Annotated in this window: 45 protein-coding genes (1 of these 45 running past the window's edge); 26 read left to right on the forward strand and 19 right to left on the reverse strand. The window is 71.3% G+C overall.

Annotation, left to right across the window (positions count from 1 at the left end; translation table 11 throughout):
* Nucleotides 1–104 precede the first annotated feature (104 nt).
* Genes arfA through Apa02nite_RS08380 form a run of 4 tightly spaced genes read right to left on the reverse strand, consistent with a single transcriptional unit; the run spans nt 105 to nt 4,708 of the window.
* The gene (gene arfA, locus Apa02nite_RS08365; protein ID WP_203824547.1) at nt 105–1,628 is read right to left on the reverse strand and encodes an arabinosylfuranosidase ArfA; all 1,524 of its coding nucleotides are present in this window, start codon (nt 1,626–1,628) and stop codon (nt 105–107) included.
* Between the two features lie 25 nt (nt 1,629–1,653).
* Entirely contained in the window at nt 1,654–2,505 is an 852-nt protein-coding gene (locus Apa02nite_RS08370; RefSeq protein ID WP_067685577.1) for a carbohydrate ABC transporter permease, read from the reverse strand.
* On the reverse strand, nt 2,502–3,428 hold the full coding sequence (locus Apa02nite_RS08375; RefSeq protein ID WP_203824548.1) for a carbohydrate ABC transporter permease: 927 nt from the start codon (nt 3,426–3,428) through the stop codon (nt 2,502–2,504). The genes Apa02nite_RS08370 and Apa02nite_RS08375 overlap by 4 nt, the downstream gene beginning before the upstream one ends.
* Nucleotides 3,428–4,708: an ABC transporter substrate-binding protein gene (locus Apa02nite_RS08380; protein WP_203824549.1), complete on the reverse strand. Its 1,281-nt coding sequence runs from the start codon at nt 4,706–4,708 to the stop codon at nt 3,428–3,430. The genes Apa02nite_RS08375 and Apa02nite_RS08380 overlap by 1 nt, the downstream gene beginning before the upstream one ends.
* A 285-nt stretch (nt 4,709–4,993) precedes the next feature.
* On the opposite strand from Apa02nite_RS08380, the gene Apa02nite_RS08385 reads away from it, so the two are divergent.
* Nucleotides 4,994–5,986, forward strand: a complete 993-nt coding sequence (locus tag Apa02nite_RS08385) for a LacI family DNA-binding transcriptional regulator (protein ID WP_239164194.1) — start codon at nt 4,994–4,996, stop codon at nt 5,984–5,986.
* Here Apa02nite_RS08385 and ligD read toward each other — a convergent pair.
* The 3 genes from ligD to Apa02nite_RS08400 are packed head-to-tail and all read right to left on the reverse strand — an operon-like array spanning nt 5,983 to nt 10,488.
* The gene (ligD, locus tag Apa02nite_RS08390) at nt 5,983–6,939 is read right to left on the reverse strand and encodes a non-homologous end-joining DNA ligase (protein ID WP_203824551.1); all 957 of its coding nucleotides are present in this window, start codon (nt 6,937–6,939) and stop codon (nt 5,983–5,985) included. The genes Apa02nite_RS08385 and ligD overlap by 4 nt on opposite strands.
* Nucleotides 6,940–6,949: 10 nt before the next feature.
* Nucleotides 6,950–8,659, reverse strand: coding sequence for an acyl-CoA dehydrogenase (locus Apa02nite_RS08395; protein WP_203824552.1), 1,710 nt, complete (start codon nt 8,657–8,659; stop codon nt 6,950–6,952).
* Nucleotides 8,660–8,679: 20 nt separating this feature from the next.
* Complete coding sequence (locus tag Apa02nite_RS08400) at nt 8,680–10,488, reverse strand: sensor domain-containing diguanylate cyclase (protein ID WP_203824553.1); 1,809 nt, start codon at nt 10,486–10,488, stop codon at nt 8,680–8,682.
* Between the two features lie 217 nt (nt 10,489–10,705).
* Between Apa02nite_RS08400 and Apa02nite_RS08405 the strand changes: the two genes are divergently transcribed.
* A complete protein-coding gene (locus tag Apa02nite_RS08405; protein WP_203824554.1) occupies nt 10,706–12,427 on the forward strand; it encodes an alpha/beta hydrolase in 1,722 nt (573 codons plus the stop codon).
* A 45-nt stretch (nt 12,428–12,472) separates the two neighbouring features.
* Here the strand turns inward: Apa02nite_RS08405 and Apa02nite_RS08410 are convergent, their stop codons facing one another.
* Nucleotides 12,473–13,042 (reverse strand): antibiotic biosynthesis monooxygenase, encoded by a 570-nt coding sequence (locus tag Apa02nite_RS08410; RefSeq protein WP_203824555.1) that lies wholly within the window; start codon nt 13,040–13,042, stop codon nt 12,473–12,475.
* A gap of 95 nt (nt 13,043–13,137) precedes the next feature.
* Here Apa02nite_RS08410 and Apa02nite_RS08415 point away from each other — a divergent pair, with 95 nt between their 5' ends.
* Nucleotides 13,138–14,388 carry a beta propeller repeat protein gene (locus tag Apa02nite_RS08415; RefSeq protein WP_239164195.1) on the forward strand — a complete coding sequence of 417 codons (1,251 nt, stop codon included), beginning with the start codon at nt 13,138–13,140 and terminating at the stop codon, nt 14,386–14,388.
* Between the two features lie 1,858 nt (nt 14,389–16,246).
* Here the strand turns inward: Apa02nite_RS08415 and Apa02nite_RS08420 are convergent.
* A complete protein-coding gene (locus tag Apa02nite_RS08420) occupies nt 16,247–16,885 on the reverse strand; it encodes a response regulator (protein ID WP_203824556.1) in 639 nt (212 codons plus the stop codon).
* Nucleotides 16,837–18,120 (reverse strand): sensor histidine kinase, encoded by a 1,284-nt coding sequence (locus tag Apa02nite_RS08425; RefSeq protein WP_203824557.1) that lies wholly within the window; start codon nt 18,118–18,120, stop codon nt 16,837–16,839. The genes Apa02nite_RS08420 and Apa02nite_RS08425 overlap by 49 nt, the downstream gene beginning before the upstream one ends.
* 108 nt (nt 18,121–18,228) lie before the next feature.
* On the opposite strand from Apa02nite_RS08425, the gene Apa02nite_RS08430 reads away from it, so the two are divergent.
* Nucleotides 18,229–19,230, forward strand: a complete 1,002-nt coding sequence (locus tag Apa02nite_RS08430; protein WP_203824558.1) for a fatty acid desaturase family protein — start codon at nt 18,229–18,231, stop codon at nt 19,228–19,230.
* Nucleotides 19,231–19,333: 103 nt separating this feature from the next.
* Here Apa02nite_RS08430 and Apa02nite_RS08435 read toward each other — a convergent pair whose 3' ends face one another.
* Entirely contained in the window at nt 19,334–19,750 is a 417-nt protein-coding gene (locus tag Apa02nite_RS08435; protein ID WP_067689725.1) for a hypothetical protein, read from the reverse strand.
* Nucleotides 19,751–20,117: 367 nt separating this feature from the next.
* Here Apa02nite_RS08435 and Apa02nite_RS08440 point away from each other — a divergent pair, with 367 nt between their 5' ends.
* From Apa02nite_RS08440 to Apa02nite_RS08470, 7 genes are all read left to right on the forward strand, one after another.
* A complete protein-coding gene (locus Apa02nite_RS08440) occupies nt 20,118–24,746 on the forward strand; it encodes a type I polyketide synthase (RefSeq protein WP_275412443.1) in 4,629 nt (1,542 codons plus the stop codon).
* Between the two features lie 16 nt (nt 24,747–24,762).
* Complete coding sequence (locus Apa02nite_RS08445) at nt 24,763–27,006, forward strand: MMPL family transporter (RefSeq protein WP_203824559.1); 2,244 nt, start codon at nt 24,763–24,765, stop codon at nt 27,004–27,006.
* A gap of 194 nt (nt 27,007–27,200) precedes the next feature.
* Nucleotides 27,201–28,100, forward strand: a complete 900-nt coding sequence (locus tag Apa02nite_RS08450; protein ID WP_203824560.1) for a CDP-alcohol phosphatidyltransferase family protein — start codon at nt 27,201–27,203, stop codon at nt 28,098–28,100.
* Between the two features lie 86 nt (nt 28,101–28,186).
* Nucleotides 28,187–29,866 carry an AMP-binding protein gene (locus Apa02nite_RS08455; RefSeq protein WP_239164197.1) on the forward strand — a complete coding sequence of 560 codons (1,680 nt, stop codon included), beginning with the start codon at nt 28,187–28,189 and terminating at the stop codon, nt 29,864–29,866.
* A gap of 21 nt (nt 29,867–29,887) precedes the next feature.
* Nucleotides 29,888–31,570: a glycosyltransferase family 39 protein gene (locus Apa02nite_RS08460; protein ID WP_203824562.1), complete on the forward strand. Its 1,683-nt coding sequence runs from the start codon at nt 29,888–29,890 to the stop codon at nt 31,568–31,570.
* Nucleotides 31,571–31,616: 46 nt separating this feature from the next.
* Nucleotides 31,617–33,251, forward strand: a complete 1,635-nt coding sequence (locus Apa02nite_RS08465; RefSeq protein ID WP_203824563.1) for a GMC oxidoreductase — start codon at nt 31,617–31,619, stop codon at nt 33,249–33,251.
* A 28-nt stretch (nt 33,252–33,279) separates the two neighbouring features.
* Complete coding sequence (locus tag Apa02nite_RS08470; RefSeq protein ID WP_067689699.1) at nt 33,280–33,999, forward strand: SDR family oxidoreductase; 720 nt, start codon at nt 33,280–33,282, stop codon at nt 33,997–33,999.
* A 169-nt stretch (nt 34,000–34,168) separates the two neighbouring features.
* On the opposite strand, the gene Apa02nite_RS08475 is transcribed toward Apa02nite_RS08470, so the two are convergent.
* Nucleotides 34,169–34,315, reverse strand: coding sequence for a hypothetical protein (locus tag Apa02nite_RS08475; protein WP_203824564.1), 147 nt, complete (start codon nt 34,313–34,315; stop codon nt 34,169–34,171).
* A gap of 272 nt (nt 34,316–34,587) precedes the next feature.
* Between Apa02nite_RS08475 and Apa02nite_RS08480 the strand changes: the two genes are divergently transcribed.
* The 4 genes from Apa02nite_RS08480 (at nt 34,588) to Apa02nite_RS08495 (ending at nt 36,628) form a co-directional block, all read left to right on the forward strand.
* The gene (locus Apa02nite_RS08480; RefSeq protein WP_067689694.1) at nt 34,588–34,935 is read left to right on the forward strand and encodes a histone-like nucleoid-structuring protein Lsr2; all 348 of its coding nucleotides are present in this window, start codon (nt 34,588–34,590) and stop codon (nt 34,933–34,935) included.
* 78 nt (nt 34,936–35,013) lie between these two features.
* Entirely contained in the window at nt 35,014–35,301 is a 288-nt protein-coding gene (locus Apa02nite_RS08485) for a hypothetical protein (protein ID WP_203824565.1), read from the forward strand.
* Nucleotides 35,298–35,498, forward strand: coding sequence for a hypothetical protein (locus Apa02nite_RS08490; protein ID WP_203824566.1), 201 nt, complete (start codon nt 35,298–35,300; stop codon nt 35,496–35,498). The genes Apa02nite_RS08485 and Apa02nite_RS08490 overlap by 4 nt, the downstream gene beginning before the upstream one ends.
* 113 nt (nt 35,499–35,611) lie before the next feature.
* Nucleotides 35,612–36,628, forward strand: coding sequence for an NAD-dependent epimerase/dehydratase family protein (locus Apa02nite_RS08495; RefSeq protein WP_203824567.1), 1,017 nt, complete (start codon nt 35,612–35,614; stop codon nt 36,626–36,628).
* 29 nt (nt 36,629–36,657) lie between these two features.
* Here Apa02nite_RS08495 and Apa02nite_RS08500 read toward each other — a convergent pair whose 3' ends face one another.
* On the reverse strand, nt 36,658–39,687 hold the full coding sequence (locus Apa02nite_RS08500; RefSeq protein ID WP_203824568.1) for a putative bifunctional diguanylate cyclase/phosphodiesterase: 3,030 nt from the start codon (nt 39,685–39,687) through the stop codon (nt 36,658–36,660).
* A gap of 85 nt (nt 39,688–39,772) precedes the next feature.
* On the opposite strand from Apa02nite_RS08500, the gene Apa02nite_RS08505 reads away from it, so the two are divergent.
* The 5 genes from Apa02nite_RS08505 (at nt 39,773) to Apa02nite_RS08525 (ending at nt 44,364) form a co-directional block, all read left to right on the forward strand.
* Nucleotides 39,773–40,399: a class I SAM-dependent methyltransferase gene (locus tag Apa02nite_RS08505; protein ID WP_203824569.1), complete on the forward strand. Its 627-nt coding sequence runs from the start codon at nt 39,773–39,775 to the stop codon at nt 40,397–40,399.
* 81 nt (nt 40,400–40,480) lie between these two features.
* Nucleotides 40,481–41,371 carry a LysR family transcriptional regulator gene (locus Apa02nite_RS08510; RefSeq protein WP_203824570.1) on the forward strand — a complete coding sequence of 297 codons (891 nt, stop codon included), beginning with the start codon at nt 40,481–40,483 and terminating at the stop codon, nt 41,369–41,371.
* A gap of 246 nt (nt 41,372–41,617) precedes the next feature.
* Nucleotides 41,618–42,607: a zinc metalloprotease gene (locus tag Apa02nite_RS08515; RefSeq protein ID WP_203824571.1), complete on the forward strand. Its 990-nt coding sequence runs from the start codon at nt 41,618–41,620 to the stop codon at nt 42,605–42,607.
* Nucleotides 42,608–42,621: 14 nt separating this feature from the next.
* The gene (locus Apa02nite_RS08520; RefSeq protein WP_203824572.1) at nt 42,622–43,635 is read left to right on the forward strand and encodes a hypothetical protein; all 1,014 of its coding nucleotides are present in this window, start codon (nt 42,622–42,624) and stop codon (nt 43,633–43,635) included.
* 12 nt (nt 43,636–43,647) lie between these two features.
* Complete coding sequence (locus tag Apa02nite_RS08525) at nt 43,648–44,364, forward strand: hypothetical protein (protein ID WP_203824573.1); 717 nt, start codon at nt 43,648–43,650, stop codon at nt 44,362–44,364.
* Here the strand turns inward: Apa02nite_RS08525 and Apa02nite_RS08530 are convergent.
* The 4 genes from Apa02nite_RS08530 to Apa02nite_RS08545 form a co-directional block, all read right to left on the reverse strand.
* Nucleotides 44,357–45,103 carry an HAD family hydrolase gene (locus Apa02nite_RS08530; protein ID WP_203824574.1) on the reverse strand — a complete coding sequence of 249 codons (747 nt, stop codon included), beginning with the start codon at nt 45,101–45,103 and terminating at the stop codon, nt 44,357–44,359. The two genes, Apa02nite_RS08525 and Apa02nite_RS08530, sit on opposite strands and share 8 nt — an antisense overlap.
* Nucleotides 45,100–45,852 (reverse strand): ROK family protein, encoded by a 753-nt coding sequence (locus tag Apa02nite_RS08535; protein WP_203824575.1) that lies wholly within the window; start codon nt 45,850–45,852, stop codon nt 45,100–45,102. The genes Apa02nite_RS08530 and Apa02nite_RS08535 overlap by 4 nt, the downstream gene beginning before the upstream one ends.
* A 380-nt stretch (nt 45,853–46,232) precedes the next feature.
* The gene (gene bioD, locus Apa02nite_RS08540) at nt 46,233–46,991 is read right to left on the reverse strand and encodes a dethiobiotin synthase (RefSeq protein ID WP_067689664.1); all 759 of its coding nucleotides are present in this window, start codon (nt 46,989–46,991) and stop codon (nt 46,233–46,235) included.
* 452 nt (nt 46,992–47,443) lie between these two features.
* Nucleotides 47,444–48,580 (reverse strand): 8-amino-7-oxononanoate synthase, encoded by a 1,137-nt coding sequence (locus Apa02nite_RS08545; protein ID WP_203824576.1) that lies wholly within the window; start codon nt 48,578–48,580, stop codon nt 47,444–47,446.
* Nucleotides 48,581–48,664: 84 nt separating this feature from the next.
* Between Apa02nite_RS08545 and bioB the strand changes: the two genes are divergently transcribed.
* Together bioB and bsaP are read left to right on the forward strand one after the other, a co-directional pair.
* Nucleotides 48,665–49,660: a biotin synthase BioB gene (gene bioB / locus Apa02nite_RS08550; protein WP_067689658.1), complete on the forward strand. Its 996-nt coding sequence runs from the start codon at nt 48,665–48,667 to the stop codon at nt 49,658–49,660.
* Nucleotides 49,660–49,836: a biotin synthase auxiliary protein BsaP gene (gene bsaP / locus Apa02nite_RS52545; RefSeq protein WP_444978705.1), complete on the forward strand. Its 177-nt coding sequence runs from the start codon at nt 49,660–49,662 to the stop codon at nt 49,834–49,836. The genes bioB and bsaP overlap by 1 nt, the downstream gene beginning before the upstream one ends.
* Before the next feature lie 78 nt (nt 49,837–49,914).
* Here bsaP and Apa02nite_RS08555 read toward each other — a convergent pair whose 3' ends face one another.
* A complete protein-coding gene (locus tag Apa02nite_RS08555; RefSeq protein WP_203824577.1) occupies nt 49,915–50,961 on the reverse strand; it encodes a GNAT family N-acetyltransferase in 1,047 nt (348 codons plus the stop codon).
* A gap of 87 nt (nt 50,962–51,048) precedes the next feature.
* Nucleotides 51,049–51,759, reverse strand: a complete 711-nt coding sequence (locus tag Apa02nite_RS08560) for an ACT domain-containing protein (RefSeq protein WP_203824578.1) — start codon at nt 51,757–51,759, stop codon at nt 51,049–51,051.
* A 348-nt stretch (nt 51,760–52,107) separates the two neighbouring features.
* Here Apa02nite_RS08560 and Apa02nite_RS08565 point away from each other — a divergent pair, with 348 nt between their 5' ends.
* From Apa02nite_RS08565 to Apa02nite_RS08580, 4 genes are all read left to right on the forward strand, one after another.
* Nucleotides 52,108–52,830, forward strand: coding sequence for a pyrimidine reductase family protein (locus tag Apa02nite_RS08565; RefSeq protein ID WP_373872870.1), 723 nt, complete (start codon nt 52,108–52,110; stop codon nt 52,828–52,830).
* A gap of 155 nt (nt 52,831–52,985) precedes the next feature.
* Entirely contained in the window at nt 52,986–54,734 is a 1,749-nt protein-coding gene (locus tag Apa02nite_RS08570; RefSeq protein WP_067689646.1) for an ATP-binding protein, read from the forward strand.
* A 22-nt stretch (nt 54,735–54,756) separates the two neighbouring features.
* On the forward strand, nt 54,757–55,908 hold the full coding sequence (locus Apa02nite_RS08575) for an exonuclease SbcCD subunit D (protein ID WP_203824580.1): 1,152 nt from the start codon (nt 54,757–54,759) through the stop codon (nt 55,906–55,908).
* Nucleotides 55,905–57,671, forward strand: the 5' portion of a protein-coding gene (locus Apa02nite_RS08580; protein ID WP_203824581.1) for an AAA family ATPase. The gene runs 741 nt beyond the window's last position; only the first 1,767 of its 2,508 coding nucleotides appear in the window; it begins with the start codon at nt 55,905–55,907; the stop codon falls past the right edge of the window. Before Apa02nite_RS08575 ends, Apa02nite_RS08580 begins: the two co-directional genes overlap by 4 nt.

Here is a 57,671-nt window from a genome sequence, read left to right on the forward strand (position 1 = left end):
GACGATCTGAACCCCGGCGGACGCACGACATCAAGCTCTTGAATTTGATCTTGATGACGACAAGGGGCGCCGGAAGGCGACCGGCGCCCCTTATCGAAATCGGACTAGCGGGACAACCGGAGGGCGGTCCAGGAGACCCTGGGGAGGGTCAGGCGGACCTCCGTGCCGGCTTCGGTGAGCGCGCCGGTCGGGATGTCCGTGGTCGGGCGGAGAGTCACCCGCTCCGGCTCGTCCCTCGTGTTGGCGGCGCGCAGGTCGTCGTCGGTCAGGGTCCAGGAGTCGGCCACCGACAGGTCCGCGCCGAACGCGGAGAGGTCGATGGTGAGTTCGACCGGGTTCTGCTGGTCGCGGTTGACGATGAAGACCGTGACGTCGCCGGTGGCCGCGTCGTGCGTGGCGACCGCGTCGATCACCGGGGCCGATCCATAACGGGCGGTCTCGTAGGTCGGGCTGTCGATCCGGGTCTCCAGCACGTCACCCTTGGCCAGGGCCGCGGTGCGGGCGAACGGGTGGAAGATGGTCTGCCGCCAGGCCGGGCCGCCGGGCTCGGTCATGATCGGGGCGATCACGTTGACCAGCTGGGCCTGGCAGGCGGCGGTGACCCGGTCGCTGTGCCGGAGCAGGGAGATCAGCAGGTTGCCGACCACCACCGCGTCGGCCACGTTGTACTGGTCCTCGATGACCCGCGGGGCCACCTCCCACTCCTTCGGGAGCGGGGCGCTCTGGAAGCGGGACAGGTACCAGACGTTCCACTCGTCGAACGACAGGTTGATCTTCTTTTTGCTCTTCAGGCGGGCGCCGACCGCGTCCGCGGTGGCCACGATGCTGTTCACGAAGTGGTCCATGTCGACCGCGCTGGCCAAGAACGAGCCGAGGTCCCCGTCGTGCTCCTCGTAGTACGCGTGGCAGGAGACGTATTCCACCACGTCGTACGCGTGCTCGAGCACCGTCGACTCCCAGGCGCCGAACGTCGGCATGGTCGAGCTGGAGCTGCCGCACGCGACCAGCTCGAGATCCGGCTCGGCGGACTTGAGCGCCCGCGCCGTGGACGCGGCGAGCAGGCCGTACTCCTCGGCGGTCTTGTGGCCGGTCTGCCAGGGGCCGTCCAGCTCGTTGCCCAGGCACCAGAGCTTGATCCCGTACGGCTTCTCCGCGCCGTTGGTGCGCCGCCGCTCGGAGAGTTCGGTGCCTTCCGGGTGGTTGATGTATTCATGAACGTCGAGCGCTTCCTGGACACCGCGGGTGCCGAGGTTGACCGCGTACATGATCTCCACGTCGGCCTTCTCGGCCCACTTGGCGAACTCGTCGATACCGACCTGGTTCGTCTCGATGCTGCGCCAGGCCAGGTCACGGCGCCGCGGGCGCTGCTCGGCCGGCCCGACGCCGTCCTCCCAGCGATAGCCGGAGACGAAGTTGCCGCCCGGGTAGCGCACCATGCTGACCCCGAGTTCGCGGGCCAGCGCCAGCACGTCGGTGCGGAAGCCGTCCTCGTCGGCGCTCGGGTGGCCCGGCTCGTAGATGCCGGTGTAGACGCAGCGGCCCATGTGCTCGACGAACGAGCCGAAGGTCCGGCGGTTGACCGGCGCCACGACGGCAGCCGGATTCAAAACGACACGCGCACGGAGCATTGTGCTGTTCCTTAAGACCGGGGGGTCACTTGACGGCGCCGATGGTCAGGCCACCGCGCCAGTAACGCTGGAGAAGGAGGAAGGCCACGATCAGCGGCAGGATGGCCACCAGGGCGCCGGTCACGATCACGTTGAACAGGGCGGAGCCGCCGTTGCCGAGGATCGCCGACATGTACCAGGTCCGCAGGCCGACCGTGAGCGGGAAGAGATGGTCGTCGCTGAGCATCACCAGCGGCAGGAAGAAGTTGTTCCACGACGCGACCATCGAGAACAGCAGCACGGTGACCAGGGCCGGGCGCATGGCCGGCAGCGCGACGCTGCGGAACACCCGGAACTCACCGGCGCCGTCGATCCGGGCCGCCTCGAGCATCTCGTCCGGCACCGACTCGTGGGTGTAGACCCGGAGCAGGTAGACGCCGAACGGGTTGAGCAGCGACGGCAGGATCACCGCCCAGATCGAGTCGACCAGGCCGGCCTGCGACATCAACAGGTAGGTGGGCAGCACCAGCGCCGTCGCCGGGACCATGATCAAACCCAAGAGCAGAGCAAACAATGTGGTACGACCGGGAAAGCGCAGTTTGGCGAACGCGTATCCGGCGAGCGCGGAGACCACCGTGGCGCCGACCCCGCTGACCACCGCGTAGAGCAGTGAGTTGCGCAGCCAGATCAGGTAGATCCCGTTCTCCTGGGTGAACACCGTCTCCAGGTTGCCGGCCAGGTGGAAGTCGGCGAACCAGAGCGGCGCCGACTGGAACAGCCCGTCGTTGTCCTTCGTCGCGGCGACCAGCAGCCACCAGAACGGCAGCAGGAAGTACACCGCCATCAGGCCCATCACGACGTTCGGGAAGATCCCGGCGCGCTCCTTGGTGCTCGTCACAGCGCGCTCCGTTTCCTGGTCGCGAAGAGGAAGAGGTACGACCCGACGAAGACCACCGCGCCGAGCAGGAACGAGATCGCGGCCGAGTAGTTGTACTGCTGGAACGAGAACGCCTGGTGGTACGCGTAGACGTTCGGCGTGTAGTGCTGGGTGATCGAGCCGGGGTTGAGCGGCTGCAGGATCAGCGGTTCGGTGAAGAACTGCAACGTCCCCAGGATGGTGAACAGGGTCGCCAGGATGAGCGCCGATCCGATCATCGGCGTCTTGATCCGCAGGGCGAGCTGCACCGGGCCGGCGCCGTCGATCCGGGCCGACTCGTAGACCTCCCGGGGCAGGCCCTGCAGCGCCGCGTACAGCACGATCATGTTGTAACCGGCCCACTGCCAGGTCACCACGTTGCCGAGCGACGCCAGCACCCACGAGCTGGACAGGAAGTCGATGTGCAGCAAGCTGAACGGGCCGGTCTCCTGGCCGTAGAGGAAGCCCCACATCAGGGTGCCGATCACCACGGGTACGGCGTACGGCACGAACGCGGCGAGCCGGAAGACCCGGGAGAAGCGCGACGTGGCGTGGTCGATCAGCAGCGCCGCGAGCAACGCCAGCCCGATCATCACGGGCGTCTGCACCAGCCCGAACACCAGCACCCGGCCGACACCCTGGCGGACCAGCGGGTCCTGGAACGCCTGCTTGTAGTTGTCGAACCAGGCGAAGTGCTCACCCTCGATCAGGGTGGAGCGGTAGAGGCTGAGCTTGAGCGCGTACGCCATCGGCAGCAGCAGGAACGCGACGAGCAGCACCGCGAACGGGAGCACGAAGAGCCAGCCGGTGACGGCCTCCCGCGATCTGCCGAACAGCGGCGGTCGCGGGGAGGGCACCGCGGCCGCCGGAGCGACGGCCGCGGAATCGATCTGCACCTCGGTCATTACTTGACCTTGAAGCCCTGCTGCGTGGCGTACTGGGTGATGTTGGCCTGCGCGGTGTCCAGCGCCGCGGTCCACGAGGTCTTCTTCTCGATGGCCTGGTTCAGCCCGGTGGTGATCTGGTTGAAGTTGTAGCTGTTGAACGGGCTCCAGGAGAACGGGGCGATCGCCTTGTAGGCCGGCACGAACACGTCGTTGACGGTCTGGCCGCCGAAGAAGTCGTACTTCTTCTTGAGGAACGCGTCCGACTCGAGCACCGGCGTCGCGGTCGGGAACAGGTACGCCTGGTCGATGCCGATCTTCCAGGCCTCGGCGTTGTTCGCGCCGAAGATCTCCTTGGCGACCGTGGTGGCGGCCTCCGGGTTCTTCGACTGGTCGGTCACCGCGAACGACGAGCCGCCCCAGTCACCCTGCGCGTTCGCGCCGGCGGTCCACTGCGGCAGCGGCGCGGCCCGCCATTTGCCGGCCGTCGTCTTGGCCACGCTCTGCAGGTACCCCGGGCCCCAGCCGGCGGCCAGGTAGGTCACGTACTTGCCGGAGCCGAGCCCGTTGTAGAAGTCGGTGGTGCCGTACGCCTTGGTGTCGGCCAGGCCGGAGCCGACCATGCCCTCCCAGTACGACATGACCTGCTTGGTCGGCGCGTCGTTGACGCTGACCCCGATCTCCGCCGGGTTCGCCGTGTCATAGGTGTACGGCTTGGCGCCGGCCTGCCAGCTCAGCCCGGTCAGGAAGCCGCCGTCGTTCGCGCCGAAGTCGGTCATGAACGACTTGCCGGCGGTGGCCGCCTTCAGCTTCTCGGCCTGGACCTTGTACTCGTCCCAGGTCTTCGGGATGGTCAGGTCGTACTTGGAGAACAGGTCCTCGCGGTAGAGCATCGCCATCGGGCCGGAGTCGACCGGGATGGCGTAGACCTTGTCGCCGTTGCTGACCTGCTTCCAGGCCCAGTCGACGTAGCTGCCCTTGAGGTCGTTGGCGCCGTACTTGCCCATGTCGACCAGGTGCTTGGTGAGCTGGTAGGTGGGCAGTTCCTGGAATTCGAGCATCACCACGTCCGGCGCGCCCTTGCCGGCCTTGAGCGCGGTCTGCAGCTTGGTGTACTCGTCCTGGCCGGCGCCGGCGTTCGTCCACTCGATCTTGATGTCGGTGTGTGTGGAGTTGAACAGGTCGACGACCGGCTGGAAGGACGGGTACCACGCCCAGACCTTCACGGTCACCGGTCCGGACGCCTTGTCGGTGCCGGCGTCGGATCCACCGCTGCAGGCGGCGACGGTCAGCGCGGTCACAGCCGCGACGGCCGCTATCACCGAGCGTCGTACACTAAAGTTTCTGACGTTCACTGGGTCCTCACAGGGTTTTCAGTTGATCAGGTCAGAAGAGCCGGCCTCCGGTGCTGGCACACCGGGGGTCGGCCGAACCAGCTCTTCACTGCGTCTCAGGCATTGTTGCTACGCTTTTGCAGCGCTGCAAAACAGCATGCACGGACGTCCAATCGACGGCAAGGGGTAACCTGCCGGAAACTTGGCGCGGTCGGAGGGGGCACATTGCGTCGAGAAGTCACGCTACGTGACGTGGCGGAGCTGGCTGGGGTTTCCAGCCGCACCGTCTCCAACGTGGTCAACGGGTATGCCAACGTCACCGAGCGGACCCGCACCCGGGTGCAGCGTGCGGTGGATGAGCTCGGCTATCGGCCGAACGTGCTGGCGCGCAACCTGGCACAGGGACGATCAGGACAGATCGCACTGGTCGTGCCGTATCTGGACACGCCGTACTTCGCCGAGTTGCTGCAGAGCGTGATCCGCGCGGCCCGGCAGCGCGGCTATAACGTTTTGATCGACCAGACCGACGGCGACGCCGAGCACGAGCGCGCGTTCATCGCGCACGGCTCCCAGCGGCTGCTCTTCGACGGGATCATCTTCAGCCCGCTCGGCCTCGATCAGAAGGCGCTCGCCGACCACGACCGGAACCTGCCGCTGGTGGTCCTCGGCGAACGCAGCAGCGACGGCACGTTCGACCACGTCGGCATCGACGACGTGGCCGCGTCCCGGGAGGCCACCGAGCACCTGCTCGGCCTCGGCCGGCGCCGGCTCGCGGCGATCGGCGACCAGCCGTACGCCACCGGCGAGGCGGCCCAGCTGCGCACCCAGGGGTTCCGCGAAGCCCACGAGGCACGCGGGCTGACCGCCCAGGAAGATCTGATCATCAGTACGCCCCGGTTCAACCGCAGGGACGGCGCCCAGGCGATGGCCACCCTGCTGGACCGGGCGGAGCCGCCGGACGCCGTCTTCTGCTACTCCGACCTGGTCGCCCTCGGCGCGATACACACCCTGGTCGGCCGGGGCCTGCGGGTGCCGGAGGACGTGGCCGTGATCGGGTACGACGACATCGAGGACGGCGCGTACTCGAACCCGTCGGTGAGCACCGTGTCACCGGACAAGGAGATGATCGCGACCAGCGCTGTCGAACGCCTGCTGCTGCGGATCGCCAGCCCCACGCCGCCGCCGGCCGTCGAGATCCGCGCACCGCACCAGCTGATCATCCGGCAGAGCACCGGGGGCGCTTAGGCCTTCGGTTCCGCGGGGGTCTCCAGGCCGGCCTGCTCGTCGCGGGTGGCCCAGTCCAGCAGCGTGTCCAGCGAGTGGTGCACGTCGTCGATGGTGGCGTGCAGGTCACCGAGCTCGGCGAACCGGGCCGGCACGGTCCGGACGGTGAACTCCTGCGGCCGCACCCCGGCGATCTCGTCCCAGGTGATCGGGGTGGAGACGGTCGCCGTGGGCACCCCGCGCACCGAGTACGCGCTGGCGATCGTGTGGTCGCGGGCGTTCTGGTTGTAGTCGATGAACAGCGCCTTCGGGTCCCGGTCCTTGCGCCACCAGGTGGTGGTGACGTCGTCCGGCAGCCGGCGCTCGACCTCGCGGGCGAAGGCCAGCGCGGCCCGGCGCACGTCGGCGAACTCCCAGCGCGGCTCGATCCGGACGTAGACGTGCAGGCCACGGCCGCCGGAGGTCTTCGGGAAACCGGTCATACCCAGCTCGTCGAGCACCTCGCGGACCACCGGGGCGACCCGGCGCACGGTGTCGAACGGGCAGTCCGGCATCGGGTCCAGGTCGATCCGCCACTCGTCCGGGCGCTCGGTGTCCGCCCGCCGGGAGTTCCACGGGTGGAACTCCACGGTGGACATCTGGACCGCCCAGATCACGTCGGCCGGCTTCGTCACGCAGAGCTCGTCGGCGTGCCGGTGGTAGCGCGGGAACGTCACCCGGACCGTCTCCAGCCACGGTGGCGCGCCGTTCGGCACCCGCTTCTGGTGCACCTTGTCCCCGGCCAGGCCGTCCGGGAAGCGGTGCAGCATGCACGGGCGCTCACGCAGCGCGCGGACGATCCCGTCACTCACCGCGAGGTAGTACTCCGCGAGGTCGAGCTTGGTCAGCCCGAGCTCCGGGAAGTAGATCCGGTCCGGGTTGGAGACGCGGACCTCGTGGTCGCCGGCCTGGACGGTGGTGGCTTTCGCTGCCATGGAAGAAAATCTAGCCCAACCAGGCGTCCTCGAGGTCGAGAAGCAGGGTGTCACCCGAGTCGAGCAGGTCCAGCAGCGGGCCGATCCGGGGCAGCTCGTGGGTGACGAAGTACGTCGCGGCCAGGCGTTTGCCGGCGTAGAAGTCGCCCGCCTTGTCCCCCGCCGCGTCCGCCTGCTCCAGCCACATCCAGGCGATCACCAGGTGACCGGCGGCGTCCAAGTAGGCCGTCGCGTTGACCAGCGCCTTCGCCGGGTCGCCGGCCGCCCAGAGCTTCGCCGTGGTCGCCGCGAGCCGGTCGCAGGCGGCCAGCACCGGCGCGCCCAGCTCACTCTTCTGCGCGGTCGCCCGGATCCGGTCCAGCAGCAGCGCGAGACCCGCGCCACCACCCTGGGTGACCTTGCGGCCGAGCAGGTCGAGCGCCTGGATGCCGTCGGTGCCCTCGTGGATCGAGTTGAGCCGGTTGTCCCGGTAGAACTGCTCGACCGGGTACTCCCGGGTGTAGCCGTAGCCGCCGTGGATCTGGATCGCGTGATCGTCGGCGAGCCGGCACCACTGCGAGGGCCAGGCCTTCACGATCGGCGTCAGGGTGTCGAGCAGCAGGTCGTTCTCCGGTGACGGCTGGTCCAGAAGGTTCGCCGCATACAGCACAAGAGCGAGACCCCCTTCGACGTACGACTTGCTGGCGAGCAGCATCCGTCGTACGTCAGGGTGGTCGACGATCGGGACCGGCGGCGCAGCCGGATCTTTCGCAGCCACCGGGCGCCCCTGCTGCCGCTCCCGAGCGTAAGCGAGGGCGTGCAGATAGCCGGTGTAACCGAGAGCGACCGCGCCCGACCCCACCCCGATCCGCGCCTCGTTCATCATGTGGAACATGTACTGCAGGCCGCGGCCCTCCTCGCCGACCAGCTCGGCGGCGGCGTCCTCGAACGCCAGCACCGCGTTGGTGGTGCCCCGGTAGCCCATCTTGTGGTTCAGCCCGGCCAGCGTGACGCCGTTGCGCTCGCCGGTCGCCAGGTCCCGCTTCGGGACGATGAACAGCGACAGGCCCTTCACCCCGGCCGGCGCTCCGGCGACCCGGGCCAGCACCAGGTGGATGATGTTCTCGCTCAGCTCGTGGTCCCCGCCGGAGATCCACATCTTGCCGCCGGTGACCCGGTACGAGCCGTCCGACTGCCGGGTGGCCCGGGTGGTCACGTCGCTGAGCGACGACCCGGCCTGCGGCTCGGAGAGGCACATCGTGCCGGTGAACCGGCCCTCCAGCATCGGGTGCACGAACCGGCGGATCTGCTCGTCGGTGCCGTGCGCCAGCAGCAGGTGCGCGTTCCCGCCGGTCAGCATCGCGTACGCCGAGGTGGCCGTGTTCGCCGCCTGGAACCAGAGGAAACAGGCCCGCTGCACGGCGTGCGGCAGCTGCAGCCCGCCGTGCTCGGCGTCCATCGTCGCGCCGAGCAGGCCGGACTCGGCGAACACCCGCAGCGCGTGCGCCACCTCCGGGATGATCTCCACCCGGGTGCCGTCGAAGGTCGGCTCGTTCAGGTCGTTCTTACGGTTGTGCGGGGCGAAATCGCGCTCGGCGATCTGCTGCGACACGTCCAGGAACGCGTCGAACGTCTCCCGCGAATGCTCGGCGAACCGCTCCCGGGCGGTCAGTTTCTCCACGTCGAGCCACTCGTAGAGCAGGAAGTCGAGGTCTCGCCGGGACAGCACGGTGGAATTCATGCACCCAGTGTGCACTAACTTCAGTCCCGGGCGCGGTGCCTGCCGGTGGTCTCCACCACCCGCTGTGCCGGCGCCCGCGACGCCCGGCTGCCGCCGGCCCGCTTGATCTCGTACATCGCGTGGTCCGCGGCGCGCAGCGCGGCATCCGGGTCCTCGGCCGGCGTGGCCAGGTGCACACCGACGCTGGCGCCGATGACGATGTGCTGTCCGGCGATCCGGAACGGCATCTCCACCACGTGCCGGACCCGGTTGGACATCGCCGCCACGTCGTCCGGGCCCAGCACGCCCGGCATCAGCACCACGAACTCGTCGCCACCGACCCGGGCCAGCACGTCGCCGGCCCGGATGCAGCCGCTCAGCCGGTCGGCCACCTGACGCAGCAACTCGTCGCCGGCCTCGTGCCCGTGCGTGTCGTTCACCGGCTTGAACCCGTCCAGGTCGACGAAGAGCACGGCCACCGGGTCGCGGCGCAGCGACGAGCTGAGCGCGTCCTGCATCCGGCGCCGGTTCGGCAGCCCGGTCAGCGGGTCGTGCTGGGCCTCGTGCGCCAGCCGCTCCTGGAACGCCCGGTTCTCCGAGATGTCCCGGGCGTTGATCACCACGCCGGTCAGGGCCGGGTTGGTCATCTGGTTGGACGCGGTGAAGTCGAACCAGCGGTAGTGCCCGGTCGACGCCTTCACCCGGCACTGCAGGCGCAGCACCCCGGTCGGGTCGGTGACCAGCACCTCCAGGCGCTCCCGCATGGTCGGCTGGTCGTCCGGGTGCACCAGGTCGAAGACGCTGTGCCCGGCGAGCTCGCCGGCCTCGAAGCCCAGGATCGCCGCCGAACTCGGACTCGTGAAGATCATCCGCCCGTCCCGGTCGATCACCGTGACGATGTCCGGCGCGTGCTGGAACAGCGCCGAGAACCGCTCGTCGGCGCGCCGCCGCTGGATCTGGGTGCGGTAGCCGAGCACCGAGATGCCGACCACGCCGATCAGCAGCATGGCGAGCAGCGTGATGTTCACCGTCTGGCTGCGGCTGTGCACCGCGCCGTCGAACGACGACTTGGTCTGGCTCCGCACGTACGAGTACCCGCTCGGCAGCCCGGCCACCACGATCGCGATCATGTCGGTGGTGCCCGCCTTGTACTGCAGGAACCGGGTCCCGGTGCCACCCAGCTGCGGCACGATCGCCGCGTCCACCATGCCACCGACCAGGTCGGGCACGCTGCTCGCGGCCACCATCCCGGTGCTGTCCACCACGTCGGTGCGGTGGTTCTCGCTGGACAGCTGCACGGTGTACTTCTGCAGCGAGGTGGTGGCGACCTGGTTCAGGCCGATCAGGAAGCCGGCCGGTGCGCCGCCGACCACGATCGGCACGGCCACCGCGGCGAGCGCGATGCTGTCCACCACCATCACGCCGGAGAACCCGATCTGGGCGCCCGCGGCCAGCTGCTTGCGCATCGGGATCCAGGCCGCGTTGTCCTCGGACGGCAGACCCGTCGACCGGCTGCTGTTGAGCACGCCGCCGTCCAGGTCGGTCATGATCATGCCGTACTGGAAGGTCGAGCTCTTGGCGGCGGCCGTGATCAGCAGGGTCCGGTCGGCCTCGGCGCCGGCCGCCAGCGTCAGCGGGTGTTCCGCCAGCACCTGGACCAGCTCCTGCGCCGAGAGCAGCTGCAACTGCCCGGTCAGGGTGGCGTTGTTGGTGCCCAGTTCGGTGCTGTCGGCACGATGCACGGCGTCGGCCGCGTTCAACGCCGAGCGGTTGACCACGATGGCGATGCCACCGGCGGCCAGCAGCAGGAGCGTGCTGATCACCACGGCGATCCAGTTCCGGACCCGCATCAAGCCTCCTTCCCTCACCGGACGTCATGGGCAGGGGACAGCCCGCCTTCACCGGATGTGATCGGCAGCCGGGAGCCCGGATGAATGAACCAGCGAATAAAACCCCCCGAAAACGGGGCGGCGCACCGGCCCATCGACCCCCGATGATGGAGGGGTAGCCGCACCCGTACGCCGAGCGATGTGACCCGACGACCCCCGTCGACGATCGGAGCACCGCATGCGCAAAGAGGTCATCGCACCTCCGCCGGACAGGTTCGCGCCGCTGCGTGCCCGTGTCCCCCGCCCCCGGCGCCCCTCCGGTCTGCCGCCCCCGGACGAGCGGCACCGGCCCCGGATCATGCGGGCCGCCCTCAGCCTCACCGGCGCCGGCCTCGCGGCCTTCTTCTACTGCCTCGCGTTCACCCCGTCGCTGCTCCCCCGGGTCGGTTACCTCCAGGGCCTGGTCGCCGGGATCACGGCCGCCATGGGGTACGCCCTGGGCACCGCGATCGGCGCGCTGATCCGCCTCCGGTTCCGGTTCTCGCCCCGGGCCGTACGGATCTGGTGGCGGGTCCTCGGCCTGCTGCTCACCCCGATGATCGCCACCTGCCTCTGGCTCGGTGTCCGCTGGCAACGGGAGTTACGGCTGCGACTCGGGATGCCACCGGCACAGGAGTACGACATCGTCCGCACGGTCGGGGCCAGCCTGCTCACCTTCGGGGTGCTCCTGCTGATCGCGCGCACCCTGCGACTCGCCACGCACGGTTGCGCCCAGGTGTTCCGGCTGATCGTCCCGGACCGGGCGGCGTACTGCGCGGGCACCGTGGTGGTGGCCGTGCTCAGCTACACGGCGTTCGACGGGCTGCTGGTCGCGCACCTGTTCGCGGTCGCCGACCGGTCCGCCGCCGTGATCAACAACGGCACCGGGAACGGCATCACGGTCCCGGTCTCGTCGCTGCGCTCCGGCGGGCCGCACTCGCTGGTGCCGTGGGACACCCTGGGCCGGCAGGGCCGGGCGTTCGTGGCCAGCGTCCCCAGCGCCGAGCAGCTCGCCGCGTTCGCCGGGCACCCGGCCACCGAGCCGATCCGGATCTACGCCGGGCTGGCCTCGGCGGACACCATGACCGCACGGGCCGAGCTGGTGGTCCGCGAGATGGACCGGACCGGCGCGTTCCGGCGCAGCGTGGTCGCGGTGTTCACCCCGACCGGCACCGGCTGGGTGGACAACCGGGTGACCCAGTCCCTGGAGTACATGTACGCCGGGGACACCGCGCTGGTCTCCATGCAGTATTCGTACCTGCCGAGCTGGATCGCCTTCTGGGGTGACCGGTCCGAGGTGGTGGACGCGGCATCAGCCCTGATCACCGCGGTGCGCGAGCGATGGGCGGAGCTGCCCGCCGACCATCGGCCCAAGCTGTTGCTGTTCGGCGAGAGCCTCGGGACGTACGGCATGGAAGCCACCTTCGGCAGTGCCGCCGCGCTGGTCGCCGGCGCGGACGGGGTGCTGATGGAGGGGCCGACCTTCGCCAACCCGGTCCACCAGCAGCTCACCCTGGAGCGGGCGGCCGGCTCACCGGTCTGGGACCCGGTCTACCCCGGCCTGCCGGTGGACTTCGCCGACACCGCGAGTGAGCTGCGCGACCGCCCCGGGATCCGGCCCCGGGTGGTCTACCTGCAGAACTCGTCCGACCCGATCGTCTGGTGGAGCTGGGACCTGCTGTGGAAACGACCGGCCTGGCTGCGTGGGGAGCGTGGGCCGGACGTGACACCGGCCATGCACTGGTTCCCCGGGGTGACGTTCTGGCAGACCACGTGTGACCTGCTCTTCGCGAACAAGGCGCCGACCGGGCACGGGCACGTCTACAAGTCGGCGACGGTGGACGGGTGGGCGGCGGTCGCCCCGCCACCGGGGTGGACCACCGCCGACACGGTCCGGCTGCGTGCCCAGCTGGGCGGTTAGCGCTGTTATCGCTGGTTGTCAGAGCTGGTTATTCGGCGCTGGCTGTCAGCGCTTCAGCCATGGTTGCAGCGCTCGGGTGACCCTGGGCAGCACCAGGTAGGTCATGATCGGGGTCAGTACCAGCGTGCTGATCAGCGTGCGCAGCACCAGGTTCAGGTCGACCAGGTGCGGGGCGAGCAGCCAGCCGGAGAGCAGGCTGACCGGGAAGAAGCCGAGCCAGATGGTGACCGCCTGCTTCCAGCGGGACGGCGGCTTCGGCGCCTCCGGGAGGCCCTCGTCGGCCGGGAGCTCGCGGGGCGGGTCGAACCAGCCCTCGATGCCGGTCCGCTTCTCCACCCGGGTGTGCTCGACGAACCCCTCGGCCGAGGAGAGCCACCACTGCCGTTCCGGTGACTCCTCCCAGCCGTGCAACGCTCCGGCGTCGGCGAAGCGGTACAGCATGTGCCACTCGGTGGAGCCGAGCTCGGGGCGGACCCAGCCGGTGCCGAGGAAACCGGGGAAGGCCTCGGCGAGCGACGCACCGGCCCGGACCCACGCGGCCATCTCCGCGGCCCGCGACGGGTCGGCCCGCCGGGTGATGGCGACGGTCACGGCGAGCTGCGGCGGAGACTTCATGTCCCACATTGTGGTAAGTCCTTGTTTCGGGCGCGTGGCATCCCACAGATCAGTGCTGTGCCACACAGTTCGCCGGCGCGGTAAGTTCTGCGAGCATGACGATCAAACGAAGGTTGTCGATAGCCGTGCTCGCCGTCGCGACGCTCGCCGCCACGAGTGGCTTCACGCGGCCCGCTTTGTCGCACGCCGCCACGCCGCCAGGCGCCGCCGCGTTGCCGGCCGATCCCGCCACCCTCGCCGCCGATCCTGCCGCCCTGTCGGCCAGCCCGGCCGCCCCAGCGGCCCATCCTGCCGCGCTATCCGATTTTTCGGATTTGTCGGATAAATCGGCTGCGCCGCACGCTCCGGCCTGGCGGCTCACCGACACCGGGAGCACCGTACGGTTCCGCGGTCTGGCCCCGGTCAGTGCCTCGGTGGCCTGGGTCGCGGGCAGTGCCGGCACCATCCTGCGCACCGTCGACGGCGGCCGCAGATGGTCCTCGGTCGGCCCGGCCGATGCCGCTGAGCTGCAGTTCCGCGACATCGAGGCGTTCGACGCCCGGCACGCGGTCGCGCTGACCATCGGCACCGGCACCGACTCCCGGATCTACACCACCGCGGACGGCGGCCGCACCTGGAACCGCACGTTCCAGAACGACGACGCCGCCGCCTTCTACGACTGCATCACGTTCCTGGACCGGCGGCACGGCCTCGCCCTCTCCGACCCGGTAGACGGAAAGTTCCGGATCCTCGCCACCAGCGACGGCGGCCGCTCCTGGACGGTACGCCCGCCCACCGGCATGCCGGCCGCCCTGGACGGCGAGTTCGCGTTCGCCGCCAGCGGCACCTGCCTGGTCTCCAGCGGCGGACGCGCCTTCTTCGCCACCGGCGGCGGCGCCACCGCCCGCGTCTTCAGCTCCGCCGACCGCGGCCGCACCTGGACCGCGACCGGCACCCCGATCCCGAGCGGCCCCAGCGCCGGCATCTACGGCCTGGCCTTCCGCGACCCGCACCACGGCCTCGCGGTCGGCGGCGACTACACCACCCCGGCCTCGGCCCCGTCCGGAGCCGCCGTCACCCGCAACGGCCGCACCTGGTCGGCCGCCACGTCCCCGCCCGGCGAATACCGCTCCGGCGTGGCCTGGTCCACCCTCGCTCTCGCTCCCAGCACCGCCCTCGGCTCGGGCACCAGCCATTCCGTCTCCGCCATCGCCGTCGGCCCGACCGGCAGTGACCTCTCCACGGACGGCGGCCTCACCTGGCACCGCTTCGACACCGGCAGCTTCGACGCGGTCGCCTGTGTCACCCACGCGTGCTGGGCCTCCGGCGAGCAGGGCCGAGTAGCCCGCCTCACCTACACCCGCTGACCCACTCCCCCGGCCGTCAAGAAGCGCCGCCGCTCCTTCGCCACCCTCTTACTGCCCGTGCCGCCGCTCAAGGTCGGCTGGTGGCAGCGGTCGGCTCGCCAGGCGAGGGGGCGGCGGGTCAGGGCCGCTGCCGCCACCCACGGCACCCGTTTCGTCCAGCACCAACCCAGACGGTACGCCGGCGCAGGCCCCGGCCGCCCCCACCATTCCCACCCACCCGGCTCCCCACGCCGCCGGCCCGAAGGTCACCACGGCCCAGGATCCGCCGAGCGCTTCCAGCTGGTCCTGGTGGCCCTTACGACGCACTCATAACGGCCACCAGCACCAGCCGGCACCCCCATGCCGCCCAGCTTAAGTTGATCTTGATGGGCCGTTGGCGGCCGAAACCACCCAGCCCGCGAGGACATCCCGGCCCGCCCCCGCGGAAGGAGGACACCCGGTCCGCCCCCGCAGAAGTAGGACATCCCGGTCCGCCCCGCGGAAGTCAGCGGACGGCAGGCTCTGTCGTCGGCCTTGGCGACCCGGGCTCCGTCCGTGATCAAACCTGACGCTGGCGCATGGGCTCACGCTCGCCGACCGGCGCCGTTTGCGGCCGTCACCACCCGTCGCAGACGTGAACGACCCCGGTCGCAGCGTGCACACCGGTCCACCGTGCGTTCCGGTTCCCGGCTGGTGCTCAGGGGTGCCTCCCCGCCCCCGAGACACCCCTGAGCACCAGCCACCAACACCAGCTTGCGAGCGGTCCGAGCGGTCCGAGCGGTCGCGCGGTCCGAGCGGTCGCGCGGTCCGAGCGGTCGCGCGGTCCGAGCGGTCGCGCGGGTGACCGGACACCGGCGAGTACCCGGCCGGGCGCTCGCCGCCGGGATGTAACCGACCCCGGCCGGGGTGAACACGGTGTCTGCCCGGGGAGCGTCGTGCACGATGATCGTCGGCTGGTCGCCCCTCGATCACCCTGTGGCCGGCGAGGGGGTGTGTGCATGCCCGCTCGGATGTGTCTGTCGCTGCTGGGCAGGGCGGTGAGAGTCCGCATTGCCAGATCGCGTGCCGCTACCGCCCACCTGGGGGCGGTAGCCGCACGCACCACCCGACCGCGGACCGCCACCGCCCCCGAACCCGACCCACCGCGGACCCCTGCCGCCCCACCGATGCCGAACGCGGACCCCTGCCGCCCCCTCAGTGCCGAACGCGGACGGCTACCGCTCCTTCAGTGCCGAGCGCGGACCCCTGCCGCCCCTCAGTGCCGAGCGCGGACCCCTGCCGCCCCTTCGCCGCGGAGCTCGGACTGTCACCGCCCCACCGATGCCGAACGAGGACTCCGGCCGCCCCGCCGATGCCGAACGAGGACTCCGGCCGCCCCGCCGGCGCCGAGCGCGGACTTCCACCGCCCCACCGGCATCGATCACCCACGCTGACCGTTACAGCAACACCGAGCGACGGCCCGTAACGACACGCCTACCACCTGCACCCGAACACATCGGGAACCACTCCAAGACCGCAAGGCCCCGCCGAGATCAAAATAGGGCTGAGCGACATTGCGGCACCCCCCAGCTGGCCCTCACGGCCCCCACAGCCCACCCATAAGGGCCGTCACAACCAGCCCGGCACCCCCAAGCTGGCCCCCACGGCCGCCACGGCCGCCACGGCCAGCCCGGCACTCCTCGGCTGGACCTCACGGCCCTTGTGGGTGCGAAACGGCGGGGCCCAAGACCCGCGGATACGCCCCGGCGGGCGTGGGGCGGTTGGGAGTGGACTGGGCCTTGCGGGTCAGCCACGGAGGGGTGGTTGCGTCCGGGGCTGGATCGGTCGTACCGGAAAAGGGTGAAGCGGGACCGGACCGCCTGCCGGAAGTGGCGCGGGGTCAGGCGTTCAGGTAGGTGAGGACGGCCAGGACGCGGCGGTTGTCGTCGTCGGACGGGGGGAGGTCGAGTTTGGTGAAGATGCTGTTGATGTGTTTGCTGACGGCTTTCTCCCCGACGAAGAGTTTGGCGGCGATCGCGCCGTTGGAGCGGCCCTCGGCCATCAGGGTGAGCACCTCGCGTTCGCGGCCGGTGAGCGCGGAGAGCGGGGACTGGCGGCGGGCCAGCAGCTGGTAGACCACCTCGGGGTCCATGGCGGTGCCGCCGCCTGCCACGCGGCGGACCGCGTCGACGAACTGGGCGACGTGCGAGACCCGGTCCTTCAGCAGATAGCCGACGCCGCCGGTGCGGTCGGAGAGCAACTCGCGGGCGTAGAGCGGTTCGACGTGCTGGCTGAGCACCAGCACCGGCATGCCGGGGATCTCGACGCGGGCGGCGATCGCGGCCTGCAAGCCCTCGTCGGTGAAGGTCGGTGGCAGCCGGACGTCGACGACGGCCACATCTGGGCGGTGCTCGACGAGGGCGGGCAGCAGCGCGGGTCCGTTGTCGACGGCCGCCACCACCTGGCAGCCGTGCGCGGTCAACAGTCGGGTCAGGCCGTCCCGGAGGAGGGCGTGGTCTTCGGCGAGGACGACGCGCAAGGCACCTCCATGGTCACGACGGTCGGTCCGCCCCGCGGGCTGGACAGGCTCATCGTGCCATCGAACGCGGCAAGACGGCGCTCGATACCTCGCAGGCCGGTGCCGGTGGCCGGGTCGGCACCACCCCGGCCGTCGTCGCTGATCCGCATGACCAGCGTCGATCCGGTGTGCCACAGCTCGACCTGGGCGTTCTGCGCGGCACTGTGCCGGGTGGTGTTGGCCAGCGCCTCGGCGACCGCGAAATACGCCGCGGACTCGACCGGGGTCTCCAGGCGGCCGGGCAGCGCGGTCTCCACGGTGGCCGAGATCGGCAGGGCCATCACCAGGGCGCGGACCGCGCCGTCCAGACCGCGCTCGGCGAGCACCGGCGGGTGGATCCCGCGGACCACGTGCCGCAGGTCGGCCAGCGCGGCGGTGCTGGTCTCCCGGGCCTCGGTGAGCAGTTTGCGGGCGCCGGCCGGATCGGTCTCGACCATCTCCTCGGCCAGGCCGATCGTCATGCCGAGCGAGACCAGCCGCACCTGGGCGCCGTCGTGCAGGTCGCGCTCGATCCGGCGCAGCTCGGCGGCCTGCGCGTCGACGGTGTCGGCCCGGGTGACGGTGAGCTGACTGACCCGCAGGCGCAGCTCGGCGTTGCGGGTCGGTCCGAGGAACAGGTGGGCGAAGCGCGCGTCGAACCAGCGCAGCCACGGCGCGCCGGCCACGCCGACGGAGAGGATCAGCGCGCCCTGCGGCAGGGAGAGGAACGCGTCGCCGACGGTGTCGAACGGCCAGATCGCACCGTAGCCGTACCACCCGGTGCCGAGCCAGATCCACAGTGGGATGAGCAGCACGCCCTCCAGGCCGTAGAGCGGGATGGCCAGGGTGAGCACGCCGAGCACCACGCCGGTCAGCGCACCGGGCACCAGCCAGGCGAGGTCGCGCCAGGTGGCCGGGTCGGTGAGCAGCCATCGGAAGTGCCGCCAGCCGCCGAGCACGGCCGCCGGGCGCGGGCGATAGGGCCGCGTGATCACCACGCCGGACCCGGCCGCGATCCGGCGGGCCAGGTCGGCGCGCAGCCGGACCAGCTTGGTGACCAGCGGGAACAGCACCATGCCGAGCCCGGGCACCACGCTCAGCAACAGGGTGACCAGGGAGAGCACGAAGAGCGGCAGGTTCAGCACGGCCAGCGGGATGGCGATCAGCCCGCCGAGCACGGCCCGGAGCCCGTCGCGGATCCAGTCACGCGAGTCCATGACTCCATCCTGCCCACTCCGCGCACGCTTGTCGGTAGTGCTGGCACTACCCCCGAATAGGAGGCCAGCACTGCTGACCGGAGCCGCCCGGACCGGTTGGCTGGTGTGATGACGACGACTGCCGAACGGCCGCGCACGGCCGGAAGTGATTTCGCGGAGCTCAACCGCCGGATCAACGCGGCCGGACTCCTGCGCAGACGGCCGGGCTACTACGCGGTGCGCCTGAGCCTTGTCACCCTCGCCCTGATCGCCGGGTGGGCGGCGTTCTTCCTGGTCGGCGCGTCCTGGTGGACCCTGGCCGTGGCGGTCTTCCTGGCCGTGGCACACACCCAGATGGCGCTGGTCGCCCACGATCTCGCGCACCGGCAGGTGTTCCGCACCAACCAGCCCAGCGCCCGGGCCGGCCGGCTCGCCGGCAACCTGGCGATCGGGATGTCCTACGGGTACTGGATGGACAAGCACACCAAGCACCACGCCAACCCGAACCACGACGACCTGGATCCGGATGTCGGGCCGGGGGTGCTGGTCTGGTCCCGCGAGGCGGCCCGCGGCAAGGGTTTCCTGGTCAAGCACCAGGCCTGGTTCTTCTTCCCCCTGCTCACCCTGCTCGGGATCTCGCTGAAACGCGACAGTGTCCGGGCGCTGCTCGACGGCACCGTCAAACGGCGCGGCACGGAGTGGGCGCTGCTCGGCACGCACCTGATCGGGTACGCCGCGGCGCTGCTGCTGGTGCTCAGCCCGCTGCAGGCGCTCGCGTTCCTGGTGGTGCACCAGGCGCTGTTCGGGGTCTACCTGGGCATGACGTTCGCGCCCAACCACAAGGGCATGCCGCATCCGGCCGGTGACGAGGACTTCCTGCGCAAGCAGGTGCTGACGTCGCGGAACGTGCGCGGTGGGCGCTTCGTGGACGCGGCGCTGGGCGGCCTGAACTATCAGATCGAGCATCACCTGTTCCCGGCGATGCCGACGCCCAACCTGCGGAAGGCACAGCCGATCGTGCGCGACTACTGCGCCGAGATCGGGGTGTCCTACCAGGAGACCGGTTTGATCGAGTCGTATCGGCAGGCACTGCGCCACCTGCACGAGGTCGGCGCGGACCTGCGGTCCTAGAAAATCAGGGCGGCCGGGGGCGCGCTTGTCGCGCACCCCACGGCCGCAGCCCCAACCCTTCCGGTACGCGGTGGGAGCGCCCGGCCGGTCTAGAACGTCAGTGTCAGCCGATACCGATGTTGTTGTGCGCGCTCACCGGAGCGAACCGGCGGTTGCCCAGCCAGACGGCGTCGTAGCCGTTGACCAGCAGGTTCGCCAGCGAGACGGGCGGCGGGACCGGCCCGTTCTTGCACTCGGCCCAGCCACCGAAGTCGGTGGTCGCCTCGCACAGCGGGAAGCGCTCACCGGTGGTGGTGAACTGGATCGGCAGGTTGGCCACCGGCCGTCCGTCCCAGGTGGTGAAGTGGGCCTTCAGGCCGAGGGTCTCACGCGCGATCACATCGAGCGTGCCGTAGTACGCGGTTGCGTTCATCCGGATCGGAGAGGTCTTCGGGGCGGGTGCCGCCTGAGCGGGGCTGGCGGCGGCAATGCCGGCCAGTGTTACGGCCGCAGCCAGCCGTCGCACGGTCATGAGCTTCATGGGGCACAAAGCTAGGCGAAAGGTAGGTTTTTCCCAAAAGCGACACACCTCCGGGTGACAAGATCTACCCGGACCACGCTCCGACCTGCGGTTTACTCAACGAAATAAATCGGAGATCGCGACACGCGGTCGCCCCGAAAGGGTGATCCGGAGGGGAAGATCACACGGTTTCGCGCCGTCATGATCTATTCTAGGAAAGTCTCGACAGGTCTCGTGAAAACGCCGTCGCGGCTTCCATGCAAAACGCCCATCGTGCGTTAGCCTCTGCTCACAAAGCGCACCAGCCGACGATCTTCCATCGGTATGTTCCGCGCTTTCCCCGCCACCACCCGGCGGACCATCTGGCACGCAAGCATGGGGAACTTCATTGGACATTGCCATCGTCGGCCTATCCTGCCGTTTTCCGGGGGCGCGCGACGTGGTCGAGTTCTGGTCGAACTCGCTGGCCGCCGCTCATCAATTTCGGCCCGTACCGTCGACTCGTTGGAATCACGAGACATTCTATTCCACGAATTTCCGTGACACCCATTCCACGTACACCGACCGGGTAGCTTTCCTCGACGAGGTCGAGAAGTTCGCGGCCCTGCACCACCGCATCCCACCGCGGCGTGCCAAGGCCATGGACCCGCAACACCGGCTCCTCGTCGACCTCGCCCGCGAGGCGGTTCAGGACGCGGGCTGGGAGCGCCGGCCGTTCGACCGGGCCACCACCGGTGTCTTCGTCGGGCTGAGCACCGCCGACTACAAGGACATGACCGGGGCCCGGCTCACCGCGAGCATGCTGGCCGACGGCTCGCTGTCCGAGCACGCCAAGGACCCCGGGCTGCTCGCCGCGATCGCCGAGGCGGCTGCCGCGGCGATCGATCCGCCGCAGTCGTTCTCGATGGCCGGTTCGCTGCTCAACATGGCGCCGGCCACCGTCAGCGAGCTGCTCGACCTGGGCGGCCCGTCGTTCTCGGTGGACGCCGCGTGCTCGTCGGCACTCGTCGCGCTGCACGAGGCGATCAACCACCTGCGGACCGGGTCGTGCAGCGCCGCGCTGGTCGGCGGGGTGTTCCTCAACCTCACCCCGAACGGACTCGTCGGCTTCTCCCGGGTGGGCGCGCTGTCGCCGTCCGGGGTGTGCCGGCCGTTCGACGCACGGGCCGACGGCTTCGTGCTCGGCGAGGGCGGCTCGCTCGCCGTGCTGCGGCCGCTGGACGACGCCCTGGAGGCGGGCGACCGGATCTACGCGGTCATCAACGGCATCGGCACCGCCAACGACGGCAAGGGCGCCGGGCCGATGACGCCGCGGGCGGAGGGTCAGGAGGCCGCGATGCGGGCGGCCTACCGGGACGCGCGGGTGGAACCGGGTGCGATCGACTTCCTGGAGGCGCACGGCACCGGCACCACGGTCGGTGACAAGGTCGAGCTGGAGGCGATCCGCCGGCTGCGGGTCAAGTCCGCGGACCGGCCCTGCTACCTCTCCTCCGGCAAGGCGACCATCGGGCACACGCTGCCCGCCGCCGGCGCCGCCGGTGTGCTGCGGACCGCGCTCGCGCTGCACCACCGCACCGTCCCGCCGCAGCCGGCCATCGAGACGAACACCGATCTGCCGCTGGCCGAGGCGGGCCTGACGATCGCCGGCGAGCCGACCGCGTGGCCGCAGCCGGCCGACGACCGGCGACGGGCCGGGGTCAGTTCGTTCGGGTTCGGCGGCACCAACGTGCACGCGGTGCTGAGCGAGGCACCGGGGCCGGAGGACGACGGCGACGACGCCGACGGCAACCGCCCGTGGGTGGTGCTGCTCTCCGCGGACAACGGCGAGCTGCTCGCCTCGCACGCGCAACGGCTGGCCGGCCTGGTCGCCGCGGACCCGGGGATGACCCCGGCCGCGGTCGCCCGGACCATGGCCAGCCGTACGATGCTGCCCGCCCGGATCGCGGTGATGTGCCGCACCCGGGCCGAGCTGTCCGAACGGCTCGCCACCGCGGCCCGGGAACTGATCGCCGGCGCGATCGGCCGGCTCGCCGCGGGCCTGTACGCGAGCCTCACCCCGCTCGCCCCCGAGCAGCGCTCGCTGGCGTTCCTCTACCCCGGTCAGGGCTCGCTGCGCCCCGGGGTGCTGCGCGACCTGGTCGCCCGGTTCCCGGCGCTGGCCGAGCACGTCCGGCCGCTCGCCGACCGGGTCGACGAGCGCACCGGCACGCCGGTCACCGACCTGCTCTGCGACACGCCCGGCCCGGGCGCCGAGGAGCAGGTCACCGCGACCCGGATCTCCCAGCCCGGGCTCGGTGTGGCCGGGATCGGGATGACCCAGCTGCTCGCCGACCTCGGGGTGACCCCGCAGGTGACCCTCGGGCACAGCGTGGGCGAGATGGCCGCGGCGGTCGCGGCCGGGGCGCTGACCCCGGACGACGGCATCGAGTTCCTGATCGAGCGGGGCGCCGCGGTGACCACCGGCAAGGAGCCCGCGAAGGGCACGATGGCCGCGGTCCGGATCGACGCGGCCGGCTTCGAGCAGCTGCGCACCGGGATCGAGGGGGTCTGGGCGGGCTGTTACAACCACCCGACCCAGATCGTCGCCAGCGGGCACCAGGCCTCGGTCGACAAGCTGGTCGAGCGGTGCCGGTCCCGGGACGTCCCGGTGGCGCCGCTGCGGGTGTCGCACGCGTTCCACTCGCCGCTGATGTCCGAGGTCGACACCCGGGTGGCCGAGCACGTGGCGCAGCTGCCGGTGCGCAAGCCGATCCGGACGCTGATCTCCAGCGTGGACCCGGCGGCCCAGGCCGACCCGGAGACGTTGCGGGCGCTGTGGAGCCGGCAGGGTTCGGCGCCGGTGCTGTTCCGGGACGCCGTCGACGTGGCGATCCAGTCCGGCGCGAAGATCCTGGTGCAGGTCTCGGCCGGGGACGCGCTGCTCGGGATGGCCGCGCAGACCCCGTCGGCACGCGGGCTGGACTCGATCGCGCTGATGCCGGCCGAGCCGGACGACGGCTACGCCCTGCTCGAGGGCCTGGGCCGGCTCGCCGTGGCCGGTGTGCCGGTGGACCTCACGCCGCTGTTCGAGGGCCTGGGCGTACCGCTGGTCACGCTGCCGCCCTCGCCGCTGGCCACTCAGCACTACTCGATCCGGCGTACGGCCGCGCCGAAGAACCCACCGGCCCGATTTGTCGGTACCCAAGAAGAACGCGCTGAAATTCCGGCACGCGAAGCGTCGCCGGCCGCCGTTACCCGGAACGGAGAGCAGATTCCCGTGAACGACGTCATCTCCCTGCTGCGGGAGCAGCTCGCTGTCCTGCGCGACATCGGCGCCGAGCCGTCCGTCCTGCTGGCCGCCCCGGCGGCGCCGAGCCGTCCGGCCCTTCCCGCCGCGCCGGCGGTGCGGGACACGCCGGTGGCACCACCCGCACCCGTGCCGGTCGCCCGGCCCGCGGTCCCGGCGCAGAAGCCGGCCCCGAAGATCGCCGACAAGCAGGTGTTCGCCGAGGTCGCCGCGATGGTCGGCAAGATCAGCGCGTATCCGGCGGACATGGTCCGGCCGGAGCAGACGTTCGCCACCGACCTGGGCTTCGACTCGATCATGACGGCCGAGCTGATCGCCGCGGCCAAGCGGCGCTGGACCGACCTGGACCTGGCCCCCGAGCAGGTGTTCGGGATCGCCACGGTGGGCGAGCTCACCCAGCTGCTCACCCAGGCCCTGGGTGGCGGCGTCCCCGCCGTCCCGGCGGCGGCGCCCGCCGCGGAACCGGTGCCGGAACCGCAGGCCCTGGTCCACCGGGCGGACTCCCGCCGGGCCGAGGTGGCCGACGTGACCAAGCTGCCCGAGGTGGTGCAGTTCGAGTCGCGCGGCGCGATCCTGGAGCGGGTCGGTGTCGCCAACCCGTACTACATCCAGCACGACAGCGTGATCAACAACCGGACCTCGGTCCAGGGCCGCCAGCTGATCTCCTTCTCCAGCTACAACTACCTGGGCCTGTCCGGGCACCCGATGGTCAACTACGCGGTGACCGAGGCGGTCGAGCGGTACGGCTCCTCGGTCTCCGCCGCCCGTATCCTGTCCGGCAACCGGGCGCTGCACGACGAACTCGACCGCGGGCTGGCCGCCCTGGTCGGCGCCGAGGACGCGATCTCGCTGCTCGGCGGGCACTCCACGAACGTCGGCATCATCGGGCACATGGTCGGCCCGGAGGACCTGATCGTGCACGACGCGCTCGCGCACGACAGCATCCTGCAGGGCTGCCGGCTCTCCGGCGCCAACCGCCAGCCGTTCCCGCACCAGGACCTCGCCGCCCTGGACGCGCTGCTGACCCGGATCCGCGACCGGTACCGCCGGGTGCTGATCATCGTCGAGGGCGTCTACAGCATGGACGGCGACATCTGCGACCTGCCCGCCCTGATCGCGCTGAAGAAGAAGCACGGCGCGCTGCTGATGGTGGACGAGGCGCACAGCATCGGCGTGCTCGGCGCCCGCGGCGGCGGTGTCGGCGAGCACTTTGGCGTGGACCGCGGCGACGTGGACATCTGGATGGGCACCCTGTCCAAGTCCCTGGCCAGCTGCGGCGGGTACATCGCCGGCCGGCACGAGCTGATCGAGTACCTGCGGTACACCCTGCCGGGGTTCATCTTCAGCGCCGGGATGAGCCCGGCGAACGCGGCCGCCGCGCTCGCCGCCCTGCACATCCTGCGCGAGGAGCCGCAGCGGCTGACCGTCCTGAAGGACCGGTCGGCCACCTTCCTGCGGCTGGCCAAGCGGGCCGGGATCGACACCGGTCCGAGTGACGGCACGCCGGTCATCCCGGCCATCACCGGCGACTCGATGCTGGCGCTGCGGCTGGCCGACACGCTGTTCAAGAACGGCGTCAGTGTGAACCCGATCATGTATCCGGCGGTGAAGGAGCGACTGGCCCGGCTGCGGTTCTTCATCACCGCCGAGCACACCGACGAGGAGATCGAGACGACGGTGGATCTGCTGGCCCGGCACCTCGACCCCACCCGCGTGCCGCAACCGGCCTGAGAGCGTTCAACCTGACATGACCTCTGTGACACGACAGCCGCCCCGGGCCGGGGACGACCATCCGGTCGTCCCCGGCCCGGGGCCCGGCCCCTCGGCCGGTCCGGTCGTCCGGCTCGTCGCCCGCCGTCCCACATTCGTCCTGATCATCGCGCTGTTGCTGGCCTGCGTGGCGGTGGCGTTCAGCACCGACGTGGTCGGCGCGCTGAAGACCGGCGGCTTCGACGATCCGGCCTCGGACTCGGTACGCGGCCGGCAGGTACTGGCCGAGCACTTCCGCGCCGCGGACCCGAACCTGGTGGTGCTCATCGCCAAACCCGGCGGGAGCGTCGACGACCCGGACGTCCGGACCGTCGCGAACCGGGTCACCCGGCGGCTGGCCGGCGCCGACGGGGTGACAGTTGCCGGGTCGTACTGGGTCGACCGGTTGCCGCAGCTCGCCAGCCGGGCCCGCGACCAGGGCATGCTGCTGGTCCACGTGGACGGCGACGAGGACCGCAGTGCGGACCGGGTCGCCGTGCTGCACGACGAGCTGGCCCGCGACGACGGCCCGGTCCGGGTCTCGTTCGGCGGCTTCACCCAGATCAACAACGACATCAACGAGCAGGTCACCGCAGACCTGGCCACCGCCGAGACGATCGCCATCCCGATCACCCTGGTGCTCCTGCTGCTGGTCTTCGGCACGGTCGGCGCGGCCGGGGCGCCGCTGCTGATCGGCATCTTCTCGATCGTCAGCACGCTCGGCACGCTGCGGCTGCTGGCGGCGATCACCGACGTGTCGGTGTTCTCGGTCAACATGGCCACCGCGCTGGGGCTGGGCCTGGCGGTCGACTACAGCCTGCTGTTCGTCTCCCGGTACCGCGAGCAGCGGGGCACCGGCACCGAGACGGCACTGGCCGGCACCATGCGGACGGCCGGGCGGACGATCGTCTTCAGCGCCGCCACGGTCGCGGTCGCGCTGTGCAGCCTGCTGGTCTTCCCGCAGTACTTTTTGCGGTCGTTCGCGTACGCCGGCATCGCCGTGGTGGTGACAACGGTCGGCGCCGCGCTGCTGGTGCTGCCGGCCCTGCTCGCCCTGCTCGGGCACCGGATCGACAAGTGGGCGCTGTGGCGGCCCCGCCCGGAGAAGCCGGCGTTCTGGGGCCGGTTCGCCGCGTTCGTGCTGCGCCGGCCGGTGCTCACCGCGGCGCCGGTGATCCTGATCCTGGCGTTCCTGGCGCTGCCGTTCGGGCATGTGCGCTTCGGCGTGGCCGACGACCGGGTGCTGCCCCGGACGGCGGAGAGCCGGATCGTGGCCGACGCGGTCCGCACGCAGTTCGCCGACACCGGCAGCGGGGCCACCGTGGTGGTCGCCGAGCACTGGGGCGGCGCCACCGACGCACGGACCCGGGTCGCCGACTACGCCGCCCGGCTCTCCGGCGTGCCCGGCGTGACCCGGGTGGACAGCATGGTCGGCACGTACCAGCGCGGCTCGATCGTGGTCGCCGCCGGCCGTCCGGACTCGCGCTTCGTGGCCGGCGACGCGACCTGGTTCTCGGTGCTCAGCGAGGTGGAGCCGTATTCGGACGCCGGCGCCGGCCTGGCCCGGGCGATCCGCGCGGTACCGGTGCCGAACCGGGTCCCGGTGCTGGTCACCGGCCCGGCCGCGCAGCTGGTGGACATCACCGGGTCGATCGGGTCCCGCCTGCCGATCGCCGCGGTGCTGATCGCGGTCAGCACGTTCCTGCTGCTCTTCCTGCTGACCGGCAGCGTGCTGCTGCCGATCAAGGCGCTGCTGCTGAACACCCTGACGATGAGCGCGGTGTTCGGGGTGGCGGTCTGGATCTTCCAGGACGGCCACTTCTCCGACGTGCTCGGGCAGACCGGGGCGCCGCTCGCGGTGGCCATCCCGGTGCTGCTGTTCTGCGTGGCGTTCGGGCTGTCGATGGACTACGAGGTGTTCGTGCTGTCCCGGGTGATCGAGCGGCACGAGCAGGGCGCCGACCTGCACACCGCGGTGGTCGAGGGGATGTCCAGCAGCGTCCGGGTGATCAGCGCGGCGGCCGGCATCCTGTCGGTGTCGTTCCTGGCGATGGTCTCGTCCGGGGTTTCCCTGATCCAGTTCTTCGGCCTCTGCGCCGCGCTGGCGATCATCCTGGACGCGCTGCTGGTCCGCCCGGTGCTGGTGCCGGCGTTCATGCGGCTGGCCGGGCAGTGGAACTGGTGGGCGCCGCGACCGCTCAAGGCCCTGCACGCCCGGCTGGGTCTGCGCGAGCACGGCTGAGGCGAAAAATCCTTATCCGCGGCGTGCGAAGTCCGTACGCCGCGCCGACCGGGCAGGTTCGCAACCATGTCGGTATCCTGTTGAAACAATCGATTACTGATCTACGCCCGACGTGTTACCCCAGGTAGTAGGCGTTTCGGAACACCTGGGGGTCACATGGCGTTCTCTTAGGATTAAGGTTTAGAGTGCCGCGCGTGAAGGTGACCTTGCAGGAAATCCGGGAGCGCACCTACAAGCCGATCGACGCGTGGTGGACCGTGCTTCTGGTCGACCCGCTGGCGTCCCGGCTGGTGCTGCTCGTGGCGCCATATCGGTGGATCACACCGAACGTTCTGACTCTGATCGCGACCATCATCGGCGTCGGCTCCATGGTCAGCTTTGCACAGGGTGACCAGCAGTGGCTGATCGTCGGTGCGGTGCTGTTCCACCTGAGCTTCGTGGTCGACTGCATGGACGGCAAGATCGCCCGGTTGAACGGCACCGGCACCGTCTTCGGGCAGTGGCTGGACTTCGTGCTCGACCGGGTGCGGGTCTTCTTCTGCGCGATCACGCTGTTCGGTGGCCAGTACGCCCAGCACCACGACGTGAAGTACCTCTGGCTGATGTCCGTGGCCATCTTCCTGGACCTGATCCGGTACCTGAACGGCAGCCAGGTCTCCAAGGTCCGCCGGGGCATGACCGACAAGCTCAACTCGCTGAAGTACCCGGTCGAGCTGAGCCCGGAGCCGGCACAGGACATGTCCGAGCCCGGTGACGAGGCGGCCGAGGAGACCACCGACACCAACGTGGCCGCCACCATCGCGGCGGCGCGGCCGAAGTCGCTGAAGAGCCGGGTCGGCGCTTACCTCAAGCGCAACCGGATCCGGACCCACCTGTTCAGCGGCATCGAGTACGAGATGTTCGTCTACATCCTGGCCCCGCTGACCGGCCTGATCTTCTCGATCACGGTCTTCGCCGGCGCGGCCATGCTCGCCTTCGAGTTCTTCCTGATCTACAAGCTGTACCGGACCACCACGGCGTACCCGGCGAAGCTCGCGGCCGCCCAGGAGAAGTACGACGCGTACCAGCAGGGCCAGGTCCCCACCGCGCTCTGACGCGTCACCCACCCGTTCCTCGAGCGCCCCGGCGGTTTTCCGCCGGGGCGTTCCCTCGTTCCCCGGTGCGGCGCAGAATGGCAGACATGGTCGAGACCGAGGCGCACACCGTTTTCCGCCAGGCACGGGACTTCCTGCTCGACCATCGCGACGACTACGACACCGCCTACCGGGACTTCGCCTGGCCCCGGCTCGAGCGGTTCAACTGGGCCCTCGACTGGTTCGACGTGATCGCCCGGGACAACGACGCCCCCGCGCTCTGGATCGTCGAGGAGGACGGGACCGAACAGCGCGTCTCGTTCGCCGAGATGTCCGAGCGGTCCAGCCGGGTGGCCGGCTGGCTGCGTGACCAGGGCGTGCGCCGCGGCGACCGGATCGTGGTGATGCTCGGCAACCAGGTCGAGCTCTGGGAGACCGTGCTCGCCGGGATCAAGCTGGGCGCGGTGCTGATCCCGGCCACTCCGCTGCTCGGGCCGGCCGACGCCGCCGCCCGGGTGGCCCGGGGCGGCGCCCGGCACGTGATCGCGATGGCCGGCGCGACCGACAAGTTCGACCAGGTGGATGCGGACATCACCAGGATCGCGGTGGGCGCGGCCGATGGCTGGCGCGATTTTCGTACGGCCTACACGTCGAGCCCGCACTTCACCCCGGACGACGTCACCGGGGCCGGGGACACGCTGCTGCTCTACTTCACCTCCGGCACCACGGCACAGCCCAAGCTGGTCGAGCACACCCACGTGTCGTACCCGGTGGGGCACCTCTCGACGATGTACTGGATCGGGCTGCGCCCCGGCGACGTGCACCTGAACATCTCGTCGCCGGGCTGGGCCAAGCACGCCTGGAGCAACGTCTTCGCCCCGTGGAACGCGCAGGCCTGCGTGTTCATCTACAACTACACCCGGTTCGAGCCGAGCCGGCTGATGGCCGAGATGCAGCGCTGCGGGGTGACCAGCTTCTGCGCGCCGCCGACCGTCTGGCGGATGCTGATCCAGGCCGACCTGACCGAGCTGAAGACGCCGCCCCGGGTCGCGGTCGGCGCCGGCGAACCGCTCAACCCCGAGGTGATCGAACAGGTCGCGGCGCAGTGGGGTGTGACGATCCGGGACGGTTTCGGGCAGACCGAGACGTCCGTGCAGATCGCCAACAGTCCCGGCCAGCCGGTGAAGCCCGGTTCGATGGGACGGCCGGTGCCGGGCTTCCGGATCGCGCTGCTCGACCCGGTCACCGGCGCCGAGGCGGCCGAGGGCGAGATCTGCGTGGCCATGGAGCCGCGGCCGGTCGGGCTGATGGTCGGCTACCACGGTGACCCGGAGCTGACCGCCGAGCGGATGGCCGGCGGTTTCTACCACACCGGTGACGTCGCCTCCCGGGACGACGACGGCTACATCACGTACGTGGGTCGCACCGACGACGTGTTCAAGGCGTCCGACTACCGGATCTCGCCGTTCGAGTTGGAGAGCGTGCTGATCGAGCACGAGGCCGTGGTGGAGGCCGCCGTGGTGCCGTCGCCCGACCCGGTGCGGCTGGCCGTGCCGAAGGCGTACGTGCTGCTCGCCGACGGGTGGGCGGCGGACGAGACGACCGCGGCGGCGATCTTCGCGCACGCCCGGGAGCACATGCCGCCGTACGCACGGATCCGCCGGCTGGAGTTCGCCGAGCTGCCCAAGACGATCTCCGGCAAGATCCGGCGGGTGGAGTTGCGCGCCGCCGAGGTGGCCAAGCACGCCGACGTCACTGCCACCCCACCGGGCGAGTTCAGCGGCTGATCGCCCGGCTATCTTTGCCCGATGCCGCGCCGCCGCCTGATGTATCTGCTCGCCGTCGTCGCGATGCTGGGGCAGATGGCGTTCGCCATGGTGACCACGGCACGGCAGCAGACGCCGACCATCGACGAGCCGGTCTACGTGGCCACCGCCGCCGTCTACACCCAGCAGCACAGCCTGCGGTACAACCCGGAGCACCCGCCGCTCGGCAAGCTGATCATGGCGACCGGGCTGCTGTTCAGCGGCACGAACGAGCTGGATCCGGCGTACCCGGGCAGTCAGAGCGCGCTCGGGCGGCATCTGCTCTACGAGAGCGGCAACAACCCGTTCCGGCTGCTGTTCGCCGCCCGGCTGCCGATCATCCTGCTCACGCTGCTGTTCGGGCTGGTGGTGCTGGTCTTCGCCCGGGACCTGACCGGGCCGGCCGGCGGGCTGGTGGCGCTGGCGCTGTACGCGTTCTCACCGGACGTGATCGCGCACGGGTCGCTGGCCACGCTGGACGTGCCGGCCGCCGGGATGCTGCTGACCGCGTTCTGGCTGGCCTGGCGGGGACGGGAGCGGCCGTGGCGCTACCTGCCGCTGGCCGGGGTGGCACTCGGTGCGGCCCTGGCGACCCGGGCGAACACGCTCGTGGCCGTACCCCTGCTGGTCCTTGTGGCGGCCTGGTCCATGTGGCATGCGCAACGTGCGCAGCCTGCCGCAACCGGGCTCGAAGCGGCCGGCGCGGAAGCGGCGCCCGATCCGGAAGCAGCGGCCGCGCCCCCGGCGAAAACGGTCACGCGGCGGCTGCTGTTCAGTGCCGGGGCGCTGATCGGAACCGGACTGATCGCGGTCGCTGTGGTCTGGGTCGTCTACCTGGTCGTCGATCCGCACCTGCGCTGGACCACCCCGCCGCGCCTGCCGCACCCGGACGGGCTGAAGGGCCTGGCCGTCGACTGGCTGCCGTTCCCGCAGGCCTACCGGGACGGCATGCTGATCCAGTTCAAGTTCGAGCGGCAGACCTTCAACGGCTTCCTGCTCGGCGAGGCCTACCGGGGCAACCTCTGGTACTACCTGCCGGTCGCGCTGCTGATCAAGACGCCGCTGGGCATGCTCGTGCTCTGGGCGGCCGGCGCGGTCACCATGCTGTTCGTTCCCCGGGTCCGGGCGGCCGCGGTCTACCTGCTGCCGGTCTCGGCCCTGCTGCTGCTCGTCGCGATGACCGGCTCCCGGGACTACGGCACCCGCTACGCGATCTTCCTGCCGCTCTTCCTGTCCGTCGCGGCGGCCTCCGTCACCCTGATCAGAATCCGCTGGGTGCTCCCGGTCGCCGCGGTCCTGGCGCTGACCGTCGCGGTCAGCTCGCTGCGGACGTTCCCGTATTACCTGCCGTACTCGAACGAGGCCTTCGGTGGGACCGCGAACACCCATCTCAACCTGCACGACTCCAACGTCGACTGGGGTCAGGACCTGGCCCGGTTGTCGCAGAAGCTCAAGACCGACTACGCCGGCGAGAAGATCTGGCTGATCTACAAGGGCAGCGGAGTTCCCGCCTATTACGGCATCAACGCCGCGAATCCCTACGCGGTCCCGTTCGAGCAGGTGCACGGCATCCTGGTGGTCTCCGACTCCCGGGTCGCGCTCGCCAGCCCCCGGCTCAAGCCGTTGCTGGACAGCAGCACGCCGATCGACCAGGTCGGGTACTCGATGACGATCTACCGGCGGTAGAAAACCGCCCCTGGTGGTTACCGGCCGGTAATGCTTAGGTGAAGCGATGACGCATTACGACATCGTGATCGTGGGCAGCGGCTTCGGCGGCAGTGTCAGCGCGTTGCGCCTGACCGAGAAGGGCTACCGGGTCGGTGTGCTCGAGGCCGGTCGCCGCTTCACCCCCGACACGCTGCCGAAGACGTCATGGGACCTGCGGAGTTTCCTCTGGGCGCCGAAGTTCGGTCTGCGCGGGATCCAGCGGATCACCCTGCTCAAGGACATCATGGTGCTGTCCGCGGCCGGGGTCGGCGGCGGCTCGCTGGTGTACGCCAACACGCTCTACCAGCCGCCCGCCCCGTTCTTCGCCGACCCGCACTGGGCCGGGATCACCGACTGGGCGCAGGAGCTGGCCCCGCACTACGACCAGGCGTCCCGGATGCTCGGCGTGACCGAACAACCGACGATGACGCCCTCCGACGTGGTGATCAAGCAGGTGGCCGAGGACATGGGCGTCGGGGACACGTTCCGGCGTACCCCGGTGGGGGTTTTCTTCGGTGAGCCGGGGAAAACCGTGCCGGACCCGTATTTCGGCGGGGCCGGCCCGGACCGGACCGGCTGCACCGAGTGCGGCAACTGCATGATCGGGTGCCGGGTCGGCGCGAAGAACCGGCTCGACGTCAACTACCTCTACCTCGCCGAGAGCAAGGGCGCCACCGTGCACCCGGACACCGAGGTCACCGCGCTGCGGCCGGCCGGCGACGGCTGGCGGATCGAGACACGTGCCGGCACGTTCACCGCCGATCAGGTGATCCTCTCGGCCGGCGCGCTCGGCACCCAGCGGCTGCTGCACGCGATGCGGGACACCGGCGTGCTGCCCCACCTCTCCGATCGGCTGGGTTCGCTCACCCGGACCAACTCGGAGGCGCTGCTCGGCGCGGAGACCAAGAAGGTGCCGGCCCAGCCGTTCTCCACCGGGGTGGCGATCACCTCGTCGTTCCACCCGGACCCCACCACCCACATCGAGCCGGTCCGCTACGGTCCGGGCAGCAATGCCATGGGTCTGCTCTCCACGCTGCTGGTGGACGGCGGCGGCCGGATGCCGCGCCCGCTCCGATTCCTCTGGAACTGCGTGCGTCACCCGATGGTGCTGGCCTACTCGATCTCGGTGCGCCGGTGGAGTGAACGGACCATCATCGCGCTGGTCATGCAGACTTTGGACAATTCCTTGACGGTACGACGGACCAGGCGCGGCCGGCTAACCACCCGCCCCGGCCACGGTGACCCGAACCCGACCTGGATCCCGGCCGGTCACGACGCGGTGCGCCGGATCGCCGACCGGATCGACGGCTTCCCGGGCGGCACTGTCGGGGACATCTTCAACATCCCGATGACCGCGCACATCCTGGGCGGCGCGACGATCGGCGAGTCCGCGGACAGTGGCGTGGTGGACGGGTACCACCGGGTGTTCGGCTACCCCGGCCTGCACGTGGTGGACGGGTCCGCGGTCCCGGCCAACCTCGGGGTGAACCCGTCACTGACGATCACGGCACTCGCGGAGCGGGCCATCGCGCTGTGGCCGAACAAGGGCGAGCCGGACGTGCGGCCCGCGCTGGGCGCGGCGTACCGGCGGGTGGCACCGATCGCGCCGCACTCCCCCGCGGTGCCGGCACACGCCCCGGCCGCTCTCCGCCCCCACTGACCCTCGCCGCGCGGCTAGCGTCCTCGCTATGACTCTCACCGGAAAGACCGCACTGGTGACCGGAGGCTCGCGCGGCATCGGGCGGGCCATCGTCCGCCGCCTGGCCGCGGACGGCGCCCGGGTCGTCTTCACCTACCACTCCGACCGGGATGCCGCGGACAGCCTGGTCGCCGAACTCGATGACGCCGTCGCGGTCCGCTGCGACCAGGCCGACCCGGCCACCCTCCCGGCGATCCTCGAACCGGTCCGGGACGGACTGGACATCCTGGTCAACAACGCCGGGGTCGCCGACCACACCACGATCGCCGAGGTCACCCCGGCGGCCTTCGACCGGGTGATGACGATCAACGCGAAGTTCCCGCTGCTCGCGGTCCAGGCGGCCGGCCCGCTGCTGCGCGACGGCGGGCGCATCGTCAACGTGTCCACGCTGAACACCGTGGTCGCCGGGCCCGGGATGGTCCTCTACTGCGCCAGCAAAGCGGCATTGGAGCAGGTCACCGCAGTGGCGGCGAAGGAGTTCGGCCCGCGCGGCATCACCGCGAACACGGTCTCACCGGGTGCCACCGACACCGACATGCTCCGCGGCGTGAACTCACCGGAGGCGATCGCGGCGACCGCGGACTTCACCGCGCTCGGCCGGCTCGGTCAGCCGGAGGACGTGGCGGCGGTGGTCGCCTTCCTGGCCGGTCCGGACTCCGGCTGGATCACCGGCCAGAACATCCGCGCCACCGGCGGCCTCCTGATCTGACCCGGGGCCCGGTCTGCGGATCCGGGGCCCGGTCTGCGGATCCGGCGCGGGCTCGCGGGCCCGCGAGCGGGGCGGCGCGGGGCGGCGCGGCGCGGGGCGGGGAGTTGGGGCGAGCCGCCCCGGCACCGGAGAATCGGCGACGAGGCGGCTCGAATTCAGGGGCACCGGATCAGGGGCCGGTGCGGGTACCCTCAGCCGCGGGCTGAGTGGGCGCCGGGACGGTGTCCGGCGGGACGGGGCGTGCGGTCGCCACCGCGGTGGCGATCACGAACGCCACCAGGGTGGACAGTGCAAGAACCCGGACAGCGCGTCTCATCGAGTCTCCTGAAGGCCTGGGAGCGCTCCCAGCTGCGACGTTACCGCACATTCACGAGTTCGAAAAGGGTCTGCGGCGACCCATTACGAGCAGCGCCGACCACCCTCCGCTCCCGGACGGATGCGCAGAGGAATTGCGACATGCCAAGAGAGGCAATTTGCAATGCGTGCCATGTGCGCGACACAATGAATGTGACGACGACTAATCGCGGCATGCCCCTCGCTCGCGTACAGCCGTCACCCGAATGACATCGCTGTAGGAGCGAACACAACATGGCCAAGCAGATAATTACCCTTCTGACCGACGACCTCGACGGCGGGGAGGCCGACCGCACCGTCGAATTCGGACTCGACGGCGTGAACTACACGATCGACCTGTCCGAGAAGAACGCCGGCAAGCTGCGTAAGGCCCTGGAACCGTTCCTCTCCGCGGCCACCCGGCTGGGCCGTTCCGGCGTCACTCCGACGGTTGCCCGCCGGACCGCGCCGGCCGCCTCCAGCCGGACCAGCCGTGACCAGAATCAGGCCATTCGAGAGTGGGCCAACAAGAACGGCTACCCCGTTTCCGAGCGTGGCCGGATCCCGAGCAACGTCGTCGAGGCGTACCACGCCAAGCGCTGATTGACCGCATGCTGTGAAACGGCGCCACCGGGTCTCCCCGGCGGCGCCGTTTCGCGTGAAAGAGCAGGCCACGGCGGAGTGAAAGCCCTGCTCACGATCGTGGCGGCCGGAACGGAAGCCGGCACGGCGCGGCCCGGCACGGAACGGGACGCCCGGGAAAGCGCACGGAACGGCGAGCCGGCGGAAAGCACCGCCCACGCGGAACGGCGACCGGGGAAAGGGCAGGTCACGATCCTGACGCCGGAGAACGCCGAGCACGCCCGCCCACGAGATGGGACGCGGATGATCGGCGTCAATCCGCGCTCGCCGGCGCCGCCGATCCGGGCCGATTCCGCCGATCATTGCCGGAACAAGGATCCCCGATGATCTCCAAGATCGGGGCGGGAGCGCGGGGATCGGCGCCGGGGCGGCAATTCGCCGGGCGAACCGTAATGACCGGTAGAAGTGGCCGCCGGCGGCATCCGGGCACTGCCACCGAGCGGATCACCGCCGGTGGCGGCGGGACGATCGAAGGCGCAGCCCGGGTCGTACCGGAAATTTTAAAGGCGAACCGGAAATCGTGACGCCGGGCCGGTACCGGGCCGACCTGTCGCCACCGGACCGGCGCAGCCGGTGAAACACCGGAATGGCGGCGGGAAACCGATTCGACGCGGCCGGTACGGGTACGCCGTCCAGCATGCGTGTCGTCATCGTGGGCGCGACCGGTAACGCCGGTACCGCGCTGCTGCGCCGTCTCCGCAACGAACCCGGCGTCGAGGCGATCGGGGTCGCCCGGCGCCTCCCGGAGGACGGCAGCCCGCACGCCGGCCTCGAGTGGCACTCGGTCGACATCGGCCGGGACGACGCACAGGCCCGGCTCACCCAGATCTTCGCCGGCGTGGACGCGGTGGTGAACCTGGCCTGGCAGATCCAGCCGAGCCACGACGCCCGGCAGCTGTACCGGGCGAACGTGCTGGGCAGCCGCACGGTGTTCCGGGCCGTGCTGCGCGCCGGGGTCGGCACGCTGGTGCAGGCGTCCTCGGCCGGGGTGTACGCACCCGGGCCGAAATGGGCGTACGTGAAGGAGACCTGGCTGCGGACCGGCATCCCGGAGTCGTCCTACAGCCGGCACAAGGCGCTCGTCGAACGGATGCTCGACGAGATCGAGTCGGATCACCCGACGCTGCGCGTGGTCCGGCTGCGACCGGGACTGATCTTTCAGCGGGACGCCGGGACCGGGACCGGCATGCTGGTGCCCGCCCGGCTGCTGCGGTACGGCCGGGTGCCGGTGCTGCCGGCCCACCCCGGGCTGCGGCTGCAGGCGGTGCACGCGGACGACCTGGCCGACGCCTACCTGCGGGTGCTGCGCGCCGACGTGCGCGGCGCGTTCAACATCGCGGCCGGGCCGGTGCTCGATCCGGCGGCGCTGGCCCGGGCGTTCCACGGGGTGGCGGTGCCGGTTCCCGGGTTCGCCCTGGAGGGCGCGGCCGCGCTGAGCTGGCTGCTGCGGCTGCAACCTGTCGATCGCGGATGGGTCCGGCTGGCCTTGAAGGCGCCGTTGATGTGCTGCGATCGTGCCGCCGAGCAGCTCGGCTGGCGGCCGCGGACGAACGCGGTGAGCGCCTTGCACGAGGTGGTCGCCGGGCTGACCGAGCGGGCCGGGCGGCCGGCGGGTGGGCCCGGCTGGTTGTCAGGGGTGTCGCGAAAGGTCTGAGGCGCCCCTGACAGCCAGCCGGCAACCGGTCAGACGGCGACCGACGTGCTGGCGCGCATCCAGGCGAGGACCTCGGTGGGGCCGAGCGGACTGGAGAACAGGAAACCCTGGCCGAGCGGACAGCCCAGTTGCAGCAGCACGTCCCGGTGGGCCACGTCCTCGATCCCCTCGGCCACGATCGTCATCTGCAGGGACCGGGCCAGGCTGATGATCCCGCCGACCAGGGCGAGCGGCTGCGCGCTGACCACGATGTCGTCGATGAACGTCTTGTCGATCTTCACGACGTCGATCGGGCGCTGGCGCAGGTAGCCGAGCGAGGAGTAGCCGGTGCCGAAGTCGTCGATGGCGATCCGGATGCCCATCTCGCGCAGCGTGCCGAGGTCGGCCCAGACCCGCTGCTCGTCGTCCTTCATCAGCAGCGTCTCGGTGATCTCCAGCATCAGCGACTCCGGCGGCACACCGGTGTGGTGCAGCGCGGCGCGCACCTGGTCGACGAAGCCGGGCTCGCGGAACTGGCGGACCGAGACGTTCACGCTCATGTACGGGGCGGGAGCGGGCGCCAGGATCCGCCGCCAGTCGGCGACCGTGCGCAGCGCCTCCTCCAGCACCCAGCGGCCCATCGGCACGATCAGCCCGCTCTCCTCGGCCACCTCGATGAACTGGTCCGGGGTGATCACGCCACGGGTCGGGTGGTGCCAGCGGACCAGTGCCTCGAAGCCGACCGCCGCGCCGGTGGGCAGGTCCACGATCGGCTGGTAGTGCAGCAGGAAGTGGCCCTCGTTGACCGCGTGGTCCAGCGCCGAGCGCAGCTCCAGGCGCTCCACCATCTCGTCGTGCAGGTGCCGCTGGTAGCGCCGCCACTGGTTCTTGCCGGCGCCCTTGGCCACGTAGAGCGCCAGGTCGGCCTGGCGCAGCAGCTCGGCCGAGTCGGTCGCCTCGAGCGTGGTGGTGATGCCGATGCTGGTCATCGCGTACAGCGGCTTGGCGTCGGTGTCGATCGGCGTGCCGAGCGCGGCCAGGATCCGGTTCGCGGTCTCCTCCACCGCGCCCGGGTCGTCGGCGTTCTCGATCAGCGCGGCGAACTCGTCGCCGCCGAGCCGGGCCGCGGTGTCGTCGGCGCGCAGCGAGGCGGCCAGCCGGTGCGCCACCTCGATCAGCAGCTGGTCGCCGATCGCGTGGCCGAGCGTGTCGTTGACGATCTTGAAGTCGTCCAGGTCGATGAAGAGCACGCCGACCACCGAGCCGTCCCGGGCGCTCCGGGCCAGGGCGTGCTCGAGCCGGTCGTGGAAGAGCACCCGGTTGGCCAGGCCGGTCATCGCGTCGTGGAACGCCTGGTGGGTGAGCTCGCGCTCGAGTTTGCGCTGCTCGGTGACGTCCCGCATGGTGATGACCAGGCCGGCCACGCTGGGGTCCGCGCGCAGGTCACGGCAGTGCAGTTCGAGGAGCAACTCGGTACGCCGGACACCCACCGCCCGGAAGTCGAACTGCTGCTGGTCGAACTCGCCGGCCCGGGCCGCGCCCAGCACCCCGGCCAGCCGGTCCCGGTCACCCTCGTGCATCACGTCGGTGACCCGCACCCCGGTCGGGTCGGCCCCGAAGACGCCGAGCGCGGAGGGGCTGGCGTACCGGATCCGGTCGTCGTGATCGACGATGGTGATCACGTCGGCGGTGTTCAGGATCAGCGTCCGGAAGTACATCTCGCTGTTGCGCTGGGCCACCTCGTGACTCAGCGCGACCCGCTCCAGGGCCAGCGCCACCTGCCCGGCCAGCACCTCCACCGACCGCTGCAGCTCGCGCAGCGCCCAGCTCGGCGCGCCCACGTGCAGCACACCGACGAGCGGGTCGCCGGTCGGCCGGTCCGGCAGCACCATCGGGCAGCGCAGCGTCTCGGCGAACTGGGTGAGCCGGACCGAGACCGCCCAGTCCACGTCCCGGGTCTGCACCACCCGGCCCGAGGTGCCGGTGGCCCGGTCCACCGCGGCCTGCGCGGCGGCCTCCGGGGCCGGCTGCTCGGGCTGCGCGATGCTGATCGCCAGCACCACGCCGTGCGGCACGTCGCCGGGCAGCAGCTGGGCCACCGTGGTCCGGACCGCGAGCCCGACCGCCTCGGCGTCGGCCGCCGAGACCAGCGCCGCGGAGGCCTCGCGCAGCGCCCGCTCCCGGGCCAGCGCCTGCCCGTGACTCGTCATGATCCCGGACATCCGGGCCAGCACCAGCATCACCATCAGCAGGCTCAGCGCGGCGACCAGGAACAACCCGGCCACCTGACTGTCCTGGAAGAGCTTGACCATCAGTACGGCCGGCGCGGCCAGCGCGGCGACCGCGAGCAGGGCGAGCCGCCCCCGGCTGGTCTCGGCGGCCGGCACCACCGACGGGCGGGTCAGCTCGGCCATCGACGGGATCAGCGCGGCCATCCCGGCGGTGGCGTACAGCGCGAGCTGCCCGTACGCGGACTCCCGGGCCACGTCGGCGATCAGCATCACGCCGGTGCCGGCGCCCAGCCAGTACCCGGAGGCGACCAGCCGGCCGGGCACCGTGGCCAGCCGGATCAGCAGTCCCAGGCAGAGCAGGTCACCGACCGGCATGGCGAGTTCGGCGCCGGCGCTGAAGTCGCCGTCCAGCTGCGGGCCGACCACGAACGTCCAGATCAGCAGCGCCACCCCGGACGTGACGATCAGCGCGTCGAGCAGACCGGGCACGTCCCGGGACGCGCCGGTGCGCCGGGCCACGAACCCGGCCAGCGCGAACGCCAGCACCGGGTAGGAGATCAGCAGCAGCGCGACGCCGGCCGAGTCCAGCCAGACCAGCCACTGGGTGAGGAACGCGGGCGCCGAGGCGAGCGCGCCACCGAGCCCGGAGAGCAGGGCCGCGCCGGAGAGCAGCCACCACGGCACCCGGTCGTCCGGCTGGCTGCGGTACGTGCCGAGCAGCACGGCGCCGGACGCGGACAGGCCGCCGATCAGGCAGAGCCAGCCGTGCAGGGCGGGTTCCAGGCCAAACACCACGCCGAGGACCACGATCCAGGCGCCGAAGAGGGCGGCCGGCCACCGCGTGGGCATCCCGCTGCCTCCCCGACCTCGATCCGCTGCGACGTACTGATCGGCCCCGGGATCACGGATCTGAGCGAAAGGGCACAATCGTCTGGTGCTCCTCGAGTTCGTACGCGCCCACACCGTGCTCGCACCGGTCCCGTTCGTCCCGGAGATCGACCTCCGGCAGGCCGAGGAGCCGATCGCGCTCTGGGAGGCCACCGAGGCGGCCGGGCCTGAGCAGCCACCGCCGTTCTGGGCGTTCGCCTGGGCCGGCGGGCAGGCGCTGGCCCGGCACATCCTGGACGACCCGGAGCTGGTCGCCGGGCGCAGCGTGCTCGACCTGGCCACCGGCTCCGGCCTGGTGGCGGTCGCCGCGGCGAAGGCAGGTGCCCGGCCGGTGACCGCGAACGACATCGACCCGCTGTCGCTGGCGGCCGCCGCGGCCAACGCCGAGGACAACCGGGTCGAGGTGCGCACCGTCGAGGCCGACCTGCTGGACACCGACGACCGGTACGGGGTGATCCTGGCCGGTGACGTCTTCTACAGCCGGGAGATGGCCGGGCGGGTGCTGCCGTACCTGCGCCGGGCGGCCGGCCGGGGCTCGCTGGTGCTGGTCGGTGACCCGGGCCGGGCCTATCTGCCGACGGGGCTGCTGAAGCGGGCCACGTACGACGTACCGGTCTCGAAGGCGCTGGAGAGCGTCGACGTCCGCCGGACCACCGTTTGGCAGGTTGTCTGACCTTTTGCTGGCATTTCGCCTGTCAGATTCCCGACAGCGCTCCGGTGCCTCCGTCGCTTTGGCTGGACCCGGGGTACCGCCATGGAATTGCGCCAGCTCAAAATGTTCGCCGCCCTCGCGGAGGAATTGCATTTCGGCCGGGCCGCCGCCCGGGAACGGGTCGCCCAGTCCGGGCTGAGTCAGAGCCTGAAACGGCTGGAACGCGAGCTGGACGTCGTCCTGATCGAGCGGGACACCCACCACGTGCACCTGACCCCGGCCGGCCGGGCGTTCCTGGCCGAGACCCGCCGCGTCCTGCTGCACCTCGACCGGGCCTCGGCCGCCGCGCAACGGGCCGCCCGGCCGGTGCGCCGGCTGCGCGCCGGGATCGTCGACGCCAGCTACGAGTCGATGCCGTGCATCCTGCGCCGGCTCGAGGAGCAGCACCCGGACCTCGAGGTGCACACCGTCGAGGCGGGCGCCTGGGAACAGTTCGACCTGCTCCTGGACGGGGTGCTGGACGTGGCGGTGGGCCGGGCCACGATGGCGCCGGTCGGCATCGCCGCCGAACTGCTGCGCCTCGACCCGATGGGCGTGCTGATGCTGCCCGGGCACCGGTTCGCCGAGTTGCCCGCGGTGCCGGTCGGCCGGCTCGAAGGAGAGCCGCTGCTGATGGCGGAACGACGCCGGACCGCCGACCTGCGCCGGTTCATCACCGACCTGTGCCGGTCGGTGGGGTTCCCGCCGACGTTCTACCGCGGGACCGTGGAGAGCGTGAACGCCGGCGCCGACCTGGTCCGCCGGGGCCGCTGCCTGCTCTGCGCGCCGGCCTCGTGCCTGCCGGAGCCGTCCGGGCTGGCCTGGCGGCCGCTCTCGGCGCCGGCCGCGCCGTACCCGTGGTCGGTGCTCTGGCGCGAGGGCGACCCGTCGCCGATGGTCGGCTCGGTGCTGGCCTGCGCCCGAGCCCTGTCGCGCGACCGCGGGTGGCTGTGACCTCCGGTTATCACGCCCGCTGATGAGCCGTGCGGGAATCGGTACTTTCCGGCCGCCGCACCCTTTCGTTAACTGGACCGGTGCCCAGCCGGCCAGAAGGCGAACCGGTGGAGGCGACTCCCGGATTCCAGGCCTGGATCGCGCGGTTCCGCACCGTCCGCGTGGACGGTGAACCGCTCTGGGTCGTCGGGGGCGACCAACTCCGGGACCACGCTCAGATGACAGATCTGTTCAGGAGGCTCCACCATGCCGAAGACACCGAGCGGGAAGGGCGGTAAACGACCGTCCCGGAAGTCCCCGGAGCCGGAGCCGGCCGGCGAGGACATCCAGGTCTACGACCTGGACGATCTCGAAACCCCGGTGATGACCACACCGCGGGACATGCCGGTTCCGGAACCGGCGAGCAAGCGTCCCGCGCGCCAGAAGACCACCAGCGGACCGCCATCGGTCTGGGTCGACGGCGAGGCGTTCCACCGGGTCGAGGGCGACATCCTGCTCGACGAGGACCAGTTCCACATCTACCGGGAGGCGCAGCGGGTCCTGCAGGGGCACCGGGAGACCACCCTGCTGTTCGAGAAGGCCGGGCTGCAGACCGCTCAGGTGCACCAGTACGGTGCCGCGACCAGCGCGCTGGTCGGCATCGTGGACGGCGGCAAGCTGGTGCGCTGGGCGCCCGGCACGGTCCTGCGCTACTGCGTGCTGCGCCAGACGTTCCCCGAGCACGAGTGGTACACCGAGATCGTCGAGAACATGCTCCGGGCCACCGAGGACTGGGCCGCGGTCTGCGGGGTGGACTTCGAGTACGTGAAGAAGGCCGACGACAGCGACAGCCTGCGTCCGCCGGGGGTGGTCTTCCCGGTCCGGCACATCGACACCGGCGGGACGTTCATCGCCGCGGCGTTCTTCCCCAACGACCCGGTCAGCCGGCGCCGGGTCCTGATCGACCCCTCCTACTTCAGCACCACCGGGTACAACCGCGTCGGCGTGCTGCGGCACGAGCTGGGCCACGTGCTCGGCTTCCGGCACGAGCACACCCGGTCCGGCGCGCCGCAGGTCTGCCCGGACGAGGACATGACCGGCACGTTCGACCTGACCGCGTACGACCCGCACTCGGTCATGCACTACTTCTGCGGCGGTGTCGGCTCGCGGGCCCTGGCGATCACCGAGGTGGACCGCGCCGGTTCGCAGTTCCTCTACGGCCCGCCCCTGAACCGCTTCCAGCTCCTGAAGCCCTGAAAGGTTGATCAGAGATGACCACCATCAGCGAGACCAGCACTCCGGCGACCACCGACAGCCAAACCTCGGCGCCAACCTCGGCCGCCCCGGCTCAGCGCCGCAGCTACCTGCCGGCCAAGTCGACCGACCGCCGCCCGGTGACCGACCCCGAGGCGACCCTGCGCGAGCAGCTCGACGACCAGCGCTACCTGGACATGCGCACCGACATGGGCCTGCAGTACGTCGACGGCCTGCGGATCCCCAGCTACGGCGACATGTCCGTACCCGGATACCGGATGGTGCCGGTGAACGTGGCCCGCGAGTACGGCCTGGCCGGGCTCACCGAGGGCGAGGACCCCCTGGAGGAGATCGAGATCGACGAGCCGACCACCGAACCGGTCGGCGCCGTCGACGGCAACAGCGTGCCCACCTTCGTCGAGGGCATCAGGGGCCAGCACCTGTTCGACATCCTGAACGCCACCCTGCTCGCCCAGCTCGCGGCGAACGCGAAGTTCGACCGGGAGCAGGACCCGATCAACTGGACCCGGTTCTACGGGAAGGTGCTGGAGAACGTCGGCTTCGTCGTACCGGAGTTCTCGTTCTTCGGGCTGCGCTCGAGGGACGCCCGGTTCAGCATGGACCAGGCCGTACTCAAGGTGATCGCGGCGATCCTGACGCCGACCCAGGTCGAGCTCGCCAAGGCGTCCTTCGACGCCCTGCAGAGCCTGCGCTCGGACGACCGGCGGCTGCAGATCTTCCGCCGTAACTCCAGCGACAACCGGTCCGGCAACTTCCAGATCAGCTCGGTCGGCGAGAGCAAGGCCGGGATCGTGTCCCTGAAGCTGAACGCGTTCTTCTTCAAGACCGACGAGCAGGTCACCGACGTGCTCTGGTTCAAGTTCCGCAGCGCCAGCACCACGTTGCAGGCGACCCGGACCACCCTGGTGCTCAACGACCAGGTGTACGACCGGCTCCGGCAGTCCATCCTCGACAAGCTCGGCAACCGCGGCCTGAACTTCATCGGCGGCCTCGAGCTGTCCGACGTCTGAGGCGGCGTACCCATGTCCGACCTGCGCTCCTTCGTCCGTGACCTCGACATCGGCCCGGTCCTGGACGGGTCGGTCGACCTGGACGGCCCCGCGGCTTCGGCCGCGGTGGTCTCCGGGTGCGTGGCGGTGTTCTCCGCCGCCACCTCCACCGCGCACAAGCGGGACGTGCTGCAGTGCCTGCTGCTCGCGCAGCTGGCCGCGAACGCCAAGGCCGACCGGCACCGGGACGCCACCACCTGGTACGGCACGTACCAGAAGACCCTGGAGCAGGTCGGCTGGGTGGTGTCGGCGAGCAGCCGGTCCAGCCGGTTCCGGGCGTCCACCGCGCACTTCACCATCGGCGACGTGGCCGCCGACTCGTTCAAGGAACGCAACGAGCCGGGTGAGACGGCCGCGGTCGCCGGGGCGTTCCAGTCCTTCGCCGCGAACCCGGGGCTGGCCGCGAACCTGGTGTTCGAGTGCCCGAGTCACTCCGGCGGGATCGGCAACCTCCAGGTCGCACTGGCCGACGAGGTGGCGAACGGCACCGTCGGCCTGCAGGTGCTGGGCGTGACCTTCGAGACCCCGGAGTACGTCGCGCGCCTGGTCACGCACGACTTCGGGGAACAAGCCAAGATCCAGGTGTCGTACACCGCGTCCACGTTGAACGAACAGACGTTCGGCAAGGTGCGTGCCGCGATCGACAAGAAGCTGGCGGGCCGGTTCGACGCGTCGGTGGCGGTCATCTAGACCCGCCCGCCTCCTGCAAGATCAATTGGGCCAGGGCGTGGCCGTCCTCGACGGTCACGTCCGGTTCCGGGCTGAGCACCGGGTCGTCCGGGTCGACCCGGCCGGACGGCATCAGGACGGCCCGGCCCACGTCGGCGCGCCGGGCGCAGGCCACGTCCCGGCGCCGGCTGTCCCCGACGAACCAGCACCCGGACGGCGGCACCCCGAGCGCGTCGGTGGCGTTCCAGATCATCTGCGGGTTGGGTTTGCGGACACCGGCCTCGTCGCTGTAGACCTGCACCGCGAACAGGTGCCCGACCCCGGCCTTCGCCAGGAAGTCCCGGTGCGCGGCCCCGCACAGCGTGTTGCTGACCACGGCCAGCGGAACCCCGGCCGCGGTGTACGCCGCCAGCGCCTCCGGGATGCCCGGCCGCAGCTCCCAGTCGTCGCGCCAGGCCCAGTCGTAGCTGAGCTTGGCCACCGCGCCCCGGACCGGCACCTGCGCGGCCGGCGGCCAGCCCCGGATCACGAACCGTTCCCAGACCTCGGCCTGCGGCAACTCGTCCGGCCAGTCCTCGTCCCGCCACCGGGAGTAGGCCTCGGCGCCGTCGGTGAGGCCCCGCTGGATCTCGCCCGGTTGCAGCGCGCCCCGGACCAGGTTGAAGATCCGCAGCACCAGCTCGGGCGGGGCGATCCGCCGGGAGTCGCGGGCATCCGCGAGCACCCCGCCGAAGTCCAGCAGCAGCGCGGCCGGGATCATCGCTGCCCCAGCGTCCAGGCGCGCACCCCGCCGACGATGCCGGCCGTGTTCGGCACCACCACCACGTCGTCACCCATCCGGGCGAGCTGCGCCGCGGTGATCAGCCGGGAGTTGCCGCCGCCCAGATAGACCCGGTCCCAGAGGAAGACCGGCCGGAACCCGTCGATCACGTTGCGGACCCGGCGGGACCAGAGCGCGTCACCGAGCCGGCGGCGCTCGTGCTCACCGATGTAGGTGTCGTAGGACATCCCCCAGCGCACCGGGGCCTGGGACATCTCCAGGTGCGGGGCCAGCTCGCCGCCGTCGAAGAGCGCACAGCCCAGCCCGGTCCCGAGGGTCAGCACCAGCTCGCAGCCGGTGCCGGCGACCACACCGGCGCCGTGCACCTCGGCGTCGTTGAGCACCAGCGTGGGCAGCCCGAACTCCTCGGCCAGCGCGGTCCGCGCGTCGAACCCGCGCCACGCCTCGAGCAGCTCCGGGTCCACTTTGGTGCGTGGCCCGCTCCTGGTCACGTAGTGCGGCGTCGCCACCACCACCCCGTGCCGGATCATGCCGGGCATCCCGACCGTGACCCGATCCGCGTTCGGCAGCTGCTCGGCGAGCGCGACGAGCGTCTTCACGAACAGGTCAGGCGGCAGAGGATAGGGCGTGGGCACCCGGATCGGGTGGGCCCGCATGGTGCCCGCCTCGTCCAGCACCGAACCCTTGATCCCGCCGCCGCCGCAGTCGATCGTCAGCGTGAAAGCCACCCGGCCAGTCTGCACGCGAACCACCTCCCCGCACCGCAATTGTGCCGGGACACACCCGCCTTCGGCCTTTCATTTTTTCGGTACGCATACGGAGCGCCTGTCCGCAGGCTACGAGCCGAGTCCCGCCCGTGAGGCCGCCGCGAGACCGCAGCCACCCCCGACCGCGACGCGCCTCCCGACCCGCAACAGCCCTTGCGTGGGGAGTTGCGGCGCGCTCCGCACCCAAAATCCCCACACACGAACCACCACAACCCTACGTGGGGAGTTGCGGCGCGCTGCGCACCCAAAGTCCCCACACACGAACCGCCACAGCCTTGCGTGGGGAGTTACGGCGCGCTCCGCACCCAAAGTCCCCACGCGGGGGTCGCTACGGCGGAGGGTCAGTTGGACTCTTCGGCCCAGACCCGCCAGTTGTCGAGGACGCCGTGCAGGGCCGGGGTGAGCCAGCCCGGGGCGGAGCGGCGGAAGACGCCCGGGTCCATCGTTCCGGCGCCGGACGGCAGGGCGCCGACCAGGTGCGGGACCAGGTCGCTGAGGTTGGCCCAGTGGACGAGTTCGGGGTCGGCGGGCCAGGCGCCGAGGATCACCTTGGCGGAGACGCCACGGCGGGCCAGGGCTTCCAGAGTGAGCGCGGTGTGGTTCAGCGTGCCGAGGCCGGCCCGGGCGACCACCAGGACGTTCGCGCCCAGCGCGGTGGCCAGGTCGGCGAAGGTCCAGGCGTCGCCGGACGGGCGGAGACCCATCGGCACCAGGAGGCCGCCCGCGCCCTCGACCAGGACCAGGTCGTGCTTGTCGGCTTCGGCGCGGATCGCGTCGACCACGTCGTAGAGCTCCAGCGGCGGCAGCTCGGCGACCCGGGCGGCGGCCAGCGGGGCGAGGGGTTCGGGGTATTCGGCAAGGGTGCGGACCGTGTCCGGGCCGGCCAGCCGGGTGATCACCTCGGCGTCGGTCGGTGCACCGGTGATCGTGCCGGTCTGACCGGGTTTGATCACCGCGACGCGCAGGCCGGCGGACTGTGCCACGGAGGCCACCGCGGCGGTGGTGATGGTCTTGCCGACCTCGGTGTCGGTGCCGGTCACCAGGACGATCCCGTGCCACTCGATCGGGTCGGCGATCCGGCGCGGAGCCGGTCCCTCCATCGGGGACTCTTCGACCGCCGCGGGCTCGGCACCCGGTGAAGCGGACGGCGGGTCAGACCCGGCACCCGGCGAAGCGGACGGCGGGTCAGACCCGGCACCCGGCGAAGCGGGCGACGGCTCGGACCCGGCGGCGGGCGGCGCGGTGCCGGCGGAACCAACGGCCCCTGGCGCAGACCCCGCGGAATCCGGCGAACCGGAGGCGGCGGAGGGGTCGGCCGGGGCGGCGGGCTCAGGGTCGGCGGGCGGCGCGGTCACACCCTGCGACGGTACGCCAACACCCCGCCCCGCGTCCCCGAGGTGTCCACCCCCGTGCGCGTACAGCGGGTCGTCCGGGTCGAGCTCCCGCGCCGGTGGTGTGCCGGGCAGGCCGTGCCCGCCGCTGCGCCAGCCCCGTGGCAGCGGGGTCACCGCCACACCCGAGTAGGAGGGGACGGTCCGGGGCTGTTGGGCGTTCACGGGGCGCACTCCACGATCACGTTCAGAGCCCGGGCGAAGTCCGCCTCGGGCACACCCGCGTTGACGGTCAGCCGCAGGCGGGAGCTGCCGTCCGGGGTCGACGGCGGGCGGAAGCAGCCGACCGCCACGCCCCGGTCCCGGCAGTCCGCGGCCCAGGCGAGCGCGGCCTCCGGGCCCGGCGCCGGCACCGAGAGCACCCCGGCGGCCGGGTCGGTGACCACGAAGCCGGCCGCGCGCAGGCGGGTGGCGATCCGGGCGCCGCGCTCGAACAGGATCGCCCGGCGGTCGCCGGCTGCCCGGGCGACCCCGATCGCGGCGTGCACCCCGGCCACCACGGACGGCGGCGGGGCGGTGTCGTAGATGAAGGTGCGACCGGTGTCGATCAGGTGCCGGATCACCGGCTGGGCGCCGGCGACCACCCCGCCGGCGCCGCCCAGCGACTTGGAGAGCGTCGCGGTGACCAGCACGTCGGGCTGCCCGGCCAGGCCGGCCGCCACGACGCCGCCGGCGCCGGACGGGCCGAGCAGGCCGAGCGCGTGCGCGTCGTCGACGATCAGCAGCGCGCCGCGGGCCGAGGTGACCGCGTGCAGCTCGGCGAGCGGGGCCAGGTCGCCGTCGACGGAGAAGACCGACTCGGTGACCACGGCGGCGGTCCGGCCCGGGTGCGCGTCCAGGATCGCGGCGACGGCGGCCGGGTCGTTGTGCGGGGCGACCACCACCGGCAGGCCGGCGAGTTTGCAGCCGTCGATCAGCGACGCGTGGTTGAACGCGTCGGACACCACCAGGTCGCAGACCGCGGCGGCGGCCCGGAGCACGGCCAGGTTGGCCAGGTAGCCCGAGGAGAAGACCAGGGCGCCGGCCGCGCCGAGCCAACCGGCCAGTGCGGACTCCAGCGCGGCGTGCGCGTCGGTGCTGCCGCGGACCAGGCGCGATCCGGTGGCTCCCAGCCCGTACGCGTCAAGGGCCTGCCTGGCCGCGGCGACCACCGCAGGATGATCAGCAAGCCCCAAGTAGTCGTTTCCGGCCAGGTCGACGACCTGGTCGCCGGCCGGTCGCGGCCGCAACTGACGGGTGAGCCCCGCCTTGGCCCGCTCACGGGCCAGGCGATCGAGCGACCCCAACCAGTCCGCCAAAACGCCCCCAGAGATCACGAGAACCGGAAACTACCACTCCCCACCGACAGTCCTGCCGAGCCGGGAACTCTGTAGGGTACGGACATGTCTCAGATCCTCGACCGGGCCCGTGCCCGGGTCCTCGCCGACGGCGTCGGCCTAGACCAGGCCGAGATCCTGGAGATCCTGCGTCTTCCCGACGAGGCCCTCCCCGAGCTCTTGCAGCTGGCCCACGACGTGCGGATCAAGTGGTGCGGCCCGGAGGTCGAGGTCGAGGGGATCATCTCGCTGAAGACCGGCGGATGCCCGGAGGACTGCCACTTCTGCTCGCAGTCCGGCCTGTTCTCGTCACCGGTGCGTGCCATCTGGCTGGACATCCCGTCCCTGGTGGAGGCCGCGAAACAGACCGCGGCGACCGGCGCCACCGAGTTCTGCATCGTGGCCGCGGTGCGCGGGCCGGACAAGCGGCTGATGGAGCAGATGCGCGCCGGGGTGAAGGCGATCAAGGAAGCGGTCGACATCCAGGTCGCCGCGAGCCTCGGCATGCTCACCCAGGAGCAGGTGGACGAGCTCGTCGAGATGGGCGTGCACCGGTACAACCACAACCTGGAGACCTGCCAGTCGCACTTCCCGAACGTGGTGACCACCCATTCGTGGGAGGAGCGCTGGTCCACGCTGAAGATGGTCCGCGAGTCCGGCATGGAGGTCTGCTGCGGCGGCATCCTCGGCCTGGGCGAGTCGATCGAGCAGCGCGCCGAGTTCGCCGCGCAGCTGGCCGAGCTCGACCCGCACGAGGTCCCGCTGAACTTCCTCAACCCCCGGCCCGGCACGCCGCTCGGTGACCAGCCGGTGGTGGAGGGCAAGGACGCGCTGCGCGCGATCGCCGCCTTCCGGTTGGCGATGCCCAAGACCATTCTTCGGTACGCCGGTGGGCGCGAGATCACGCTCGGCGACCTGGGTACGCGGGAGGGCCTGCTCGGCGGCATCAACGCGGTGATCGTCGGCAATTACCTGACCACGCTGGGCCGCCCGGCGACCGCCGACCTGGAGCTGCTGCAGGACCTGAAGATGCCGGTCAAGTCCCTGTCGGCGACGTTCTGATGTTCTGCGATCGGTGCGGGCTCCCCGCCGCCGAGGGTGCTCACGCGGAGTGTGCCGCGGCGCGCGAGCTGGAGCCGCCGCGGTACTGCCCGGACTGCCGGCGCCGGATGAAGGTGCAGGTCGTGCCGACCGGCTGGACGGCGTCGTGCGTCGAGCACGGCACCCGGAAGGGCTGAGTTTCCGGGCGACGGCGGGCTGAGTTCTTCTGGGTGACGGCGGGCCTGAACCAGTACCCGCCGCCACCCGATCACCCGCTACCCGGAGGTTGCGGGAGTCTCGTCGCTCACCGGCTGACCGGCGGCCGGCAGGGTCACGCTGACCAGCGCGCCGTCGCGGTCCATCGGGCCGTGGCCGAGCCGGCGCAGGGTGCGCAGCATCGCCACGTTGTCCGCGCCGGTGTGTGCCACCAGCGCGGCGAACCCGCCCCGCTCGGCGTGCGCGCGCAGCCGGCGCAGCAGTGCGGTGCCCAGGCCACGGCGCTGCCAGACGTCCTCGACCAGCACCGCCACCTCGCCCAGGTCGCCCTCGGCGAGCAGGCTGGCCATCGCCACCACCCGGCCGTTCGGCGCGATCGCGAGCAGGGTCACCCCGCCGGCCGGTTCGAGCAGGCGGCGCAGCCGGGTCTCGCCGGGCTGCCCGCCGCTGAGGTAGCGCCGGCGCAGGGTCAGCGCGGAGCAGTTCCCGTGCAGCTCACGGACGCCGGCCAGGTCCTCGGCCCCGGCCGGGCGGACGGTCACCTCGGCGCCGTCCGGCAGCATCAGGGCCACGTTCTCCCGCTGGTGGCGGGTGACCGAGGCGGCCAGCTCGACGAGGGCCTGCGCCCGGGCGTACTCCGCGGGAGTGAACGCGGGCAGGGCGCGGAGCACCTCGTAGGAACCGCCGGCCGGGTCGGCCAGGGTCATCCGGCCGCCGTGCACGCCGGGCTGGTCGACCGAGGGCCGCGGGCGCCAGCGCACGTCGGTCGCGTCGAGCAGGGCCCGCAGGGTCTCGCCCAGCGCTTCCGGCTCGTGCACCAGCCGACCGGCCAGGGCCAGCGCGCGGGTCGGCTGATCGGCCAGGCCCTGCGCCTCGGCGCGAGCCACGAACGCGTCCCGGCCGCGGCCCTTGTAGACCGCGGCCAGCAGATCGGACTCGGTCATCGTGTCCGGAGTGTCGACCAGGAAGTCGTCGACCGCGCCGCCCTCGGTGGTGTGCACCTGGACGGCGAGGATGTTGACTGATTTCAGGGCGAGACTCGCGGTCAGCACGGACAGGTAGCCGGGACGGTCGTCAACCGTCGCCCGGATCCGCCACAACGCCATGCGGGGCACTCCTTTCCTCTACCTCAAGAGTGCCCCACCGTTGTTGCGTTGATATTGCTTGAGCTGGGCTTTCTGCCGTTGCGACGATCACACCTGGGACGCGGTGGCGGGCGTCACGGAGTCCAGCCGGTCGCCGAGGATCACCGCCGCGGCACGCACCAGCTGAGCCACCCGGTCGACCTCGGTGACGTGGAACGCGGCCGCCTGCAGGTCGTCCTCGTCGGTGCGGGCGACCACCAGGACCAGGCCGCCGCGGCCGAACGGGGCGACCGCGTACCGCGGGCCACCCGGCTCGATCATCGGACGGGCCCGGAGCGGGGTGACCTCCGGCAGGTGCAGCGGGGACGGGGCGCGCCAGCTCGCGTACGCCACGGTGGGCTCGTTGCCCACGCCGTTGGCGCCGTTGCGGGAGGCCCAGTCGGCCGGGACCACCGCGGCGGCGGCCCAGTCCGCGGCGAGCAACCCGGGCATCGCGTCGACCAGGGTGGCCAGGCCGTCGGCCGGGTTCGCCGCCACCTGGGCGAGCAGCTCGGCGTCGTGACCGCCGTTGATCGGGGCGCCGATCGCCTTCCACACGCCGTCGACCTGGACCCCGGGGATCGCGGCCAGCCCGGCGAGGAGGCGTTCCACACGGGCCGCACCTGGCCAGACGACGGTGAAGTCGTCGATGGCCCGGCCGCCGAGTCGTTCCAGCACCACGACCTGGACGATGTCCGCGCCGGCCACACCCAGGGTGCGCGCGACCTGGCCGAGGGCGCCGGGACGGTCCGGCAGGGTGACTCGAACCCGCAGCAACATGAAACTCCTCCCGTCGCGGACGGCCGGTGACGCCGCCCTGCTGGACACCCTGCCCATCCGGCGTTTCCGACCGATTGCACGGCCGTGTCCCGGCCGTCAAGCCGAGCCGGATATGCCAGATTTCACAACTCAGAGTAAGCAGTCTGGGGTTCGACCCGGCGATTCGCTGTCGGGTGTCGGACAGCCCGTTTTCCGGGTACGTCCCTCCGAGCGGCCCCCTAGAGTCGAAGGCATGATTTGCGAGCCTTGCCGGGAGCACCAGCACGGGGAGTGCAAGGGCGGGTCGTGGTGCGACTGCCAGCACCGCGACCCCGAGCCGACCCCGCCGGTGACCGGTCCGCCCGGCGAGTGAGCACCCTCCCGGACACCCTCCCGGACACCCTCCCGGACACCCAGGCGGGCCTGGTCGAGCGCTATCCGCGCACCCCGGGCCCGACCCTGCGGGTCAACTTCATCGCCAGCGCCGACGGCGCGGTCGCGGTCGAGGGCCTGTCCGCCGGGTTGCAGGGCCCGGGCGACAAGGAGGTCTTCGACACCCTCCGGATGGTCTGCGACGGCCTGATCGTCGCGGCCGGCACGGTCCGCGCCGAGCGCTACGACGCGTTGCGCCTGACTCCCGGTGCCCGCGCCTGGCGGGTGACCAACGGGCTGCCCGAGTTCCCGCTCATGGTGATCGTCTCCGGCTCGCTCGCGCTGGACCCGGCTCAACTGATCTTCTCGGACGCGCCGATCCGTCCGATCGTGCTCACCCACCACGCGGCGCCGGCCTCGCCGATCGCCGAGGTGGCCGAGGTGATCCCGGTGGGCGACCGCGCGGTCGACCTGGCCGCCGGGGTGCGGCTGCTGCACGAGCGCGGCGCGACCCAGCTGCTCTGCGAGGGCGGCCCGGCACTGCTCGGCTCGATGATCGCCGCGGATCTGGTCGACGAGCTGTGCCTCACCGTCGCGCCGCTGCTGGTCGGCGGCCGGGCCGGCCGGATCTCCGCGGGGCCGCCGACGCCGCCGCGCCCGATGTCGCTGCGGCACGCACTGACCCGGGACGACATGCTTTTCCTTCGGTACGGGCGGTAGCCCCGGCCGGTCTCTGCCAATCGATCGTCCCCGGGGGCGCGCCTGCCCGACTCGATCAAGATCTTGTGCATAACTCTGTGGATGAACACCAGAACTTGTGGAAAACCCGAACGGGTGGAGATCCGACGGGCATTTTGTCGTACCTCTGAGGCACCATGATCGGCGTGTCTGACGAAACTTCCCCTGTCGGGCGGGTGCTAGGCACTGCCGACGCGACCCCGCTCCAGTTCTGGACGGCTGTCGCCCCGGGCAGTTACCTGCAACTCGACGACGTCGTGGTGACCAAGCGCGACCTGCCGGACCGCGAACCGGTCACCATCGCCGGGGTGGTCACCCAGGTCCGGGCCCGGCACGAGGGGGCCCAGTTCGACTCGGACGTGTTCGCCATCGCCGACGGCACGCTGCCGGCCATGGTCCAGGAGGCCGCCGAGATCACCACGACCCGCGTCGACCCGGAGCTGTACGTGCCGCCCGCCCCGGGCGCGGTCGTGCACCGGGCCACCGGCGCGGCCCGCGACGCCGCGCTGCACTTCGACCGGATGGAGCGGCGGGTCCCGATGGGCACCGGCCGCGACGGCGTGCCGGTCTATCTCAACGCGGACTTCCTCGACGGCACCCGGGGCGCCCACGTCTCGATCTCCGGCATCTCCGGCGTGGCCACCAAGACCAGCTTCGCGACGTTCCTGCTCTACTCGGTGTTCCGATCCGGGCAGCTGGGTGCCGACGGCGCCAACGCCCGCGCGCTGATCTTCAATGTCAAGGGCGAGGACCTGCTCTTCCTGGACCACCCGAACACCAAGCTCGACGACAACACCCGCGCGGCGTACAAACTGCTCGACCTGCCCGCCCAGCCCTTCTCCGACGTGCGCGTCTACGCACCGCCGCGGGCCGGCGACTCGTCCGGCTCCCCCGACGTGAGCAGCCGGCTGACCGGTGTCGACGCGTTCTACTGGACGCTCGAGGAGTTCTGCTCCGGCAAGCTGCTGCCGTACGTGTTCGCCGACTCCGACGACGAGCGCCAGCAGTACACGATGGTGGTCCACTCGGTCACCGCCCACCTGCACCGGTTCGCGGTGCCGGCCGAGGGCGGGATCAGCATCGACGGCCGCCGGATCGGGTCGTACGGCGATCTCGTCGACCACATCGTCGACCAGCTCACCGACGACGAGACCCGGTCGATCTGGGCGGGCAGCGCGGTCAACATGGGCACCGTCAACGCGTTCGCCCGCCGCATGATCAACAGCAAGCGCGACCTGTCCCGGCTGATCCGCGGTGACCTGGCCCAGCGCCGCCCGCACCAGATCAAGACCGCGGACAGCGCCCAGGTGACCGTCGTCGACCTGCACAACCTGCCGGACCGCGCGCAGCGGTTCGTGGTCGGCGTGACGCTCAAGACCGAGTTCGAGGAGAAGGAGAAGTCCGGCACCGGCCGCCCACTGCTCTTCGTCGTCCTCGACGAGCTGAACAAGTACGCACCGCGCGAGGGCTCCTCCCCGATCAAGGAGGTGCTGCTGGACATCGCCGAGCGCGGCCGGTCCCTGGGCGTGATCCTGATCGGCGCGCAGCAGACCGCCAGCGAGGTGGAGCGCCGGATCGTCACGAACTCGGCGATCCGGGTGGTCGGCCGGCTCGACCCGGCCGAGGCGTCGAGGCCGGAGTACGGCTTCCTGCCCCCGGCCATGCGCCAGCGCGCCCTGCTGGCCCGGCCCGGCACGATGTTCGTCAACCAGCCGGACATCCCGGTCCCGCTCTGCGTCGAGTTCCCGTTCCCGGCCTGGGCCACCCGCAAGTCCGAGTCCGGTCCCCCGCCGGTCGAGACGCTGCGTTCGATAGTCCAGGGCGCCGATCCGTTCGCCGTCATCGGCGGCCGGGCCGGTGGCGACGACGACGACATTCCGTTCTGATCTTCGAGGCTAAGGTTTCGCGATGCGCATCCTCCACACCTCCGACTGGCACGTCGGAAAGGTTCTCAAGGGCCGGAACCGCTTCGAGGAGCACACCCGGGTGCTCGCCCAGGTGATCGAGATAGCCCGGGCCGAGAAACCGGACCTGGTGATCGTCGCCGGCGACCTCTACGACACCGCCGCGCCGACCGCGGACGCCACCCGGCTGGTCACCCGGGCGCTGTCCGCGCTCCGGCAGACCGGCGCGCGGGTGGTGGCGATCGGCGGCAACCACGACAACGGCCAGGCCCTGGACGCGCTGCGGCCGTGGGCCGACGCGGCCGGCATCGAGCTGCGCGGCTCGGTCCGGGACAACCTCAACGATCTCCTGATCGAGGGGACCACCGAGGGCGGCGAACGCTGGCGCGTGGTCGCGTTGCCGTTCCTCTCCCAGCGGTTCGCGGTCCGGGCCGCCGAGATGTACGAGCTGACCGAGGCCGAGGCGCACCAGACCTACGCCGACCTGATGGCCCGGCTGCTCGCCAAGCTCAGCGAGCCGTTCGCCGAGCCCGGCGTGGTCAACCTGGTCACCGCCCACCTGACCATGGTCGGCGCGAGTGCCGGCGGCGGCGAGCGCGAGGCGCACACCATCATGGGGTACGCGGTGCCGGCCACCGTCTTCCCGCCGAACGCGCACTACGTCGCCCTCGGTCACCTGCACCGCGCCCAGCGGGTGATCGCACCGTGCCCGACCCGGTACAGCGGCAGCCCGCTCGCGATCGACTTCGGCGAGGAGGAGAACGTCTGCTCGGTGGCGATCGTCGACGTCTCGGTGGACAAGGCCGCTCAGGTCCGGGACGTGCCGGTCACCTCGGCGCTGACCCTGCGCACGGTCCGCGGCACCCTCGAACAGCTCGCCACGGTGAACCTTCCGGATGCCTGGCTGCGTGTCCTGGTGCGCGAGGCACCCCGCCCCGGCCTGCGCGAGGACGTGCAGGAGATGCTGCCGAACGCCCTGGAGGTCCGCATCGACCCCGACATGCTGCCCGAGCGCTCGGGTGCCCGATCGGCGGAACGCGCCGGTCGCTCCCCGCGTGAGCTCTTCGGCGACTACCTGGACAGCCGCGGCAACGCCGAGGACGGCGTCCGCGAACTCTTCGACGCGCTGTACGACGAGGTGAGCAGCACCCAATGAGGCCCATCAGGCTGGACATGTCCGGTTTCACGGTGTTCCGTGACCAGACCACCGTGGACTTCACCGACGCCGACTACTTCGCGCTGGTCGGCCCGACCGGCTCGGGCAAGTCGACGGTGCTGGACGCGATCTGCTTCGTCCTCTACGGCCAGGTCCCGCGCTGGGGCGGCGCCCGGGGCATCGTCAACGCGCTCGCGCCGTCCGCGGTCGAGGCCCGGGTCCGGCTGGTCTTCGAGTCGGCCGGCGACCGGTACGTGGCGACCCGGGTGGTCCGGCGCGACGGCCGGGGCAACGTCAAGACGTCCGGCGCCGGTCTGCAGCTGATGCCGGCCGGTTTCGACGTGTCGAAGCTGGACACCGGGATGGACCTGGCCGACCTCGGCGAGGTGCTGGCCGGCGTCCCGGCCGAGATGGACGAGGCGGTGCAGGCCGCGGTCGGCCTGCCGTACGAGCAGTTCACCAGCTGCGTGATCTTGCCGCAGGGCCAGTTCGCCGACTTCCTGCACGCCAAGCCGGCCACCCGGCAGCAGATCCTGATCAACCTGCTGGGCCTGCAGATGTACGAGCGGGTGCAGGTCCGGGCGGCCGAGCGCGGCAAGACCGCCGACGCCAAGCTGACCGTTGTCGATCAGTCACTGGCCGCCCTGGAGGACGCCACCGACGAGGCGGTCGAGTCGGCCGCCGAGCACCTGGCCCGGATGCGCGAGCTGACCGGAGCGGTGGAGGCCGCGGTGCCCGGACTGCGGGCCGCCCGGGCCGAGGAGGAGGCCGCTCGGGGCACCCGGGACACCCTCGACGCAGAGCTCGGGCTGCTGTCGTCCGTGCGTACCCCCAAGGGTCTTGCCGAAGCGACCGGTGCGATCACCGCGGCCCGGACCACCGCGGAGCAGGCCGCCGAGGCGGTGCACGAGGCCGAGGAGGCCGAGGAGAAGGTCCGCGGCGAGCTGACCGCGGCCGGTGACGCCGGGTCGCTGCGCCTGGCCCTGGACCGGCACACCGAGCTGGACCGGCTCACCGAGCAGGAGGGCTGGTTCGCCGGCAAGGTCTCGGTCGCCGAGGTGGAGTGCCGGGACGCGCGGGCCTCCGCCGACCTGGCCGAGTCCGAGCACACCGGCGCCCAGCAGCTGCTGGAGCAGGCCCGGCAGGACTACCGGGACGCGCAGCAGCGGGACCGGGCCAGCGCCCTGCGCGGGCACCTGGTCGCCGGGCACGACTGCCCGGTCTGCGAGCAGAAGGTGACCGTGGTGCCGCAGGTGCCGCGCGAGTCGTCGGTGCGGCTGGCCGAGGCGGCCGGCAACGCCGCCCGTGAGGCCGCCGAGCAGGCCACCGCGCGTTTCCAGCAGCGCGACGCGGTGGCCCGCAACCTGGAGAGCGACCTGGAGCGCAAACGCGGCCAGTACGAACACCACCTGACCCGGCTCGCCGAGGTGCGCAAGGCCGTGCAGGGGCTGCCCGGGGTGGAGGCGATCCAGCAGCGGCTCGCCGAGTTCACCCGGCTGCAGGGCCGGCTGGAGGACGCCACCGCCGCGGTCCGCTCGGCCCGCGACCGGCTGCGCGCCGCGCAGACCGGGGTCCGCACCGCCGAGGAGCAGCAGCGCACCGCGTGGCGCACGTTCGACGCGGTACGCGACGGGCTGGCCCGGTTCGTGCCGCCGCCGGCCGACCGGGACGACCTGGCCGGCGCCTGGTCGTCGCTCGTCGACTGGGCGCGGGCCGAGCACGCCTCCCGGGCCACCGCGCGGGCGGCGGCCGAGGGCTCGGTG

This window comes from Actinoplanes palleronii (assembly GCF_016862315.1).
In the GTDB taxonomy this organism is placed as follows: Bacteria; Actinomycetota; Actinomycetes; order Mycobacteriales; family Micromonosporaceae; genus Actinoplanes; species Actinoplanes palleronii.

Excerpts from the sequence above, each read along its gene's own strand:
- arfA (WP_203824547.1), bottom strand. The coding sequence starts at position 1,628 with ATGCTCCGTGCGCGTGTCGTTTTGAATCCGGCTGCCGTCGTGGCGCCG.
- Apa02nite_RS08375 (WP_203824548.1), bottom strand. The coding sequence starts at position 3,428 with ATGACCGAGGTGCAGATCGATTCCGCGGCCGTCGCTCCGGCGGCCGCG.
- ligD (WP_203824551.1), bottom strand. The coding sequence starts at position 6,939 with ATGGCAGCGAAAGCCACCACCGTCCAGGCCGGCGACCACGAGGTCCGC.
- Apa02nite_RS08395 (WP_203824552.1), bottom strand. The coding sequence starts at position 8,659 with ATGAATTCCACCGTGCTGTCCCGGCGAGACCTCGACTTCCTGCTCTAC.
- Apa02nite_RS08400 (WP_203824553.1), bottom strand. The coding sequence starts at position 10,488 with ATGCGGGTCCGGAACTGGATCGCCGTGGTGATCAGCACGCTCCTGCTG.
- Apa02nite_RS08405 (WP_203824554.1), top strand. The coding sequence starts at position 10,706 with ATGCGCAAAGAGGTCATCGCACCTCCGCCGGACAGGTTCGCGCCGCTG.
- Apa02nite_RS08410 (WP_203824555.1), bottom strand. The coding sequence starts at position 13,042 with ATGAAGTCTCCGCCGCAGCTCGCCGTGACCGTCGCCATCACCCGGCGG.
- Apa02nite_RS08415 (WP_239164195.1), top strand. The coding sequence starts at position 13,138 with ATGACGATCAAACGAAGGTTGTCGATAGCCGTGCTCGCCGTCGCGACG.
- Apa02nite_RS08425 (WP_203824557.1), bottom strand. The coding sequence starts at position 18,120 with ATGGACTCGCGTGACTGGATCCGCGACGGGCTCCGGGCCGTGCTCGGC.
- Apa02nite_RS08430 (WP_203824558.1), top strand. The coding sequence starts at position 18,229 with ATGACGACGACTGCCGAACGGCCGCGCACGGCCGGAAGTGATTTCGCG.
- Apa02nite_RS08435 (WP_067689725.1), bottom strand. The coding sequence starts at position 19,750 with ATGAAGCTCATGACCGTGCGACGGCTGGCTGCGGCCGTAACACTGGCC.
- Apa02nite_RS08445 (WP_203824559.1), top strand. The coding sequence starts at position 24,763 with ATGACCTCTGTGACACGACAGCCGCCCCGGGCCGGGGACGACCATCCG.
- Apa02nite_RS08455 (WP_239164197.1), top strand. The coding sequence starts at position 28,187 with ATGGTCGAGACCGAGGCGCACACCGTTTTCCGCCAGGCACGGGACTTC.
- Apa02nite_RS08460 (WP_203824562.1), top strand. The coding sequence starts at position 29,888 with ATGCCGCGCCGCCGCCTGATGTATCTGCTCGCCGTCGTCGCGATGCTG.
- Apa02nite_RS08465 (WP_203824563.1), top strand. The coding sequence starts at position 31,617 with ATGACGCATTACGACATCGTGATCGTGGGCAGCGGCTTCGGCGGCAGT.
- Apa02nite_RS08470 (WP_067689699.1), top strand. The coding sequence starts at position 33,280 with ATGACTCTCACCGGAAAGACCGCACTGGTGACCGGAGGCTCGCGCGGC.
- Apa02nite_RS08475 (WP_203824564.1), bottom strand. The coding sequence starts at position 34,315 with ATGAGACGCGCTGTCCGGGTTCTTGCACTGTCCACCCTGGTGGCGTTC.
- Apa02nite_RS08480 (WP_067689694.1), top strand. The coding sequence starts at position 34,588 with ATGGCCAAGCAGATAATTACCCTTCTGACCGACGACCTCGACGGCGGG.
- Apa02nite_RS08490 (WP_203824566.1), top strand. The coding sequence starts at position 35,298 with ATGATCTCCAAGATCGGGGCGGGAGCGCGGGGATCGGCGCCGGGGCGG.
- Apa02nite_RS08495 (WP_203824567.1), top strand. The coding sequence starts at position 35,612 with ATGCGTGTCGTCATCGTGGGCGCGACCGGTAACGCCGGTACCGCGCTG.
- Apa02nite_RS08500 (WP_203824568.1), bottom strand. The coding sequence starts at position 39,687 with ATGCCCACGCGGTGGCCGGCCGCCCTCTTCGGCGCCTGGATCGTGGTC.
- Apa02nite_RS08510 (WP_203824570.1), top strand. The coding sequence starts at position 40,481 with ATGGAATTGCGCCAGCTCAAAATGTTCGCCGCCCTCGCGGAGGAATTG.
- Apa02nite_RS08515 (WP_203824571.1), top strand. The coding sequence starts at position 41,618 with ATGCCGAAGACACCGAGCGGGAAGGGCGGTAAACGACCGTCCCGGAAG.
- Apa02nite_RS08520 (WP_203824572.1), top strand. The coding sequence starts at position 42,622 with ATGACCACCATCAGCGAGACCAGCACTCCGGCGACCACCGACAGCCAA.
- Apa02nite_RS08525 (WP_203824573.1), top strand. The coding sequence starts at position 43,648 with ATGTCCGACCTGCGCTCCTTCGTCCGTGACCTCGACATCGGCCCGGTC.
- Apa02nite_RS08530 (WP_203824574.1), bottom strand. The coding sequence starts at position 45,103 with ATGATCCCGGCCGCGCTGCTGCTGGACTTCGGCGGGGTGCTCGCGGAT.
- bioD (WP_067689664.1), bottom strand. The coding sequence starts at position 46,991 with ATGGAGGGACCGGCTCCGCGCCGGATCGCCGACCCGATCGAGTGGCAC.
- bioB (WP_067689658.1), top strand. The coding sequence starts at position 48,665 with ATGTCTCAGATCCTCGACCGGGCCCGTGCCCGGGTCCTCGCCGACGGC.
- bsaP (WP_444978705.1), top strand. The coding sequence starts at position 49,660 with ATGTTCTGCGATCGGTGCGGGCTCCCCGCCGCCGAGGGTGCTCACGCG.
- Apa02nite_RS08555 (WP_203824577.1), bottom strand. The coding sequence starts at position 50,961 with ATGGCGTTGTGGCGGATCCGGGCGACGGTTGACGACCGTCCCGGCTAC.
- Apa02nite_RS08560 (WP_203824578.1), bottom strand. The coding sequence starts at position 51,759 with ATGTTGCTGCGGGTTCGAGTCACCCTGCCGGACCGTCCCGGCGCCCTC.
- Apa02nite_RS08570 (WP_067689646.1), top strand. The coding sequence starts at position 52,986 with ATGATCGGCGTGTCTGACGAAACTTCCCCTGTCGGGCGGGTGCTAGGC.
- Apa02nite_RS08575 (WP_203824580.1), top strand. The coding sequence starts at position 54,757 with ATGCGCATCCTCCACACCTCCGACTGGCACGTCGGAAAGGTTCTCAAG.